We start from the raw sequence: 55,503 nt of genomic DNA on the forward strand, positions 1-55,503 counted from the left end.
GCCCGCGCGCGCGCCCCCCCCCGCCGCCCCCCTTCTGTCGCACCAATTGTCCCCCCCCCCCCCCCCCCCCCCCCCCCCCCCCCCGGGGGGGGGGGGCCCCCCCCCCCGCGGGGGGCCCCCCCCCCCCCGCGCCTCCAGTCCGCTACGGTCGTGACCCTCGGGTCGGGCGCGACGGCCTGGGTCTACGTCGCCGCCGACGAGGCCTGAGCGGCAGCGAGCCGGCCGAGCCCCTCGTCGATCGACACCGCGGGCGTCCACTGCAGGTCACGACGGGTGCGCCGCTGGTCGAACCAGTGCGCCGTCGACAGCTGCTCGGCGAGGAACCGGGTCATCGGCGGCTCGTCCTCGCCTGGACGTACCCGCCAGACCGCCTCGACGAGCGACCCTGCGAACCGGGCCACCCCGGCCGGCACGTGCACCCGCGGCGCCGGGACCCCGGACGCGGTGCAGATCCCGGCGAGCAGGTCCCCGACGGGCCGGGGTTCCCCGTTCGTCACGACGTACGCGTTGCCGTGCACCCCGTCGTCGGCGGCGTGGTCGAGCGCGGCGACCATCGCGGACGCGGCGTTGTCGACGTAGAGCGTGTCGATGAGCGCGGCGCCGGAGTCGAGCAGCGGCAGGCGCCCCGTGCGGGCACGGTCGACGATCCGGCCGACGAGCTGCGTGTCGCCGGGACCCCACACGAGGTGCGGGCGGACGGCGACGACGGCGAACCCGGGAGCGTCCGCGGCGAGTGCGAGCAGCTCGGCCGCGGCCTTCGTGCGGGCGTAGTCGCCGCGGGCCCGCGCGGGCTCGGCGGGTCCGGCGTCCGCGCCGACGAGGGACGACCCGGTGTGCGCGACCGAGGGCGAGGAGACGAACACGAACCGCTCGACGCCGGCGCCACGTGCAGCGTCGAGGAGCGTCCGGGTGCCGTCGACGTTCACGCGGACGAAGTCGTCGGGGTCGCCGGCGAGCGAGACCTTTGCGGCGAGGTGGACGACCGCCTCGACGCCGTCGACGGCCCGGGCCACGGCTGCGGGGTCGGTCATGCTGCCGAGCACGTCCGACACTCCCTCGACCCCGGAGGGCCGTCGCTGGAACGTCCGGACCTCGTGTCCCGCAGCACGCACGGCCGCGGCGGTCGCCTGCCCGAGGAACCCGCTCGCACCGGTGACGAGGACCCTCACGGCCGGACCATCCGTCCACCGGACAGCACCGAGGCCGCCCACCGGGACAGCCGTGCACGGTCGACCTTCGAGTTGTGCCGGATGTCGGTCGGGAGCTCGGGCACCGTCAGCACCGCGGCGACGGGGATCCCCGCGGCAGCCCGGACGGCCCGGGCGAGGTCGGGGTCGGCGAGTGCTGGCCGACGAGTGCGGCGCCCACCGGTCGTCTCCACGACGGCGACGGCCTGCTGCGTGCCGCGGGGCCCGATGCCGGCGAGCCCGGCGCGGCCGACACCGGGGACGCGCTCGATCCGCTGCTCGGGACCGACGGGCGTGACGACCCCGTCCGCCGTGGTGAGCACGTGCTGCAGGCGTCCCTCGACCCAGAGCCGACCGGCATCGTCGAGGTGGCCGACGTCGCCCGTGCGGTGCCCGCGCGGGTCCGGCACGCCGAGCCGCGACACCCGGTTCTGGCGCCAGAGCCGGTCGTACCGCTCGCGGACGTGCGGCGCCGCGACGACGATCTCGCCCGTGACGCCCGGGTCCTCGGTCAGCGCTCCGGACGGCTCGCCCGAGTCGTCGAGCGGGGCGATCCGCACGCGGACGCCGGTGGCGGGGCGGCCCACGCAGATGCCGTCCTCGTCCGGGGCGTCGGCGGCCGCGGCGCGCACGCCGTCGAGGTCGACGTCGGTCATCAGCAGCCCCTCGGTCATCCCGTAGGGCGTGTGGGCGCTCGCGTTCGGCATGAGCTCGGTGGCCGCGGCCAGCAGCGCGGCCGACACCGGAGCACCGGCCGACAGGAACAGCCGCACGCGACCAAGCGCCGCACGGTCCGCTGCCGTGAGTGCGCCGGCGGTGGCCACGACGTTCGCGACGGCCGCGGGTGACAGGAACACGACGGTGGCGTCCGCTGCGGTGACCGAGTCGGCGACCGCCCGAGCGGTCAGGGTCCGGGGCGCGGTGACGTCCATGTCGGGTGCGACCGACCGGGCGCCGAGCGCGGGACCGAGGAGCGCGAACGGGGCGAACCCGGCGACGAGGCCGGTGCCGACGCCGATGTCGTACTGCGCCGCGAGGGTGTCGCGGACCGCGCCGAGCTGCCCGTGCGTGTACACGACGCCCTTTGCCGGCCCGGTCGACCCGGACGTGAAGAGGACCGCGGCCGGCGCGTCGGACGACGGCGCTCCGGGCAGCGCGGTGCCCCGTGCGAGGCGCTGCGCTCCGCGTCGTGCGACCTCGACGAGCGTGTGCTCGACCCGGAGCGCCCGACGAGCAGGCGCCGGCAACGACACCGTCGCGATGCGCCGACCGGGCCAGCCGAGCGCCCGTGCGGCCCCGAGGCCGGGCAGCGCGCCGATGATCCAGTCGGGACGGGCACCGCGCACCGCACGGGTCAGGCCGCGCAGGCCGAGCCCGGCATCAGCCACGACGACGACCGCCCCGATGCGCACGCTGGCGTACAGGACGGCGGTCAGGTCGGCGCCGGGGGTGACGAGGAGCGAGACACGGTCACCGGCGCGGACGCCGAGGTCGACCAGTCCGGCCGCGATCTCGTCGACCCGGCGGGCGAGCAACCGCCACGAGACGGTCCGGGGACCGCCGGCGGCGGCCATCTCGACGAGCGCGGCTTCGTCGCTGTCGCGCAGCTCGTCGAGTGCGGCCCAGAGCGGGCGGCGCACGTCGGCGTCGTCGTCGCTGGGGGCCAGGAGGGACGGCTCGGCCCCCGCGGGCACGCGCCCGTCCGGCAGGTGGTCACCGAGCCACTCGACGACCGTCCCGGCGACGTCGGCGTCGTCCGGCAGCAGGTGCCCGGCGCCCTCGAAGCGGTGGACGTCCGCGTGCGGCAGCCGCTCCGCGAGGTCGTCGAGGTAGCGCTCCAGGAACACCGGGTCGCGCGGCCCCCACATCACGAGGGCGGGGACCTCGAGCGCGGCGACGCCGGCGGCGATCCGGTCGAGCTCGGGTGCGCTCGGGTGGTCGCCGTCGACGGGGATGTCGGCCACGAACCCGCCGACGCCCCCACGACGGGCCGCTCCGCGGTAGGGCGCGCGGTAGGCATCCGCGGTGGGACGATCGAGCCGCGGGTGGGCGATCGCGAGCGTCGTCTCGAGGAACGCCGGCGTCAGCACGGTGGCACGGCCGAGGAGCTCCGGACGGAGCGCGAGCCGCAGCGGTGCGGGGATCGGGGCGTCGTCGGGCTGGTGCACCGCGGTGTTGCACGTCGTGACGGCCACCACGAGGTCCGGGTGGTCGACCGCCCAGCCGAGGGAGACGACACCGCCCCAGTCGTGCCCGAGGGTGACCACCGGGCCGGACAGCCCGAGTTCGTCGGTCAGCGCGCCGAGGTCCCGCACGCGGTCCGCGAGCCCGTGCTGCACGCCGGTGCGCTCCGAGAAGCCCATGTCGAGCTGGTCGACCGCGACGACCCGCCACGCCGGACCACCGGCGGCGGCGACGTCGAGCGAGGTGCGGAGCACCGACCGCCACAGGTACGACCAGGTCGGGTTGCCGTGCACGCACAGCAGGGTGCCGACGGGTTCCACGCCGAGCGCGGCCAGGGAGCCGGCCGTGTCGAGGAGGTGCCACGACCGCTCGGGGCGAGCCGTGCCTCCTGGACCCACAGCGGCGGGGACCGTGACGATGCGCGACCAGGCGGGGTCGAGTCCGGGCAGGGGCGGCGGGGGCGTCGCCGGAGCCGTGGCAGCGGCGACGCGCGGGAGGCCGGACCTCACCAGCGCAGTTCCATCATCGCCGTGTTGATGCCGGAGCCGACACCGCCGAGGAACACCCGGTCACCGGGGCGGATCGCACCGCGGGCGACCTCGTCCGCGAGGGTGATCGGGATCGACGCCGGACCGACGTTGCCGAAGCGCTCGTACGTCGTCGGGACCTTGTCGCGCGGGACGCCGATGGCCTCGACGAAGGCGTTCGTGTGCACGTCGGAGACCTGGTGGAGCACGTAGCGGTCCATGTCGGCCCAGTCGAAGTGGGAGCGTGCCTCGTTCCAGGCGGCGACGACGAGTTCCATGCCGCCCTTGAGGAGCATCTTCGCGTCGGTGAACATGCCGTCGACGCTGCCGACGCAGAGGTCGTACCACTGGGTCGCCGCTCGGGTGACGCCGCCGACGATCCGGTGGCCGCCCGGGTGCATGTCCGCCGGGCCGAGCACGGCCGCGGCGGCGCCGGACCCGAGCGTCAGGCTGGCGAACTCGCTCATGAAGTCCTTGCGGTTGCGGCCGCCCTGGTTCAGGCGCTCGATGGTGTTGAGCTGCACCTGGTCGGCGTCCTCGCCGTCCACCACGAGTGCGTACTTGATCTGACCGGAGTCGATCATGCCCGCGGCGACGCTCATCGCGTTGACGAACCCGAGGCAGGCGTTCGCGATGTCGAAGTTGATCGCGGACGAGGGCAGGCCGAGCCCGTGGTGCAGGCGCACGGCGACCGACGGCTCGAGGTGCGGGCGCGTCACCGACGTGTTGATGAGCAGGCCGACGTCTTCGGGGCGGATGCCCGCCTCGGCCATGGCGCGGCGTCCGGCGTCGATGGCGGCGTCCTGGAAGGACTGGCCCTCGCCCCAGTTCCGGCGTTCCTTGACCCCGGCCACGCGCTCGAGGAGCCCCATCGGCAGGCGCAGGCGTCGCAGCACCCCGCGGAGCTTCTCCTCGATGTCGGCCGAGGTGGTCACGCGTTCCGCCACGGTCGTCGCGACGGAGAGCAGCGCGACGTTGTCGTGCTTGGCCGTGGCGTTGCCGGGCCGCTCCGTTTCGGTGCTCGTCGCCTGGTCGACCGGCCGTTCCGTCATGATCGTCACCGACACATACTTCCGCATCTGGCCTGGGTACGCGATCCGGATGCGCTGACAGGCGGGGGACAGTGCACTCCGGATGTGCCTCACGCCTCGGGCTGACGCGGCTCCTTGGGCAGCTTGCGCACCTTCGCACGGCGCTTCCGGCGCTCGGGGATCATCGAGCGCATCTCCTCGAGCTTGCCGAAGCAGAGCAGGCGGTCGCCGGGCTCGAGGGCCACGCCGCTGCGCGGGTTCGGGATGACGCCCGAGCCGCGGTGCAGCGTCAGGACGGTGATGTCACGGTCCCAGAGACCGGACTCCTTGATGGTCTTCCCGACGAGGTCGGCGTTCGTGTGCACGAGCAGCTCGGCGACGCCGTAGCCGGTCGAGACGGAGAGCCGCTGCCGGACGTCGATCTCGGGGAAGGCCACCTGGTTCGCGATGAAGTCGATGATCGCGCCGGCGATGTCGAGGCCGGTAGCGCGCTCGATGCCCTCGAGCCCCGGGGAGGAGTTGACCTCCATCACGAGCGGCCCGTCGTTGCCCTCGAGCATGTCGACGCCGGCGACCCGCAGGCCCATGATCTGCGCCGAGCGGACGGCGGCCTCTTCGTACTCGGGCGTCAGCGTGACCTTCTCGACCGTCCCGCCGCGGTGCACGTTCGACCGGAACTCGTCGCCGGAGGCGCTCCGCCGCATCGCCGCGACCACCCGGTCACCGACGACGAGCGCGCGGATGTCCTTGCCGCGGCTCTCCGAGATGAAGCTCTGGATGAGCACGTTCTGCTTCGTGGAGTGCAGGGTCTCGACGATCGACTCGGCGACCTTCGCCTCGGGAGCGAGGATCACGCCGATGCCCTGCGTGCCCTCGAGCAGCTTGATCACGACGGGCGCTCCGCCGACGCGCTCGATCGCCCCGCGGACGTCGGCGCGGCCGTTCACGAACGTCGTCGCGGGCATGCCGATGTCGTGCCGCGAGAGGATCTGGTTCGCCCGCAGCTTGTCGCGCGAGTTCGTGATCCCGTTGGCGGTGTTCGGCGTGTAGACGTCCATCTGCTCGAACTGCCGGACCACTGCGGTGCCGTAGTACGTGATCGAGTTCCCGATGCGCGGCAGCACGGCGTCGTAGTCGGACAGGAGCTTGCCGCGGTACTGCAGGTCGGGGTCGTCGCCGGTCAGGTCGATCGCGAACCGGAGCGTGTTGAGCACCTTCACCTCGTGCCCGCGGTCGATCGCGGCGGCCCGGAGGCGCTCCGTCGAGTACGCGTGCGGCGCACGCGACAGGATGGCGAGTTTCATCGGGGAGGCTCCGGGGTTGGTATCGACGGCGACGCTCCATCCAAGCATGCGACAGGATGGGCACATGGCCCGAGTACCGAAGTCCCCGAACGGCGGTCTCGTGGTCGCCGGCTGGCGGGAGTGGGCGGCCCTGCCGAGCCTCGGCATCCCGTGGATCAAGGTGAAGCTCGACACCGGTGCGCGCAGCTCGGCGCTGCACGCGTTCGACCTCGAGGAACTCCCCGGCGACCGGGTCCGCTTCTCGGTGCACCCCTGGCAGGACACCGACGCCGACGCCGTCACGATCGAGTGCGACGTGCACGACCGGCGCATCGTCCGGAGCTCCACCGGGCACACCCAGGAGCGCATCGTGGTCCTCACCGAGATGTCCCTCGCCGGGCGTGTCTTCGAGGCCGAGGTCACGCTGAGCAACCGCGACCAGATGGGCTTCCGGATGCTCGTCGGCCGCGAGGCACTGCGCCAGGGGTTCCTCGTCGACCCGGCTCGCTCGTTCATGGCCGGCCGGGCGCCGAAGGAGATCCGCCGCCGCAACCGCGGTCGCGCCTGACGGCTCGCCGAGCTCGCCGCCGAGGCGGTGCGCGGCCCGCGCGGGATCCGCTGAAGTCGTTCGCGCCGTGACCGTTCCGGTTCGCGGATCCCGGGGATCGTGAACCGGAACGGTCACCGACGAGACCGGGAACGTCAGTCGGCTCGATCAGCCGACGGACGGGAGGGACGGTGCGGGGCCGACCCGCGCCTCCAGGCCGCCGTCGGCGCGGGTCAGGCCTGCAGGTGCCGACCCAGGAACCGCAGCTGCTGCGGCGCGAGCCGCCGCCAGTAGGCGGTGGTGTGCCCGCCCGGCTCGAACCCGCCGGCCGGTGCGGTCGCGAAGCCGTCGACGTACGCGCGGACGGCGGGCTCGAACCCGTCGCCGGTGCCGCAGTCGACGCGGACCGCGACGCCGTCGAGCGAGGACTGTCGGCCGAGCACCGTGTTCGCGGCGAAGTCCGCGGGGTCGTCGAAGGCGCCACGCGCCGTCTCCCCCGCCGACCGCCACAACGCGGGGCTGACCGCGGAGACCGCACGCACCCGCGCCGAGCCGAGCACGCCGGCGAGGTGGAGTGCGCCGTAGCCGCCCATCGAGTAGCCGGTGAACGCGAGCCGTGCGGTGTCGAACCCGCGGCGGGCGAGCAGCGGCAGGAACTCGTCGACGACCATCGCGGCCGGGTCGTCGCCGTCCGCGCGTCGGTGCCAGTAGCGGTTGCCGCCGTCGACCGCGGCGATGGCGAACGGCGCTCCGCCCGCGGCGACGTACGCGGCGAGGAACCGGTCGTAGCCGAGGTGGGAGCCGAAGAAGTCCGCGTGGTCGTCGCCGTAGCCGTGCAGGGCGACCGCGATCGGCAGGGGCCCGTCGGACTGCGGCGCGGCGATCGTCCAGCCGACCTCGAGGCCCTTCCGAGCGCGGGACGTGAACGACCCGGACACCGTCGGCACCGGCGTGACGTCGGGGACGGTGCCCGCCGGGCCGTCGAGGCCGAGCACGCGGTACATCGTCGAGCGGCCGGGGAGCAGCCGGAGGTTCACGGCCTCGGCAGCGGCACCGGCCACGACGACCGCGGTGCCGCCCACGAGGAGGGAGCGGCGGGTGATCCGGGCCGCGCGCGAGCTGCTCATGCGAGGGGGACGATGCCGTCCGCGGTCACACGCGTCGTCACGAGGGTCGAGGAGATCCGCTGCACACCGGGCAAGCTACCGAGTCGGGTACCGGAGCACCTCGGGTACACGCGGACGTCAGGTGTGAAGTCGCGCAGGAACCGGTCGCTCCGCCGACCCGAGGAGCGCGTCGGCGACGGCACGCGCCGTAGCGGTCCCGAGGCCCGGTTCGCGGAGGCGCATCGCGAGGTACCCCGAGACGAGGAGCAGCAGCTGCTCGGCGAGTGCCCCCGCGTGTGCGCCGACCACGGGCTCGGCCGACTCGGTCAGGCGTCGCCGCAGGGTGTCCGTCTCGCGGTCGAGGACCGCGCGGACGTCGGACGGGGCGTGGACGTACTCGGCCGCCGTGCCGAGGAACGCGCACCACCGCGACCCCGACGGCGTGGAGCGGTACGCGTCGAGGGCGTCGAACACCGCCAGCAGTCGGCCGCGGTCGTCATCGGCGGCGTCGACGGCCCGGTCCCACGCGGCGAGCCAGTCGTCGTGTCGACGGGCCAGTGCCGCGGCGACGAGCGACTCCTTGCTGGCGTACCCGCGGTAGAGCGTGGCGCTCGAGATCCCCGCGCGCTCGAGGACGGCGTCGATCGGCGTCGCGGCGATGCCCCGGGTGAAGAAGAGCTCCTCGGCGGCGTCGAGCAGCTTCTGCTCGGTTCCTGGACGCATCGCCATGAGAGCACCCTAGGCTCTCAAAAGTGAAACGATCGTTTTCGTTACGACAGTCGGTGTTCCTGGGGAGCGGCCTCGGCCTGATCGCCGCGACGTACGGCCTGGTCCGGCTGGCGTACGGGCTGTTCCTGCCCGACGTCCAGCGGGACCTCGGGCTGCGCGCCGACGCTGCGGGGTGGGTCTCCTCCGGAGCCTCGGCGATGTACTGCGTCGGCGCCGTGGTCGGGTACCGCTGTGCCGGCCGCGTGCCCCGGGTCCTCGTGGCGGTCGCCGCCGTCGTCGCGGGCGGTGGTGCACTCGGCATGGCCGCGGCCGGCGACCCCACGGCGTTCGCGATCGCGTCGGTCGTCGGTTCGGCGGGCGCGGGACTGGCCTCGCCCGCACTCGTCAGTCTCGTGACGACCCTCGTGCCGCAGCCGGCACAGGGCCGGGCGCAGGCCGTGGTGAACGCCGGGACGGGCCCCGGCCTCGTCGCCGCAGGCGTGCTCGCGCTCGTGCTCCTACCCGACTGGCGGACTGCGTGGATATGGTCCGGGATCGCGGCGCTGGTCGTCGGGTCGGTCCTGCTCGCGTCCTCGTGGTCGCCCCGCCGGACGGCGACGGCCGGGCAGACCCCCACGAAGCGAGCACCGGCCCCGGACCGGGCGTGGTGGACGGCGCACCGTGCGGTCCTCGTGCTCGCCCTGCTCTTCGGCGCAGGGTCGGCGGTCGTGTGGACGTACGGCCGCTCGGTGCTCGTCGACGCCGGCGCACCGGTCGCCGTCTCGGTGTCCGCGTGGATCGCGCTCGGCGCGGGCGGTGCCGCCGTCGTGGCGACCGCCCGGTGGACGAGTCGGCTCCGTGCCCGGACGCAGTGGACGCTCACCACCGCCGCCGTCGCCCTCGGTGTGCTGGCGCTCGGCACGGTGCCGCAGTGGACGCCCGTGGCGCTCGTCGCGTGCGCCGTGTTCGGCTGGGGGTACACGGCGGCGACCGGCGCCCTGATCGCGTGGACCACCGAGGTCGATCCGGAGCGGTCGTCGGCCGGCACCTCGGTGCTCTTCGTGGCGCTCGTCCTCGGCCAGGCCGGCGGTGCGGCGGCGGCCGGAGCGGTCGTCGAACCGCTGGGGTCGCTCGGCACGTTCGGGGCCGGGGCGCTCGTGACGGCCGCCTGCGCGGTGCTCGGTGCGCGGGTCAGAGCAGCGGGCGCAGCTCGATCTTCCGGTTGCACGCCACCGACGCCTCCTGCGCGACCCGCCGCGCGGTCTCGGCGTCCGGCAGGTCCATGACCCAGAACCCGGCGACGAACTCGGCCGGGTCCCCGACGAGCCCCGGGGTCGTGGTCGGCTCGGCACGGCGGGCGTCGACCACCACGGCGTCCGACGGCGCGGACACCCCGGCCGCGAAGACGACGGCGTCGCCGAGCCGCTCGTTGAGCGCGTCGACCGCGTCCGCCTCGGTCCGTGTTGCGGACTCGGTCCGACCGGCGGCCTCGGCCTGCCCGTCGTCGATGACGTTGACGAGGAACTGCATGGTGCCTCCCCTGTTCGGTTGGCGGCAGGCTACTCCGACCACCGCACCCGCTACCGTGGTGACCATGGGGACGACCGCGGAGTGGTCACGGCTGCCGGTGGGGCGCCGCGAGTTCCGCCAGGACGCCCTCCTCGCACTCGTCCTCGGCGCCGGACTGGCGATCACCACGATGCTCTACGGGTCGGCCGGGACCTACGGCGACGACCAGGCAGCGTGGTGGGTCTCGGCGCTGCTCGTCGTGGCGAACGCCGCACCGGTCGCGTTCCGCCGCCGCTGGCCGATGACGATGGCGGTCGTCTCCGCGCTGGCCTTCGCGGCGACGCAGATCCTGCACGTGCCCGAGGTCTTCCTCGTGAACTTCACGCTGTTCATCGCCCTGTACACGGTCGGTGCGTGGTGCTCGGACCGTGTGCGCGCCGAGGTCGTGCGCTGGGTGGTCATCGGCGGCATGTTCGCCTGGCTGTTCGTCGCGATCGCCTTCGGCTGGGCGGTGCCGAACGCGCTGCCGAACGACGACGGCGGCCTCATCCCGCCGTACATCGCGCTCTCGCTGCTCAACATCGTGATCAACGTCATCTACTTCGGCGCCGCCTGGTACGCCGGCAACCGGGCCTGGGCGTCGGCGGTGGCGAAGCACGAGCTCGACCTCCGCACCGCCGAGCTCGCCGCCGAACGCGAGCGGAGCGCTGCCCAGGCCGTGACGATCGAGCGCGTGCGCATCGCCCGCGAACTCCACGACGTCGTGGCGCACCACGTGTCACTCATGGGGGTGCAGGCCGGCGCGGCTCGACGCGTGATCGGCCACGACCCTGAGCAGGCGACGGCGTCGCTCGGCGTGGTCGAGCAGAGCGCCCGGACCGCCGTCGAGGAGCTCCGCCGGATGCTCGGCACCCTGCGCGCCGACGAGGACGGCGGCGACGACGTCCGCGCCGCTCCGAGCACCGAGGCGCTCGGCCGGATCGGCGAGCTCGCCGACTCGGCCCGGACGGCGGGGCACCCGACCGAGTACGTCGTGGTCGGCAGCGTCCGCGACGTCCCGCCCACGGTCTCGGCGGTCGCCTACCGGATCGCGCAAGAGGCCGTGACGAACGTCCTCAAGCACGCCGGCCCGACGGCCCGGGCGGACGTCCGGGTGCGGTACCTCGACGACGGCGTCGAGGTCGAGGTCACCGACGACGGACACGGCGACCGGGCACCGCGGAACACCGCGGGCAGCGGACTCGGCCACGTGGGGATGCGCGAACGCGTCGCCGCGGTGGGCGGACGGATCGAGATCGGGCCGCGCGCCCGGGGAGGCTGGCTGGTGCGGGCATGGCTGCCGACGACCTGACCATCGTGCTCGCGGACGACCAGGACCTCGTCCGGGCCGGGTTCCGCGTCATCCTCGAGTCCGAGCCGGGGTTCCGGGTCGTCGGCGAGGCCGCTGACGGCGCCGAGGCGGTCGAGGCCGTGCGGACGCTCCGACCGGACGTGGTGTGCCTCGACGTCCAGATGCCGAACGTCGACGGGCTCGAGGCGGCGCGTCGGATCGCCGCGCTCCCGGAGCCACCGGCCGTGCTCGTCCTGACGACCTTCGACCACGACGACGCCCTCTTCCAGGCGCTCGAGGCCGGGGCGAGCGGGTTCCTGCTGAAGAACGCCTCCCCCGAGCGGCTGATCGATGCCGTCCGCACCGTGGCGGCCGGCGACGCGCTGCTCGCCCCGGACGTGACCCGCCGGGTGATCAGCCGCGCGACCGCCGGGTCCGGGGCGCCCGCGGCACCGGACGGCGACGAGGCGGTCGTCACGGCAGGGCTGACCGAGCGTGAGACCGAGGTCCTCCGGCTGCTCGCCCGCGGGCTGAGCAACGCCGAGATCGCGACGGAGCTGTGGGTCGGTGAGGCGACCGTGAAGACCCACGTGTCGAACGTCCTCCAGAAGCTCGGACTGCGCGACCGCATCCAGGCGGTCGTCTGGGCCTTCGAGCACGGCGTGGCCGGAACCCCCGCCTAGACCCCCGTCCGACCCGTGCTCCCCCACGCGGCGGAGCCCGCAGTGCCCCGATCCCCGTCGCCAGCCGGAGGCGCCCGTCGCACCCCGCGCAATAGCGTCGACGCAGGCGGAGCGAACCGCCGCGAGAGGGGAACGACATGCTCACCATCGACGGGGTGACCAAGCAGTACGGCGACCGCCGCGTGCTCGACGACGTGACGTTCACGGTCGGCGACGGACGCCTGACCGGGTTCGTCGGCGGCAACGGCGCCGGCAAGACCACCACGATGCGGATCCTGCTCGGCGTGCTCCAGGCCGACGCCGGCACCGTGTCCATCGACGGCACCACGATCGGCCCGGCCGACCGTCGCCGCTTCGGCTACATGCCGGAGGAGCGCGGGCTCTACCCGAAGATGCCGGTCGCCGAGCAGATCACGTACTTCGCCCGGCTGCACGGCGTCGACAAGCGCACCGCGGCGAGCCGCACCACCGACCTGCTCGACCGGCTCGGCCTGGCGCCGCACGCCACCGACGCCGTCGAGAAGCTGTCCCTCGGCAACCAGCAGCGCGTGCAGGTCGCCGCCGCGCTCGCCCACGACCCCGAGGTCCTCGTGCTCGACGAGCCGTTCTCCGGCCTCGACCCGATGGCCGTCGACGTCGTGCTCGCCGTCCTGCGCGAGGCAGCGGCGGGCGGCGTGCCCGTGCTGTTCTCGAGCCACCAACTGGACGTCGTCGAGCGGCTCTGCGACGACGTCGTGGTGATCGCCGGGGGCACGATCCGCGCCGCCGGTCCGCAGGACGAACTGCGGAAGCAGGCCGGCCCGGCCGCGTGGGAGCTCCTCGTCGACGGGGACGTCGCCTGGCTCCGCGACGAACCGGGCGTCACCGTCCGCGAGTTCGACGGCGGGTACGCCGTGTTCGAGGCCGACGACGCCACCGCGCAGCGCGTCCTGCAGCGGGCCGTCCAGCACGGCACCGTCGGGTCGTTCTCGCCGCGTGTCCCGCGGCTCAGCGAGGTCTTCCGGGAGGTCGTCCGATGAACGGCTCATTCGTCCAGTCCGTGCGGCTCGTCGCCGCGCGCGAGATCCAGGCCCGCGTCCGCAGCAAGGCGTTCGTCGTGTCCGCCTGCATCCTCATCCTCATGGTCGTCGCGTCGATCGTCGTCGGCGGCATCGTCGGCAAGGCCACGGCGGGCGACACCACCCCGGTCGCGGTCGTCGACGGGGTCAGCCTGCCGACGAGCAAGGGGCTCGACGTCACCGAGGCGCCGACCGCCGCAGCCGCCGAACGACTCGTCGAGAACGGTGACGTCGACGCGGCGGTCCTGCCGTCCGACGACCCGCTCGGCTACAAGGTCGTGGGGCTCGACGACGCCCCGACCGACGTCGTCCAGGCGCTGAGCGTCTCCCCCCGCATCGAGCTGCTCGACCCGAACGCGATCCCCGGTGGACTGATCTACATCGTGGCGCTGGCCTTCGGCGTCGTGTACTTCGCGTCCGCCGTGACCTTCGGTCAGTCGATCGCGCAGAGCGTCGTCGAGGAGAAGTCCACCCGCGTCGTCGAGATCCTGATGGCGGCGATCCCGGCCCGGGCACTCCTGGCCGGCAAGGTCCTCGGCAACAGCGTCATGGCGTTCGCGCAGATCGTCGCGGTGGCGATCGCGGCGGCGGTGACGCTCGCGGTCACCGGGCAGGACAACATGTTCACGGTGCTCGGCCCGAGCATGCTCTGGTTCGTCGGGTTCTTCGCGATCGGCTTCGTGCTCATCGCATCGCTGTTCGCGGCGGCCGCGGTGCTCGTCTCCCGTCAGGAGGACGTCGGCAGCGTCACCACCCCCGTGATGATGCTCGTGATGATCCCGTACATCCTCATCATCGTCGCGTACAACAACCCGACGATCCTCGGCGTGATGTCCTACGTGCCGTTCAGTGCGCCGATCGGGATGCCGATGCGGATCTTCCTCGGGACCGCCGAGTGGTGGGAGCCGATCCTGTCCCTCGTCATCGTGGCGGTCTCGGTCGTGCTCGTCGTGGTCGTCGGCGCCCGGATCTACGAGAACGCGCTGCTGCGCACCGGCAGCCGGGTGAAGCTGACGGAGGCACTGCGCGGCTGACGCCGCAGGACCGGACGGGAGGCGGGGGGGGGGGGGGGGGGGGGGGGCCGGGCCCCCCCCCCCCCCCCCCCCCCCCCCCCCCCGCCTCCCGTCCCTGCGTCAGCGCGCTCAGGCGCTGAGCGTCGCGAAGGCGGACCGGTGCCAGACCAGCGGGCTGTGCGCGAAGTCCGACATGAGCCCGAGGACCCGGAGCACGACGATGTCGTGGTCACCCGCCGGGTAGGTGTGCTCGACGGCGCACTCGAGCCAGATCGGAGCCCCCTCGAGGAAGACCGACCCCGACTCGGACACCGTCGTGTCGACGCCGACGAACCGGACCGACTTGTCCTTCGACGCGAGCTGCCGGGTGACCTGCGCGTGCCCCTCGCCGAGGATCGAGACCCCGATCGTGCCGGCCGCACGCAGCACCGGCCACGTCGACGACGTGTGCTGCACCGCGAACATCACGAGCGGCGGGTCCTGCGACACCCCCACGGTGAAGGACGACGCGACGAGCACGGTGGGCTCGTCGTCGACGACGGCGGCGAGCGCCGCGACCCCGCAGGGGAAGCCGGAGAACGCCTGACGGAGGGCGCCGAGGTCGGGGGCCTCGGGCGAGTAGGGGCTGATCATGAGCGGGTTCCTTCCTGGAGGCTCGCGGTCGCGCCGAGGACGACGTCGCGCCACCGGGCGAGCCAGACCTCGGTCGATGCGGGCTCGGAGTACTGCTTGTCGTTGAGGTACAGGGCCGGAGCCGGGACGGTCGCACCGAGCTCGACGAGCACGGGCTTGAGGAAGACCTCGGGGGCGAGGGCGTGCGCGGGGCCGGCGCCGAGCATGAGCGGGACGGCGACGACACCGGCGAGGCCGTCCCCGGTGGCGAACTGGTCGAGGAAGAGCTTGAGGACGCCGGTGTAGGTCGCCTTGAACGTGGGCGAGGCGACGACGAGGTCGGACGCGGCGACGGTGCGCACCGCTTCCGACACCGCGTCGTCGCCCCAGCCGAGCAGGCCCGGGCCGAGGTCGATCACGTCGACGACGTGGTCGGGTGCCCGACCGGTGAGGCGTTCGAGCACGACCGTGGCCGCGTCGAGCGTCCGCGATGCCGGCTTGGGGTTGCCGGCGACGACGGTGGTGATCATCGATCTGCTCCTGCGGTCGGGGACGGTGTGCGACTGCAGTCCATCCGCCGTTCGTTTCGCCTCCGTGGCGCGCCCGTATCGGGTGGGTTACGCCAGGGGGCGCCGGATGCCACGGCGGGAATGCCCTGGTCAGCGGGTGCCGCTCCGGGCGGGTCCGTCGCATTCCGCCAGCGGGGTCCGCTCGGCCGACCGCCGACTTGTGAGAGACGCGTTACCGGAAGTCGGCGCGATTGCTTCCGGGGTGTTTCGCCCGGGCGGCGCCGCCGCACGGACGCGCGGATCCGCACCGCTCCGGGGTGGGGCGGCGGGATCGCCCGCCCCGGAACGGCGCGGCACGGCGGCTCGTCGACGCCGTGGCGCCGGTGGCCTAACACCGGCGAAACAAACGCCTAACAGGACCGTTACCGCCGGGCACCCGCTGGCGGCCCGCAGCCCGTTACATTCGCATCAGCCCCACCGGAGCGGCCCCGTCATCCCCGACGCATCGCCCCCGGCGGAGCGCTCTCCCACACCCCGAAGTGACCGACGCCCCTCGTCGTCACGCCCACCCCGCGCCGCGGGGTGTTCGGCGTACCCGCAGCACCCGCACCCGTCACCCGTCCCCGCACCACGTCCTGGAGGTCCTCGACCGATGTCGTCCCCCGCACCCACCCGAACGCGGCTCGCACGTCCCGCGCTCCTGGCCGCCGCACTCAGCGGTGTGCTGTTCCTGTCCGCCTGCTCCGCCACCTCGACGGCCTCGACCGACTCGTCCGACGACTCCGCCGGGGTCGAGCACGCCACCAGCCAGATCACGGCGGCGAGCGTCGACCCGGAGTTCACCTTCGAGGGCAAGCCGTTCGACATGTCGAAGATCGCGGGCAAGACGATCTTCAACATCCCGAACTCGTCCGCCGTGCCGTTCATCGTGTCCGTCGACGAGGCGGGGCAGCAGCTCGCCGAGGAGTACGGCGCGAAGTGGATCGAGTACACGAACCAGGGCACGCCGACCGAGCAGTCCGCCGGCATCGACCAGGCGATCAGCCGGAAGGCCGACATCATCGTCCTCGCGCAGGGCGTCAACGGCGAGCTCATCGTCCCGGCGCTCAAGCGTGCGAAGGCCGCCGGCATCCCGGTGCTCATCAGCCACACGTACCAGACGGGTGAGGCGCTCCCCGACCAGCTGCAGGACCTCGTCGCCGCCCAGGTGACCGCGCCCTTCCACGAGGCCGCGAAGCTCAACGCCGACTGGGCCATCAAGGAGACGAAGGGCGCGGGCGACGTGCTCATCATCACCTCGTCCGAGGTCCCGCCGTCGGACGGCATCGTCAAGGCGATGCAGGAGGAGTTCGACGAGTACTGCTCGGGCTGCAAGGTGAAGGTGACGAACGTGCCGGTCGCCGACTGGGCGACGAAGATCTCGTCGACCGTCCAGTCCGCGATCCAGTCCGACCCGAACCTCGACTACGTCCTGCCCGTGTACGACTCGATGGCCCTCTTCGTCGAGGCCGGGGTGACGGCGGCCGGCAAGACCGGCCAGGTCTTCACGTCCTCGTACAACGGGACGCCCGCGGTGATGAAGATCCTGCAGGAGGGCAACGTCATGACGATGGACATCGGCGAGAACATGGAGTGGCTCGCCTACGCCACGCTCGACCAGGCCGGTCGCGTCCTGACCGACACCCCGATCATCGAGGACGGCGACGAGCAGACCCCGCTCAAGGTGTTCACGAAGGACAATGTCGACGAGGCGGGTACCCCGCCGGCGCCGAGCAAGGGCTACGGCGACGCGTACAAGACCGGGTACGAGGAGATCTGGGGTCCGGCGAAGTGAGCGCCACCCGGGAGGCACGGCGCAGCCCCGCAGCGTCCGCTGCGGTCGTCGAGGCCGGTGCGACCACCGCGCCGGTCCTGCGGATCAGCGGGCTCACCAAGCGGTTCGGCGGACTGACCGCGCTCGACGACGTCGAACTCGAGGTCCGTCCGGGCCAGGTGCACGCGCTGCTCGGCGAGAACGGTTCCGGCAAGTCGACCCTCATCAAGATCCTGTCCGGCACCTACGCGCCGGACCCGGGAGCGACGATCGAGGTCCGCGGCTCCCGGCTCCCGCTGCCGGTGCCTCCCGGGTACTTCCGCCGCGTCGGCATCAGCTTCGTGCACCAGGACCTGGCCCTCGTGCCGTCGCTCGGGGTGACCGAGAACCTCCGGCTCGCCACCGTCGTCGCCGGCCGCGGTCCGTTCGTCCGCTGGGGCGCCGAGCACCGGGCGGCCGCGGAGCTCTTCGCCCGCTACGGCGTGGACATCGACCCACGGGCCCGGATCGAGGAGCTGACCGACACGCAGAAGGCGCTCGTCGCGATCCTGCGGGCCGTCGCCGAGCTGGGTGACGACCGGGCGCTCATCGTCCTCGACGAACCGACGGTGTTCCTGCCGAAGGAGGACGCGGACCTGCTCTTCCGCGTCGTCAAGGACCTCGTGTCCGACGGCCGCACGTCGGCCCTCCTCGTGTCGCACGACATGTCCGAGGTCCTCGAGCACGCCGACCGCGTCACGGTCCTCCGGGCCGGTCGGGTCCAGGCGCACCGGGACACCGCGACCACGACCGCGGACGAGCTCGTCTCGCTCATCGTCGGACGCGGGCTCGACGGCGCGGCCGCACGCAGTGCCCGCCCCGCCACCACGGGCGACGCGGTCGTGACGGTCCGGGACCTCCGGGCCGGTGTCGTCGACGGGCTCTCGTTCGACGTCGCGGACGGCGAGGTCGTCGGCATCACCGGGCTCGCCGGCTCGGGCGTCGAGGACGTGCTTCCAGGCCTGTACGGCGCCCGGGCGGCGACCGGGACCCTCACGGTCCGGGACGCCACGGTCGACCTCGGCGCCACCAGCCCGGCGACCTCGATCGCCCGCGGGGTCGTCTACGTCCCCGCCGACCGCAAGCGCGAGGGCGGTGCCCTGACCCTGTCCGTCGAGCAGAACGTGACCCTGCCCGTCCTCGGGAAGCTCCGCGGACTGCTCGGGCTCTCGCCTGCACGGGAGCGGTCGCACGTCGAGGGCCTCGTCCGCGACTGGGACGTCCGTCCCGCCGACCCCTCCGCACTCTTCGGCACGCTCTCCGGCGGCAACCAGCAGAAGGCCGTCCTCGCGAAGTGGATGCAGGACGACCCGCGGCTCGTGCTGCTCCAGGAGCCGACGCAGGGCATCGACGTCGGCGCTCGTGCGGCGATCTTCTCGATGCTCCGCCGGACCGCCGACCAGGGCGTCTCGATCGTCTGCGCCTCGACCGACTACGACCAGCTCGCCCAGATGTGCGACCGGGTCGTGGTCCTCGCCCACGGCCGCGTCCACGACGTGCTCACCGGCGACCGGATCGACCGCGACGTCATCGCGGCGGCCGTCGTCGCCAGCCTCGTCGATCCCGCTCCCTCCTCCCCCGACTCCTCCCCCGTCAAGGAGACCGCCTGATGTCCACCACCGCCGAACCCGCCCTCGAGACGTCGATCGTCCGCCCCACCCGCCCGCGCTTCTCGTGGGGGCACACCGAGCGCTACGCCCTGCTCGGCGCCTGGCTCGTCATCGTGATCGCGTTCAGCATCGCGCTCCCCGACACCTACCCGACCCTCGGGAACCTGCAGAACATCCTCGGGTCCCAGTCGGTGCTGCTCATCCTGGCGCTCGGCTTCCTGTTCCCTCTGACCGCGGGTGAGTTCGACCTGTCCGGCGCCTCGACGATGTCGCTCTCCGCCATGACGATCGCCGTCCTCAACGCCAAGATGGACATCCCGCTGCTGCCGGCGATCCTGGTCGGCCTGGCGATCGGCGTGGTCGTCGGCCTGGTGAACGGCCTGCTCACGGTCGCGTTCCGGATCGACTCGTTCATCGTGACGCTCGGCACCTCGACGTTCATGATCGGGATCATCCAGTGGATGAGCGCGTCTTCGTCGGTGACCGGCATCGACCCGGCGCTCGTCCAGGCGACCGTCGGGTGGCGCGGGCTCGCCGGGCTGCCCCTGGCGTTCGTCTACGGCCTGATCGCCACCGTGGTCGTCCTCATCGTCCTCAGCGCCACCCCGGTCGGTCGACGGCTCCTGTTCGTGGGCACCGGTCGCACCGTCGCCGAGCTCTCCGGCCTGAACGTCCGCCGGCTCCGCGTCGGCGCGTTCGTCGGCGCGGGCCTCACCGCCGCGGTGGCCGGGGTCGTCTACGCCGGCACGCTCGGCGGAGCGGACCCCTCGAGCGGGCAGTCGTTCCTGCTCCCCGCGTTCGCCGCCTGCTACCTCGGGGCCACCGCGATCATCCCCGGGCGCTTCAACGCCATCGGCACCTTCATCGCCGTCTACTTCCTGTTCTCCGGCGTCGTCGGGCTCCAGATGCTCGGCGCCGACAACTTCGTCCAGCAGCTCTTCTACGGCGGTGCGCTCATCGTCGCCGTCGCGGTCTCCCAGACGATCCGACGGCACTCCGTCGCGAGCGCCGCCAAGGCCGCCGCCAAGCAGTCCTGACCCTCCTCCACACACAGAAAGCGAGTCCCCCATGGACATCGGAGTCTTCATCCCGATCGGCAGCAACGGCTGGCTCATCTCCACCACCTCGCCGCAGTACAAGCCCTCGTTCGACCTCAACCTCGAGATCGTGCAGAAGGCCGAGTCGTACGGCTTCGACTTCGCCCTGTCGATGATCAAGCTGCGCGGCTTCGGCGGCCCGAGCGGGTTCTGGGACGAGAACCTCGAGTCCTTCACCCTGATGGCCGGCCTCGCTGCCCGGACGGAGCGCATCCGCCTGTTCGCCACCACGGCCGTCCTCACCATCCCGCCGGCGATCGCCGCACGCATGGCCGCCACTATCGACTCGATCTCGCACGGGCGCTTCGGGCTGAACCTCGTCGCCGGGTGGCAGAAGGCGGAGTACGACCAGATGGGGCTCTGGCCGGGCGACGAGGTGCACTTCAAGCGTCGCTACGCCTACCAGACCGAGTACATGCAGGTCATGAAGGAGCTGTGGGAGGACGGCGTCAGCAACTTCCAGGGTGAGTACTTCCAGATGGACGACTGCCGGATGCTGCCGAAGCCGACGTCGCACATCCCGATCGTCTCGGCCGGGCAGTCCTCGCAGGGCATGGCGTTCGCGGCGGAGTACTCGGACTACAACTTCTCGATGGGCGTCGGCGTGAACACCCCGACCGCGTACGCCGAGCAGAACGAGGCGCTCCTCGCTGCGCGGGAGCAGACCGGGCGGGACGTCGGCTCGTACGTGCTGTTCATGGTCATCGCCGACGAGACCGACGAGGCCGCGCAGGAGAAGTGGCAGCGCTACAGCGACGGCGTGGACGTCGAGGCCATCGCCTGGATGACCGGGCAGGCGCTCACCGACACGAACGGTGAGGACGGCAACACGGCGAAGCGGATCTCGCTGCCGGAGGGTGCCGTGAACATGAACATGGGCACGCTCGTCGGCTCCTACGAGCACGTCGCGGCGATGCTCGACGAGGCCGCCGACGTCGCGGGCACGAAGGGCATCATGCTCGTGTTCGACGACTTCCTGCAGGGTATGGACGACTTCGGCACCCGCATCCAGCCGCTCATGCGCACCCGCGAGGGCGTCGTGTCGTCGGCGCCCGCCGTCACCCCGAGCGCGGTCACCGCATGACGGCCGGCAGCACGGCGCCGACCCTCGAGGTCGCGGTCGTCCAGGCCGGGCAGATCCCCGCCGACGGCGACGCCGCGCTCGACGGCCTCATCGCGCTGTTCGAGCAGGCTGCCGAGGGCGCCGACCTCGTCGTGTTCCCCGAGCTCACCACGACTCCCTACTTCTGCGGCGTCCGGAACGACAGCCGCAAGGCCTGGGCGCAGCCCGTGCCCGGTCCGGCGACGGCACGGTTCGCCGAGGCCGCGCGGCGACTCGGCACGGCGGTCGTCTTCGGCCTCTACGAGGACGCCGGCGACGCGCAGTACAACAGCGCGGTGCTCATCGACGCCGACGGCACCCTCGTCCACGGCACCGACGTGCACGGCGACCGCGTGCCGGCGTACCGGAAGACGTCGATCCCGACGAACGCGATCTCCGACGTCGACGAGAAGCACTACTTCGCGCCGGGGTCGGGGCCGGTCGTGTTCGACGCCCTCGGCACCCGCTTCGGCATGCTCATCTGCTACGACCGGAGCTTCCCCGAGTACTGGCTCGCGTCACGGGCCGCGGGTGCCGAGGTGATGCTCGTACTCGTCTCCTCGATGGGGTTCCGCGAGACGCTCTTCACGCAGGAGCTGCAGGTGCGCGCCCTCGAGACGCAGACCTGGGTCGTCGCCCCGAACCGCGGCGGCGAGGAGACCGTGGACGGCAAGACCGTGAGCTACTTCGGCCGCTCGTCGGTCGTGTCGCCCCGCGGCGAGCTCGTGGTCTCCGCCCCGGCGCACGAGGCCGGACCCATCGTCCGGGCGACGCTCGACGTCGCCGAGGTGGCCGCGGCGCGGGAGGACTTCCCGCTCGGGCGCGACCGGCAGCCCGGGGTGTTCCGGTACCTCGCGGACGCCCACGCCGCGGCGGTGCCGGCGTGACGGACGTGTTCGCGGTCGTGCGCGGGACGATCGCGCCCCAGCTGGAGCAGGCGCTGCACGACAGCCGCGCGAACCCGCTCCCGGCCGCCCCGTCGTCCCTGCCGGCGGAGCCCGGGCACAGCCAGGCGCTGTTCACCCGGCTCCTCGCGGCGGCGATCGACGCGGCACCGACGCCGGCAGCACCGGTCGCCCCCGGTCCGGCGTCCACGGTGTCCACGGCCGCGACGGCGTCCGACCCCGCCGCGGCGAGCGTCACCGAGCTGCTCGCGGCCTACCGCGACGGTTCCACCACCCCCGCCGCCGTCGTCGGAGCCCTCGCCCCGCACTGGACGAGCGACGACGTGTGGTCCGACGCCGTCCTCCGCCTGGTCGACGGCGCCGAGCAGGCAGCGGTCGAGTCGACCCGGCGCTGGGCCGCGGGCGAGGCCCGTGCGCTCGAGGGCGTGCCGTTCGCGGTGAAGGACATCATCGACGTCGCCAGCACGGTCGTCACGAGCGGCTCGCTGCAGACCGGTGACCGCGTGGCCCCCGCTGACGCCACCGTGGTCGCCCGGCTCCGTGCTGCCGGGGCGATCCCGGTGTTCACGGCCGCGACGACCGAGTTCGCCTGCGGCGGCCCGCACAACGCCCGGTACGGCGCCGTGCGGAACCCGTGGGACCCCGAGCGCTGGACGGGCGGGTCGTCGACCGGCTCCGGTTCCGCCCTCGCCGCACGCATCGTCCCGCTCGCGCTCGGGTCGGACACCGGCGGATCGATCCGGGTGCCGTCGGCGCTGTGCGGGACGACCGGCATCAAGCCGACGTACGGCCTCGTCCCGCGCACGGGCGTCGCGAGCCTGTCGTGGACGCTCGACCACGTCGGACCGATGGCCCGCACCGCCGAGGACCTCGCGCTCGTGCTCGCCGTGATCGCCGGTGGCGACGGGCAGGACCCCACGACGCACACCGCGGTCCCGCTCGTCGAGGCGGCACCGGGACGGATCGCGGGGATGCGCATCGGCGTGCCCCGGGCCTGGTTCACCGAGCGGGTGGACCGTGCGGTGCTCGACGCGCACGCGGCCGCGGTCGACCGGTTCGCGGCACTCGGGGCCGAGATCGTGCCGATCGAGTTCGACGACCTCGAGGCGATCGACGCCGAGTGCTGGACCGTCTTCTACGGCGAACTCGCGGCCAACCAGGAGGCCAACGCCGCCACCGCCGACCTGTTCGACGCCGGCACCCGTGCGCGGTTCGACGTCGCGTTCACACCGACGGCCGCGGACTACCTCCGGTCCCTCCGACGTCGTCCGCTCGTGCAGGCCGCGATGGTCGCACGGATGGACGAGGCCGGGGTCGACGTCGTCCTCACGCCGGGGATCGGTGCCACGGCGCCCCGACTCGACGACCTCACCATGACGGTCGACGGCGTGCCGTACAACCTGCACGACGTGATCCCCCGGAACACCCGGGTCTTCGACTACGTCGGCTTCCCGGCGCTCATGATGCCCGCCGGGACCGCGCCGGACGGTCTGCCGGTCGGCGTGCAGCTCGTCGCACGCCCCTGGGACGACCGACTCGTCCTGTCCGCCGCCGCCGCGTTCCAGGAGGTCACCGACCACCACCACCGGGTGCCGCCGGCATCCGCCACGAGAGGGTCGACCGATCAGTAACCGCACCACGGACGAGGACGGCGCCCGCCGACGCGCGTGGCAGGTGCTCTGCGCGTCGAGCCTGAGCGTCGTCCTCGTCTTCATCTCCTCGAGCGCCCTGCTCGTCGCGCTCCCCGACGTCAGCCGTGACCTCGACGCCTCCGCCCTGCAGTCCAGCTGGGTCCTGCTCAGCTACATGCTCACCACGACGACGCTCATCCTCGTCTTCGGCCGGATCGCAGACCTCGTCGGGCGTCGCCGTCTGTACATCGCCGGCATCCTCGTCTTCCTCCTCGCGTCGCTGGCGTGCGGTGCAGCACCGGACGCCGCCGTCCTGCTCGCCGCCCGACTCGTGCAGGGCGTGGGTGCGGCGGCCATCGTCACGAACACCACGGCGCTCCTCACCGACGTGTTCCCGGAGTCGATCCTGTCGCTCGGCCTCGGGCTGAACGCCACCGTCGCCGCCGTCGGACAGGTCATCGGTCCGGTCGTCGGCGGCCTCGTCGCGGAGTCGTTCGGCTGGCGGTGGATCTTCCTCGCCGGGGTCCCGATCTCGCTCGCGGGGCTCGTCTGGTCGCTGCGACTCATCCCCCGCACCGCCCGGCCACGCTCCGGCGAACGCCTCGACGTCCCGGGCTCGGTGCTCTCCGTGGCCGCGGTCGGACTGCTGGTCGGTGCGGTGTCGGTCGGCGGTTCCGCGGGCTGGGCCGCCGTCCCGGTGGTCGCGATGGCCTCCGGCGCGGTGCTGCTCGGAGCGGTGTTCGTGTGGACCGAGCGCCGGGTCCCGCACCCGCTCGTCGACCCGGCGATCTTCCGCGACCGGGCGACCATCACGCTGTTCTCGGCCGCCGGCCTGTGCGCGCTGTCGAGCTACGCCCTCGTGCTCCTGGCGTCCCTGTCGTTCCAGGCCGTCTCGGGCAAGGACGCCGTCGAGGCCGCGCTCTGGGTGCTCCCCACCCCGATCGGCACGACCGTGGCCGCGGCGAGCGCCGGGGTCCTCGCCCGCCGGGTGCCCGCGCGCACGCTCTCCACCATCGGCATGCTGCTCATCGCGGTCGGGGCAGCGGTCCTCGCGGGGTCGCTCGCCGACGACGGTGCCTACGCCGTGACGGCCGTCGGACTCGGTGCCGTCGGGGTCGGCACCGGGGTGTTCATGACGCCGAGCACCTCGGCCCTGATGACCCGCGTCCCGGAGCACCGCCGGGGCATCGCGAACGCCATCCGGTCGGCGCTGCAGAACGCGGGCTTCCTGTTCTCCACGGCGCTCGGTCTGGCGATCGCCACGAGCGGGCTCTCCGCCGCGCAGCAGGCCGCGGCGTACGACGGCAGCCTGCTCGGCCTGCCGGCGACCGACGTCCAGGCCTTCGTCGACGGCGTGCGCACCGCCGCGCTCACGTTCGCCGGGTGCGCGGTCGTCGGCGCGCTCATCGTCGCGTTCGGTCCGTTCGGCCCCCCGGACCGCCAGGCCCCGCTCCGACCGGACACGTCCGGCCCGGTGCCCGAGCCGGGGACGAGCGCATGACCGCCACGACGGGCACCGACCGCACGCAGGGGCCGACCGCCGGCCGACGTGCCGGGGTCGCGCCGCGCCTCCAGGCCCCCACCAGCCAGCCCCACGACGGAAGCAGGACCGCATGACCGACGACCACGACGACTACGTCTCGGCCGGCTACACCGGTGCGCTCGAACCGGGCCGACGGGCGGCGCTCGTCGTCGTCGACCCGGTGAACGCCTACGTCGACCCGGCGTGCGGGCTGTACGCCGGCGTCGAGGAACCCGTCGAGCGCATGCGCGAGCTCACGGCCGCGGCCCGGGTGGCCGGTGTGCACGTCGCCGTCACGACGATGGCGCTGTCGGCCGACGGCTCCAACGCGGGGGTGTTCTTCCGGAAGGTGCCGGCCCTCGCGGCGTACCTCCCCGGCACGTCCACCGGCGCGTTCATCGAGGGGCTCGCGCCGGTCGACGGGGACACCCTCGTGCCGAAGCAGTACCCGAGCGCGTTCTTCGGGACCTCGCTGGCCGCCGACCTCGTCGCACGAGGGGTCGACACGCTCTTCATCGCCGGACTCTCGACGAGCGGGTGCATCCGGGCCACCGCGACGGACGCCATGCAGCACGGCTTCGTGCCGATCGTCGTGCGCGAGGCCGTCGGCGACCGACTGCCGAGCGTGCACGAGGCGAACCTGTTCGACATCCAGGCGAAGATCGGCGAGGTGTGGGGCATCGACCGGGTGCTCGCGCTCTGGAGCGCCGCGTGAGCACCGAGGCCCCGGTCCGCGGACGGCCCCGGAACGCCGCGGTCGACGAGGCCGTGTACACGGCGTGCATCGCGATCCTCGCCGAGGGCGACCCCCGCGCGTTCACGATCAGGGCGGTCGCCGACGCCGCCGGGGTGGGGGCGGCGACGATCTACCGGCGCTGGTCCAGTCGCGACGTGCTCCTCACCGAGACCGTCATCCGCCTGATGGAGGAGTCGATCCCGACGATCCTCGACGCCCCGATCGACGAGGGCGTCCTCGGGCTCACCCGCGGCTGGGTGCACGCGCTCGTCGCGACCCCGGTCGGCCGGGCGCTGCCGCTCATCGTGGAGCTCGCCTCGCACGAGCCCCGGGTGGCCGAGGCGGTCGCCGCGTGGCACCTCGACCGACGGGTCCGGGTGAACGCGATGCTCCAGCGGGCGATGGACGCCGGCGACCTGCGGCCCGACGTCGACCTCGGGATCGCCGTCGACCTGCTCGGCGGTCCGACCTTCTACCGCCGGGTGTTCGTGTCCATCGACATCCAGGCACCCGACTACCCGGTGCGCCTCGCACGGGAGTTCCTCCGGTGGGCCGGGTGGACCGGCGACACCACGACCGTGGGGGTGGTCTCGTGACCGACGTCGCACCCGACGACCGACTGGACGGCACCGCGGGACGTCGTCCGGTCCCGCCGTGGACGGACATGGCCATCGGCGACGTCACGCCCGGGCACTGGATCGGCTTCAACCGACGCTCGGACGCCGCCCGGCAGGTGTCCGACCTCATCCGCGCGGACATCGTCGCCGGTCGGTTCACCGGACCGCTGCCGTACGAGTGGGAGCTCCTCGACCTGTACGGCACGACGCGGAACGTCCTGCGCGCGGCGCTGACGCTCCTCAAGGAACAGCGCCTGCTCACCCGGGCACCGCGGTCGGGCACGTTCGGCGTGCGTCCGGTGGCCTCGGTGAGCCTCGCCCGGACCACCGAGGAGGTCACGATCTACGGCGAGAACACCGGCGGCAGCGTGTTCGACTCCCCGCGGCTGAGCATCGTGCACCTGTGCGTCCAGCTCGTGCCGGCGCCCGAGACCGTCCGGCGGAACCTCGAGATGGACGGCAGCGCCGCGTACTTCGTCGAGAGCCTCATCTCGTTCGACGGGGAGCCGAGCCGGGTGCGGACGAGCTGGGTGCCGCAGGAGCGGTTCCCGGACCTCGTGTCGGAGCCGCTCACCGAGTACGTGCCGGACGTGCTCGTGCGGCGGGTCGGGCAGCGGCCGGTCGCTCGTCGACTGCTGCTCAGCACGGTGAACGCCGACCAGTGGAGCGCGGACCTGCTCGACATCGATCCGGGGCAGGCGATCTTCCACATCGAGCGGCTGATGTGCCTGGCCGACGGGACCCCGGTGGAGTACGGGTTCTCGCGGTACCGGGGCGACCGGGCGGTGATCGACTCCCGCATCGTGTGAGCCTCGACGCCGTCAGAGGAGCCCGAACACCGCCTGCGCGCCGAGGCTCGTCCCCGCCACGAGCACCCACAGCGCGATCCCGAGCAGCATCGGTCGGAACCCCGCCCGCCGGAGCGCGCCGAAGTCCGTCGAGACCCCGATCGCGGCGAGCGCCACCGTGATGAGGAACGTCGCGGCGGTGGAGAACCCCGGGGCCGCTGCGGCCGGCAGGACCCCGAGGGTGCGGAGGAGCACGACCACGAGGAACCCGACCAGGAACCACGGGACCAACCGGAACACGCGGACGCCCCCGGCGCGACCGGACCCGTCGTCGGTGGTGGGCTGCGCGCGGGAGGTGCGCCGCGCCTCCAGGCCGGCCAGCCCCACGACGATCGGGATGATCATGAGCGTCCGGACCAGCTTCACGACCACCGCCGTGTCGGTCGCCTGCCGACCGTAGACGGTCGCGGTGGCGACCACCGACGAGGTGTCGTTCACCGCGGTGCCGGCGAAGACGCCGAACGCGTGCTGCGAGAGCCCCAGTGCGTGGCCGACGAGGGGGAAGACGAAGACGGCGGCGATGTTGCACAGGAAGATCGTCGACATCGCGTAGGCGACGTCCGCGCTGACCGCGCCGATCACGGGCGTGACGGCCGCGATCGCCGAGGCGCCGCAGATCCCCGTCCCGACGCCGATGAGCGTGCGGAGGGCACTCGAGACCCGGAGCAGCCGACCGATCCCCCACGCTGCGACGAGGCACACGACGAGGGTCGTCAGCATCACGGGCAGCGTCTCGCCGCCGATGCGGAGCACCTCGGCGATCGAGAGCTGGGCGCCGAGCAGGACGACGGCGAACTGCAGGACCCGGCTCGAGGCGAACTTCACGCCGGGCTGCAGCAGGCCGAGATCACCGCCCGAGCCCGCACCGGTGCCCTCGTGGTGTCGTCGTCGGCGGACGAGCCACCCGACCAGGGCGCCGAGCACGACCGCGGGGACCGGGCCGCCGACGACCGGGACCTCGCGGCCGACGACGGTGGCGGCGAGCCCGATCACGAGGGCGAGCGCGACACCCGGCCAGGCGGTGCGGAGGAACGGCATGGCGTCCAGCATGACAGGCCCACGGCGGGCGGCGGACGGCAGCCGGCGTGCGGCGTCGCGGCGTCGCGGCTCAGCCGGCCGGCGGCACCTGCCCCGTCATGACCACGCGCCCGGCAGCGTCGTCCCACCGGAACGTCGCGTCCGTCCGACCGCTCGCGTCCGCCGTCGACTCGTCCGGCTTCGCGTAGCGGTAGGCCACCGCGATCGTCGACGGGTCGGTCCGGCTGATGTCCGGGACGAAGCCGTACTGCTCCTTCGTGGCCGTGCCGAGGTACCGGCCGTCGTGGAAGAGCAGGATCGCGACGGGCGAGCTGCCGGTCGCGAGGTCCAGGCTCACCGTGACCCAGGACAGCGGGGCGCACGCCTCGTACCCGGACGTGTCGGCCCGTGCGGCGTCCCACTTCGCGTCCTCGAGCCCGGCCGGCAGCGGCAGGTCGGCGATCGGCTGGGCGGCGGCCTCGGCACCGCTCGACGGGCCGCACGTCGGCGTGGGGGTCGGGGTCGACGTCGGGGTCGGGGTCGGGCTCTCGGCGACCGCAGTCGGCGTGGCGGTCACGGTGCGGGTGGCGGTGGCGGTGGCGGTGGGGCCGGCGGTCGTCCCGCCGCTGCACCCGGTCAGGGCAACGGCCAGGACGGCGGCGAACAGGATCCCCCCGGTGGTGTTCACGGTGCGCATCCGGACAGGTTCCTCCTCGCCCTGCACAGAGTTCTCGGCGTATTCTTGGTTTCGGAAGCAACGACGATTCCGGCCATGCCTCGTCGTGTCGCGTTCCCCGACCTCGACGGGCCCCGACCCGACCAAGAGCCCTCGTGTCTGAACACCTCATCGAGTACGTCGCCCGTGACCGAACGGGCATCACCGCCGTCGTGACGACCACCAGCGTCATCGACGTCGACACCGTGATCAAGCACATCCACGCCGGGCACGCCGGGTACTACGTCGCGGCCGACTCGTGGAAGCGCACGCCGGTTCGGAGCCTGTCGTTCCTCGGCGGCGCGTACCTGTTCGCGAACTGGGACGGCTCGAAGCGGAACATGCTGCACGATCTCGCGCTCCGCGCTCCGACCCGCTCCATCGAGACGAAGCCGGTGGCGCGGCGCCCGCGGTTCTCGCGGGTGCTCGACGCGATCCTCGGCCGGCGGCGGTCCCACCGGCACTGACCGCACCGACTGACGTCCGAGCAGGATGGGACCGTGCAGGACGTGACGGACGGGTGGGTGCGACGGCTCCGTGACGGGACCGCGCCGCGGCAGTGGCCGATCCACCTGACTGCGGCGGTCCTGGTGCTGGGTGCACCGGCACTCATCGTCGCGGAGTTCGGCTCGCCGGCCTTCGTCGAGCAGATGGACCGCAGCAGTCGCGTGGGCAGCGTCGTCCTCGTCGAGCTGTTCCTGACCGTCGTCGGCATCGTGATGTCGGTCGGCACCTGGTGGAGCGGACGTCGTGACCGACGGACACTCGCCCGCATCCGCGCGGGCGGTCGCGAACCCGCGTTCTTCCTGCCCGTGCTGACGAAGAGCATCCGGACCTCCGAGGACCTCCCGCGTCCCCGTCCCGAGGTGTGGACGCTCGATCGTGCCGGCATGCACGGATGGGCGCCGGACCGGGAGGCGCCGGTGATCGATCTGCCCTGGTCGCGGATCCGGACGATCGACCTCGCGACGAAGGACGCACGCGGCTCCCGCGTGGACTACGCGCTCTGGTTCGACCTCGTCGGTGGAGGCGAGCTCGTCCTGCCGCCGCGGACGGCCCTCGGCCGCCCGTTCGAGGTGGGACCCGGCGGTCTGGAGACGCTCCTGCCGGTGCTGCGGTCGCTGCGGCGCGAGCTGGTGGACTGACGGACGGGAGGCACGGTGCGGGCCCGCCCCGCGCCTCCCGTCCGCCGCCGGTGCGCGAGATCAGTCGTCGTCGCGGCGACGCGACCGCGTCCGCCGGAACCGCTTGCCGGTCTCCTCGTCGACCGCGATGCTGCCCGTCGGCAGGTTCGAGAAGTCGGGCGCGATGACGGTCGGCTCCGGGACGCCACCCGTGCCGTCGAGGACGAGGATGTTGCTCGTGCTCGTGAGCGTCCGCCCCCGGAAGAAGTCCGGGGACCGCAGCCACCAGACGACCATCAGCACGACACCGATGAGGATCGCGCCGACGCCCACCACGGCGACCGCTCCGATGCCGAGGATCGTGACGTCCTTCCCGTCGTCGCCCTGCAGCCAGTCGGGTTGGGCGAACTGCACGAGTCCGTAGACGAACGTCACCGCGAGCGTCAGGCCGCCGAGCAACGGGACGAGCCCTCGCATGACGAAGTTCCGCACGGTGCTGAAGAGTGTCCGTCGGTAGACCCAGACGCACGCGAAGCCGGTCAGCCCGTAGTAGAACGCGATCATCAGGCCGACGGAACCGATCAGGGCGGTGAGGAGGTTCGTCGAGATCACGGTGAACAGCACGTAGAAGCCGATCGACGCGATGCCCATCCCGATGGTCGACCAGGTCGGCGTGAGGAAGCGCCGGTGGATCCGGGCGAAGTGCGACGGCAGGGCCTTGTAGACCGCCATCGAGAGCGAGGTCCGGGCGGTCGGCATGATCGTGGTCTGCGTCGAGGCGGACGCCGAGGTGAGGATCGAGAACGACAGCAGGGCCATCGCCGCGTGCCCGAGGAACGAGTTGCCGAAGAGCGCCGGGCCGATCGCCGAGAACACGTCGTCCGCGTTGCCCTGCGCCCCGAGGCCGATGCCCTTCGTCCCGACGCCGGCGAACGCGATCGCCGCGATCGACACGAGGGCGTAGATGACGAGGAGCAGGACCGTGCTGATGACGGCTGCACGGCCAGGGGTCTTCTCGGGGTCCTTCGTCTCCTCGTTGAGCGAGACGGCGGTGTCCCAGCCCCAGTAGATGAAGATCGCCGTGAGCATGGCGGGGGCGATGACCGACCCGAAGTCCATGCCGCTCGGCCACAGCCACGACAGCGAGGGTGTGATCGAGCCCTCGACGCCGTTGCCGGTGCCGACCCGCACGAGCGCGACGGCAGCGAACATCACGAGCACGAGCACCTCGATGCCGAGCAGGACGTACTGCAGCCGGGCCGACACCTCGACGCCGACGTAGCAGATGAAGGTCATCACGGCGATCCAGGCCACCCCGGCGACGGTCGACCAGAGCGTGCTGTTCCCGAGGGCGCTGATCGCCGGGTCGTTCGTGAGGACGCCGACGAAGGAGTACCCGTACGAGCCGGCGATCTGGGCGAGGTTCGCCATCACGATGACGTCCGCGGCGATGATCCCCCACCCGCCGAGCCACCCCGTCACGGAACCGAACGCCCGGGTCGCCCAGGTGAACGTCGTGCCGCAGTCGGGGTCCTCGCGGTTGAGCTCCTGGTAGGCCACCGCGATCATCCACATCGGGATGAACGCGAGCAGCATGATCGCCGGGGCCTTCACCCCGGCGAGGAGCGCTCCCCCACTGGCCACGACCAACCCGAGGCTCGCGGCCAGGCTGTAGGCGGGCGCGGTGGACGAGATGCCCATGACGACGCTGCCGACCAGGCCGATGGCCCCCGGTCGCAGTCCCTTCTCCGTGCCGACGGTCTCGGTCGACACCGTCACGACCCGTTCGTCTCGCATGACCACCACGCTCTCTCGATGGCGAGCGACGGAAACCGTCGCCGTAACTCCACGACTCTGTGGATACGAGCACTGAAACTAGACCTCAGCAACGATTTCCGCACCTGGCTGTGTCAATCTTGATCCAGTCCCGAGAGGAGCACCAGCATGGAGGACGCGGACGTCGTCGTGATCGGTGCGGGCGTGGCGGGGCTCGCGGCCGCACGGGTGCTCGCCGGGGCCGGGCGCCGGGTCGTCGTGCTCGAGGGCCGGGACCGGATCGGCGGTCGGGTCCACACCGACCGGACCGACGGGCACGTGACGGACCTCGGCGCCTCGTGGATCCACGGCGTCGAGGACAACGCCGTGGCCGACGCCGTCGCCGCGTTCGGCATCCGCACGGTCGAGTTCACCGTCGGCGGGTACCAGGTCGACAGCCGGCCGATCGGGTACCACGGGCCCGACGGTCGTCGGCTCGAGGCCGGTGCAGCCGCCCGGTTCGCCGACGACGTACGCACGGTCGACCGCGCCCTGGCCGACGAGGTCGAGCGATCGGCGCCGCTCGACAGCTACCGCGACGTGGTCGCCCGGGCCGTCGCGGCGCAGGGCTGGGACGCCGAGCGGGCGGAACGGGTCAGCGAGCACCTCGAGCACCGGAGCGAGGAGCAGTACGGGGTCGCGAGCGACGAGCTCGCCGCGCACGGGCTCGACGACGACACGATCGCGGGCGACGAGGTGGTGTTCCCGGACGGCTACGACGCCCTGCCCGCACACCTCGCCGCGGGGCTCGACGTCCGGCTCGGGCACGTCGTCGAGCGCATCGACCATGGGGACGGCGGGGTGGTGGTCACGAGCAGCCGCGGCCCGTTCCACGCCGAGGCCGCCGTCGTCACGGTGCCCGTCGGGGTGCTGCAGGCCGGCGACCTCGTGATCGAGCCACCGCTGCCCGCACGGCACCGGCAGGCACTCGGACGGCTGCGGATGAACGCCTTCGAGAAGGTCGTCCTGCGGTTCCCGGAACGGTTCTGGGACGCCGACGTCTACGCGGTCCGGCAGCTCGGTCCGGCCGGACGGTGGTGGCACTCCTGGTACGACCTGACGCGGCTCGACGGGGTGCCGACGCTGCTCACCTTCGCGGCCGGTCCGGCAGCGCGGGCGATCCGGGACTGGAACGAGGAGCGGGTCGCGGACTCGGTGCTCGAGCAGCTCCGGCGACTGTACGGCGACGCGGTGGGGACGCCGACGTCGGTGCTCGTGACGGCGTGGCAGGACGACCCGTTCGCCCGGGGCTCGTACGCGCACATGCTGCCGGGGTCGACGACGAGCGACCACGACGACCTCGCGGTGCCGATCGCGAGGCGCGTGCACCTGGCGGGCGAGGCGACGTGGACCGACGACCCCGCGACCGTGGCCGGCGCGCTGTACTCGGGGCACCGTGCGGCGGTCGCGGTGCTCGGCCACGAGGTGCCGATCGACCGGGTCTGGACGGGCACACCCGCCGGGTGACCTGTGCGAGGATCGTCGAACACGCCGGCACGAGGGGTCCGGCACGAGGGGGAGAGCATGCTCGCGAGCGATGTGGCGAACGCGAAGTTCGCACCGACGAAGTGGCGCGAAGGGTACGACCAGCGCGAGGTCGACGACTTCCTCGACCGGGTCCGGGCGACCCTGGCCGGGTACGAGGCCGGACGTCCGGTCGACCCGCTGACGCCCGAGGACGTCACCCTGGCGCGCTTCCAGCCGACCAAGTTCCGCGAGGGCTACCGCCAGGACGAGGTCGGCGACTTCCTCGACCGCGTGGTGGTCGCGCTGCGGCAGCACGCCACGCGCCGCTGACCGGCCCCGTCAGGCGCTGACCGGCCCGGTCAGGCGCTGACCGCGCCCGCGGCCTCCCCGATCCGCAGCCCGGTCGCCACGAGCCGCGCGACCGCCGGCGTCTCCCGCCCGACCGGCCACCCGAGCACCGTCGTCGCGAGGGGTGCGTCGAGCACCGGCACCGCGACGTGCTCGGGCCACTGCCAGGCCCGGCTCGAGCGCGGGATCACGAGCAGCGTCCGACCGAGCGCCACCAGCTGCGCCAGCTGCGACTGCGAGTGCACCTCCGGCCCCGGTCCCGGCGGGTAGGTCCAGTCGGCGAGCGGCCACCGCGCCATCGGCAGGTCGGGGACCGACGACACCTCGGCCATCGTGAGGGACCGGCGGTCGGCGAGCGGGTGGGAGGCGGGGACGATCGCGACCTGCGGCTCGGAGTACAGGTCGACCGACTCGATCCCGGTGAAGTCGTCGAACGGCCGGTGCATGACCGCCACGTCCGCCGTGCCGTCGAGGAGGAGTCCCGCCTGCTCACCGATCTCGCAGAGCACCACGTCGACCGGCACGTCCTCGGGGGCGGCGTCGAGCAGGGCCTGCAGGAACTCGTGCGACGACCCGGCCTTCGTCGCGAGGACGAGCCGCTGCTCCGGTGACCCCGCGCGTCGGGTCCGCCGGACGGCAGCGCGCACGGCGTCGAGGGCGGCCGGGGCTTCGCGGAGGAGCGCCGACCCCGCGTCGGTGAGGGTCACGCCGCGACGGTCACGGTCGAAGAGCCGGACGCCGATCCGCTCCTCGAGCTGCCGGATCGCCCGCGACAACGGCGGCTGCGCCATCCCGAGCCGGAGCGCCGCGCGGCCGAAGTGCAGTTCCTCGGCGACGGCGACGAAGTACCGGAGCTCGCGCGTCTCGACATCGTCCACGACCGGCAGCCTACGCCGGCCGATACCCGGCGAGTATCACCACCCACCCGATCGGTGTTGGACGCGGGAACCACCCCGGACCGACGATCGAGCACATGGACGACAAGACGACCGCGCTGGTGACCGGCGCGAACAAGGGCATCGGGTACGCGATCGCCGAGCAGCTGGGTGCGACGGGGATGCGCGTGCTCGTCGGGGCACGGAGCGACACCGGTCGCGAGGAAGCGGTGGAACGACTGCGGGCGAGCGGGGTCGACGCCCACGGGGTCCGGCTCGACGTGACGAGCGACGAGAGCGTGGCGGACGCTGCGGCAGAGGTCGAGGAGCGCTTCGGCCGACTCGACGTCCTCGTGAACAACGCCGGGATCTCGGGACCGTTCGACCCGGTGACGTGGACGCAGGATCCGACGACGCTCGACCTCGACGTCGTCCGGCAGGTCGTCGACGTCAACGTCTACGGCGTCGTCCGCGTGACGAACGCGATGCTGCCGCTACTGCGCCGCTCCCCCGCGCCGCGCATCGTGAACGCGTCGAGCAGCATGGGGTCCCTCGGCCGCCAGCCGGGTCCGGTGATGGCCGCGTACGCCCCGTCGAAGACGTTCCTCAACGGCATCACGACCCAGTACGCGAGGGCGTTCGCGGACACCCCGGTCATCGTCAACGCTGCATGCCCGGGGCTCGTCGCGACGGACTTCAACGGCTTCAGCGGCGACCGCTCGGCCGCGCAGGGCGCGGCGACCGCGGTGCGGCTCGCGACGCTGCCGGACGACGGCCCGCGGGGTGGCTTCTTCGAGGACGCGGGCGTCGTCCCCTGGTGACCACGGACACGACGGGAGGCCCTGCGCACGTTCCGCACGAGGCGGACGTGGGCAGGGCCTCCTGTCTGGTGCCACGGCCGTCAGACCGCGGCCGGCGCCGTCTCGAGCGTGGCAGCGAACGGGTCGAAGTCCTCCGGCAGGGACGCGATCGCCCCGACGGTGGACTCGACCTCGACGAACGACCGCCGCTCGATGGACTCCTCCACCGCGACCATCGCGTCGAGCACGTGGTACCCGACGGCACCGGTCGCGATGTGCGAACCGCCGCCGCGGATGGCCCGCGCCATGTCGAGCACACCGAGGCCCCGGCCGACCGTCGGCTCCTCGTCGAGGAGCGTCTCCCACTCCTGTTCGAACGGCCACGAGGCACCGACGGGGATCGGTCGGGCGATCCGGATCGGGTGGCCGCCGCCGAACGTGTTCGGGTCGGGCAGGACGATCGTGCCCTCGGTGCCGTTGACCTCGAAGACGCCGTGCCGGAACAGCGGGGTGTCGAACGACAGCAGTGACTGCGCGTTGCCACCCTGCTCGAACGACGACAGGACGGACACGTGGGTGGGCACCTCGACGGGGAACGACTGGCCCGCGTTCGGCCCGACGACGAGCTCTCGGGTCTCGCGGGACCGCGACCCGGTCGCGACGACGGAGTCGATCGGCCCGAGCAGGTGCACGAGCGCCGTGAAGTAGTACGGGCCGATGTCGAACAGCGGGCCGGCGCCCTTGGCGTAGAGGAACGACGCGTTCGGGTGGAAGACGTCCGGCCCCTGCCACTGCATGCTCGTGACCGCGGTCAGCGGCGTGCCGATCGCACCGGCCTCGATCGCCCGCTTGGCGGTCTGCCACCCCGGGCCGAGCACGGTGTCGGGCGCGATGCCGAGCTTGAGCCCGAGCTCGTCGGCGAGGGCGACCAGGCCGGCCGCGGACTCGCGGTCGACCCCGATCGGCTTCTCGCTCCACACGTGCTTGCCCGCGCGGAGGGCGTCCGTGGACACCGCCACGTGCGTGGCCGGGAGCGTCAGGTTGATGACGATCTCGACGTCGGGGTCGGCGAGGACCGACGCACCGTCGCCGGAGGCTGCGACGCCCCACTTCGCCGCCGACGCCGCAGCACGCTCCGTGTCGATGTCGCCGATCCGGACGACCTCGACGTCGGGGAAGGTCGTGAGGTTCGCGAGGTACTGCTCGCTGATCATGCCGGCGCCGATGAAGCCGATGCCGACCTTGCCCGTGCGGGTCATGCGGACACCGCCGATCCGCTCGGTGCGAGCTGCGCTGCGAGCCACTCGTACGACTGGGCGACCCCGTCGAAGACGTCCCCCGCGAACCCGTCGAACTCGATCACGGCGTACTCGAGGGCCGTCGCGGCACGCAGCGCCTCGGCGAGCCGGACGTCGCCCTGGCCGGCCGGGGTCTGGTCGGTGGGGATCGTCGCGGTGGAGATGTCGTCGCGCATGGGGCCGTCCTTGACGTGCACGGCGACGATGCGGTCACCGAGCTCCTCGATGAACGGCACGAGGTCGATGCCCGCGGCGGAGGCCCAGTACAGGTCGAGCTCGAGCACCACGCCCGGGTCGAGCAGCGAGGCGAGCACCTGCAGTGCGGGCCGGCCGTCGATCTGCGGTCGGAGCTCGTGGTCGTGGTTGTGGTAGCCGACACGGAGGCCGTGCTCGGCCGCCTCGGCAGCGGCGGCGTTGAGTCGGGCCGCGACCCGCTCGACGCCCTCGCGGGTGGTCCAGTGGTCGGGGCCGACGAACGGGTCGATGACGATCTCGAGGCCGAGCTCCTTCGCCGCGGCGAAGGTGTCGGCGTGCGACGGCGCGGTCATCACGGAGCCGTCGGGCAGCGGGATGGTCTCCTCGACGAGGAAGGCGTGGCCGGTCTTCGCGGTGATGCCGTGGGCGTCGAACGCTTCCTTGAGCTGCGCTGCTCGGTCGACGAACGCGAACGCCTCGACGGTGTCGAAGCCGATGTCGGCGAGGCGGCGGACGCCGCCGTCGAGGTCGGGCTCCAGCGCGGCGTTCACCGTGTAGAGCTGCAGGGAGATGGCGGGTGCCATGGCTGGTCCTTTCAGGGAGGCTTGCGGTGTGTGCGGTGACCGCCTGGAGGCGCGACTCGCCTTCGTGAGTCGGGTCGCGCCTCCAGGACCGTGCGCTGGTGCGCCGTCTACCGGACCGACTTGATGGGGAAGATCACGAGTGCGCCGAGGATCACCGCGACACCCGCGCCCCAGAGCATGAGCGTGTAGTTCTGACCGCCCCCGACGCCGAGGAGGAAGAGGCCGACGGCCGGGGCGAGCGACTGCGGCAGCGCGTTCGCGATGTTGATCACGCCGAGGTCCTTGCCGGGGCGCTCCGGGTCGGGCAGCACGTCGACGATGAGGGCGGTGTCGATGGCGGAGTAGATGCCGAAGGCGAAGCCCATCACGATCTCGGCGAAGTAGAACCCGCCGACCGTGTCCACGTGCGCCAGGATCACCAGGCCGACGGCGGTGAGGGCCGTGGAGCTCCACACGAAGACCTTGCGGCGGCCGACGCGGTCGGACACCCACCCGGAGAGCGCGGCGCTGACCAGCAGGGCGACGGTGTAGAGGAGCACACCGAACGCGACGATGCCGACGGCCTCCTTCTGCGGGAGGCCGATGCGGTCCTCCATGTACAGCAGGCGGTAGGTCGTGAACATGAACGTGCCGAAGGTGATGAGGAAGCGCCCCCACCAGGCGAGCCCGAAGTCGCGGTGCTTGATCGGGTTGGTCCAGAACGACGAGATGAGGTTGACCCAGCTGAACGGCTTGATCGGCGTCGTCGGCAGCTCGTCGCGGGCCACGAACGAGTAGACGAGGATCGCGATGATCGCGATGATGCCCGGGACGATGAAGAGCATCGGCAGGTTGCCGACCAGGTAGACGGCCAGGTACAGACCGGCGAGGATCGCGGTGTTCTGCGCGAGCGCGATGACGCTCGAGGCCTTGCCGCGCTGGAACTCCGGCACGTTGTCGGCGAAGCTCGCGGTCAGGGTGGCGAGGACCGCGTTGGCGGTGACCTGCGCGAGGACCCACGCCAGGGTGAGCTGCAGGACGTTCGGCGAGAACGCGAGCCAGGCGAGCGCACCGACGAAGACGATGACGCCGCCGACCATCCACGGCCGACGACGACCCCAGCGGGTGCGGGTGCGGTCCGAGATCGCGCCGAAGAGCGGGTTCGCGAGCAGGGCACCGATCGCGCCGAACGGCAGGACCGAACCGACGATCGTCTCGGGGTTCGACGGGTTGAGCTCGGTCGCCTTGATCGACATGCTCACGAAGACCGGCGTGAGCAGGGCGACGAAGAGGCCGAACTGGGCGAAGCTGAGGCCCCAGAGGTAGCCGCGGCCGACCCGCATCGTGCTGACGGACTGCGTGATGCCCTCGACCGAGAACGCTCGGGACGCTGCGGCGTCCGTGGCGGTGGCGCCGGCGGCTGCGGTGACCGCGGGGGATGCGGTTCCGGCGATGCCGCGAGTGGGTTCTTCCTTCGACGTCGGTGTCGACATGACTCCTCCTCGAGTCATAGGGGGCTTCGGGGCCCGCTGAATCCCTAGTGCTACTAGGTGATCGGGACAGTAGCACTCAAAACCTCCGACCGGAAGTTTTTGTTCCGGTACTTTGCGCGAGCACTTCGGCGGCTCATGGCTGCCGGTAGGTTGGTCCGGGTGACCTCCAACGATGGAACCGGCAGCCGCGGGCCGTACGCCAAGGGCGTGCAGCGCCGGCAGGAGATCCTCGACCAGACGCTCGAGGTCGTCGCCTCCCGTGGCATCGACGGGACCTCGCTCCGGGCCATCGGCGAGGCGATCGGCATCTCGCACGCCGCACTCCGGCACTACTTCTCGTCGCGCGAGGCCCTGCTCGTCGAGGTGTTGCGGGAGCGTGACGACGCGTCGAACCGGGCGTTGGGCGACACCGGCGGCGTGTTCCCCCGGCTCGAGTTCGTCGCCCACCGGAACGTCAGCGAGCCGGCCCTGGTGACGCTCTACACGACGCTGCTCGGCGCCTCGGTGGAGGCGGGGAACGAGACCGCGCGGTCGTACTTCGCGGCGCGGTTCGCCACGGCGCGCGCTGATCTGGCGCAGCAACTGCGCGACGAGCTCGTCGCCACCGGTCGGCACAGCGATGCGGACCTCGACCAGGTCGCGTCGCTGATCATCGCGGCGTTCGACGGGTTGCAGGTGCAGTGGTTGCTCGACCGCGACGTGGACATCGCGGGGACGCTGCGGTTGTTGGAGCGAGTGCTCTAGCCTCCGAGCTCGCCGTCCGGTGCCGCCCGCGCCTCGGGCCGTCAGTCGAGGCGGACCTCGGCGACACCGCTCCCCCGGCACTGCAGGGGTGCGCCGAAGCCGTGGTCCGTCCAGGCCAGTTCGACCCCGCGCTCGTCGAGCCGCGCACCGTCGGCGCCGAAGAGCGCCACACGGCCGCGTTCGTCCTGCGTCTGCTCGACCGGGACCGTCCAGGTCGCGACGTCGACCTCGGACGTCGCCGACTCCTGCTCAGGCGTGCAGTCGGTCCCGATGCACACCGCGACCGACTCGACGGCGTCCGCGAGGTGCTCGGGCACGACGACGTTCACCGTGTTGCCCTGCCCGGAGTCGGCGCAGGCGGACCCGGGCGACGAGCACCCGGCGAGCGCCAGGGCCAGCCCGACCCCGATCGTGGCGGTGACGAGTGTCCTCACGCCGTGCCGTCGTCCTCCTCGGGGTTGAAGTGCGAATCGTCGCCCACGTGTCCGGCGGCGAGGCCGTCGGGCTCGTTGGGGATCGTGCCGTCCTCGCCGAGGCCGTCCGGCTTCGGCGTGCCCTCGGGGTCGTTCTTCGGTGCGGTGCCGTCGGTGTCGCTCATGGTCTGCTCCCGTGCAGTGTCGGTTCGGGACCGCCGTGGTCCCGGTGGTGCTGACTCGGAACGTACGGGTCGTGCCTCGGAGATCCCCCCGGGGGCGCACCTTCCGGATGTTCCGCCTCGCGGCGCAGCACCTAGGCTGACGACGTGAACCCGGCGCGTCAGCAGCTCTCCGCGCTCGTCGGTCCCGGTGCCGCCCCGCTCGTCACGGGCATGCCGGTGGCCAGTGCCTCCCGCAACGCGGCCGTCCTCATCCTGTTCGGCGAACTCGACGACGTCCCGAGCGACCGCCCGGCCGCCGGCACCGACGTCTCGCGGGACCTCGACGTCCTGCTCCTCGCACGGGCCACCACGCTCCGCGCCCACCCCGGCGAGATCGCGTTCCCCGGCGGCCGGGTCGACCCCGGTGACACGGACGCGACCGCCGCGGCACTCCGTGAAGCCCGCGAGGAGACCGGCATCGACACCGCGGGCGTGGACGTCCTCGGCACGATCGCCCCGGTGCCGCTCGCGTTCTCGCGGCACCTCGTCACGCCGGTGCTCGGGTGGTGGCGCGACTCCTCGCCCGTCCGGGTCGTCGACGAGGCCGAGTCCGCCGCGGTGTTCCGGGCGCCGGTGGCCGACCTGCTCGACCCCGCCCACCGCGGCGTGACGGTGATCCGCCGCGGTGGGCAGGAGTGGCGCGGCCCGGCGTTCACGATCGACTCCGGCCCCGAGCAGCACGTCGTCTGGGGCTTCACCGCGATGCTCCTCGACGCCCTGTTCGACCGCCTCGGCTGGGCCGAGCCGTGGGACGAGCACCACGAGATCCCCCTGCCGGGCTCGCGCCCCTGAACGTCGCCGTCCCGTACTGTTCGACTGTGCGTACCGGTCCAGCTGATTGGTTCCTCTCCCGCGACGAGCGAGGCAACCTCGCCACCGGCGTGCACGCGGGACACCCCGACGACGACACGGACCGGAACCGGCCCGACGCCGAGGGGGACACCGGCGCCGACGCGGCACCGTGGTCGGAGGGCAACCACGTCCGGCCGCTCGTGCACGGCGCCGCCTACTTCGACCGCATCCACGCGGAACTGACCGCCCTCCGCCCCGGTGACCGCGTCTGGTTCACCGACTGGCGCGGCGACGCCGACGAGCGGTTGCTGCCGGACGGCCCGACGATCGGGGACCTGCTGGCGGACCGCGCACGAGCGGGCATCGAGGTGCGCGGGCTCATCTGGCGGTCCCACGGCGAGCGCGTCTCGGCGTCGATCAGCGCCCGGTCGAACGAGCTGCTGGGCCGGAAGATCAACGACGCCGGCGGCCAGGTACTGCTCGACCAGCGCGTCCGGGTGTTCGGCTCGCACCACCAGAAGTTCTTCGTCATCCAGCACCGCGACGACCCCTCGCGCGACGTCGCGTTCGTCGGCGGGATCGACCTCTGCCACAGCCGTCGCGACGACGCCGCGCACGAGGGCGATCCGCAGCCCGTCTCGATCGACGCCCGCTACGGGGAACGCCCGGCCTGGCACGACGCGTCGATGGAGCTCCGCGGGCCGGTCGTCGCGGACGTGCTCGCCGTGTTCGCCGAGCGCTGGGACGACCCGCTCCCCCTCGACCGCAGCCTGCCGTACCGGATGCTGCTGCAACGCCTCGTCCACATGCCGCGCCGCCCCGAGCCCCTGCCCGAACGCACGGCGCCACCACCAGCGGCCGGGCACCACGCCGTGCAGCTCCTCCGCACGTACGGGGTGAAGCGCCCGCCGTTCCCGTTCGCGCCCCTGGGTGAGCGGAGCATCGCCCGCGCGTACGGCAAGGCCTTCGCCCGAGCGCGATCGCTGCTCTACATCGAGGACCAGTACCTCTGGTCGCGCGAGGTCGCGACCGGCATCGCCGAGGCCCTCGAACGCAACCGGGAGCTCCGTGTCGTCGTCCTCGTGCCGCGATACCCGAACTCGGACGGGCCGCTCGGCGGTCCCCCGAGCCGGTTCGGCCAGATCGAGGCGCTCCGGACGCTCCGCCGCACCGCACCCGACCGCGTCGGCGCCTTCGACCTCGAGCACGAGGACGGCCGCCCGATCTACATCCACGCCAAGGTCTGCATCGTCGACGACGAGTGGTTCACGATCGGCTCGGACAACTTCAACCGCCGCTCGTGGACGTCCGACAGCGAACTCACGTGCGCCGTCGTGGACACCTCGGACGACGACCGGTCCCTCGCCCGGGACCTCCGCCACGAGCTCTGGGCGGAGCACCTCGCGACGACGCCCGACGACGAGCGGTTCACCGGGTCCGGCGCGGACCTGCTCGCCCTCTGGCGCTCCACGGCACGTGCGCTCGACCACTGGCACGAGGACGGGCAGCCCGGCCCGCGGCCCCCTGGACGCATCCGCCAGCACGAGCCGGAGCCGGTCTCCGCGCTGCAGCGTCTGTGGGCGCGCCCCGCCGCGCGCCTCGCCGTGGACCCCGACGGCCGACCGCGCCGGTTGCGCGGCTCGACACACTTCTGACGGGAGGCGCGGTGCGGGCCCGACCCGCGCCTCCCGTCCGCCACCAACTTGCGTCCACCGCCCGCGGCCTACGCTGGGTGCATGGGGGCACGCGAGGACTGGTGGGACGATCCCGGCGACGACCTGGTGCTGCACCCGCCGCGAGCCGAGCAGGCGCCGCCACCCCGCGACCCCGGCTCGGTCGACCTCGTCGCCACCGTCCTGCTCCTCGGCGCGGCCGTCCTGGTGAGCCCGGCGGCGTGGTTCGCCGTCGTCATCGGCCAGCTCGCGTTCACCGGGTGCGCGCAACCGTCGCCGGGGTGCAGCAGCGCTGACGACCCCGGTGCGGCCGTGCGCAACTGGCACCTCGTCCTCACGCTCGTCGTCCTCGTCGCGGGGATCGTCGGTTCGGTCGCGCGCCGTGCCCGACGCCGGACGGGGTGGCCCGTCGCACTCGCGACACTGGTCGGCGTGCTGGTGGTCTTCGCCGGAGCCGTCATCGCGATCCAGGTCGCCAGCGGGGGCAACCTGTTCTAGCGACCCTCGGCCGGGGACCCGCTCGGGATCAGTTGTAGGACGCCAGCCGGTTGGGGGCGGTGTTCCCCGCCGGCGTCGGCACCGCTCCCCCGACCCCGTTGATCACACTCGAGATCGTGCCCGTGTCACCGAGGGACACCGTGACGAGCCCGTGCGCACGGACGCCGGCGGCCTGCGGGACCTCGAACGCCCGGTCGGCGTGCACCGCGGGGTTCGTGTTGAAGAAACAGTAGACACCGCCGCCCCAGATCTCGTGGCTCGTGACGTTCGCGGCGACCTTGTAGGCGGCGTAGCCGGCACCGGTCGGGCTCTGCCACGACGCGTTGTCCGGCACGTCGTACGGCATCTCGTTCTGGAAGAAGATCGTCCGTCCGTTGTTGCCGTTCCACTGCACTTCGTACTTCTGGTAGTGCTCGACGAACAGACCGGTCGCGAGGACGTCGTTGCCGTTCACCTCGACGCCGGTCGCGCCGGTGTTGACCGTCCACCCGGTGGCGGCTCCGCCGTGGTCGGCGCGCCAGGCCCAGATGTGGTCGACCAGGGTGTCGTCCGCGTTGACCTGGAGGGTCGTCGTCGCCTTGCCCTGGATGCTCGAACCCACGCGGAAGAAGACGTCCTGGATGCTCTGCGGGTCGGCGGCGTGGTCGACGTGCGAGCCGCTCGTGCCGAGTCGGACCAGCTGGGCGCTGTTCTGCGAACCGGCGTCGACGACGAGGTTCGACACGTTCACGCCGGCGACGTCGGTCGAGGTGAGCACCGCGTTGCCCTGCGTCGGCACGAGCGTCGGGAAGCCGATCCCGGTGACGACCGTGTCGGGACGGGTGACCGCGATGGGAGCGTTCAGCTGGTAGGTGCCCGGTGTGAAGAACAGGTTGAGGCCCTGCGACAGCGCACTGTTGATCGTCGCCGCCGAGTCACCCGGGTGGGCGACGTAGAAGTTGCGCATCGGGATGTCCGTGCCGGCGGTGTTCGGCCAGGTCACGCCCGACGAGTTCTGCCGGAGCGAGGGGACGAACACGTGGTACTTGTCCGACGAGTCGACGTACAGGTACGGCTTCTCGCGGGTCGTCGGCGTGGTGGACAGGGTCGTGTAGCTCTTCGAGAAGTCGTTCGCGGGAGCGCCCTGCACGCCCGAGAACGTCATGTTCCAGTTGCCGCCCTGCCAGGACCCGATCGACGAGTTGCGGGTGTACCACTGCTGCTGCGAGCCGGAGGTCACCGTCCCGTCGACCTTCGTGTCGGCGATGTACCCGCCGGAGGAGTACCCCTGGCCGCCGTCCTGGTTCGAGGGGCCCATCGTGAGGTTCCCCTTGATGTGGACCCGCCGCATCGGGGCGGCCTGGGACACCGCCCAGCGGTCGGTTCCGCCCTCGGGGACGATCGCCACGTTCTCGACCGACCGCCAGAAGTTCTGCGTCGCGTTCTTCTCGTCACCGGCGTTCCACCCGGAGTCGACGTTCACGGCGCCGTTGATGGTCACGTCGTCGGGGTTCTTCCCCAGGCCTGCGACCGTCGTGTAGAAGCCGAGGTTGGCCCACACGCGGCCGTAGCTCCCGGGCTTGAACAGGAAGGCGGAGCGCTGCGTCCCGAACTGCGCGGTCGTGCTCCGGAGCTGTGCGTTGAACGCGGCGTCGACGTCGGCCTGGATCGTCGAGGTCGGCGTCGAGGGGCTGTAGATCTTGACGTTGCTCCCGAAGTCCGGGGTGTCGCTCGTCGTGACCGCCTGGGCGGCGACCGCGGGCAGCAGTGCCCCCACGACACCGGCGCTCAGCGCGATCGCGACGAGGTGCTTCATCCGTCGTTGCATGATGCTCGATTCGTCATCGTGCGGCGTCGTTGCCGCACGCAACAGACGGTAGACCCGACCGTGCCCGGGAGCAGTCCGACGATCGGAGGACCAGGACGTGCCCCGGACAGCCCAGCGTGCGCGTTCGTGCTCGGCCCGCCCGGCGAGCAGCGATGTCAACCGCTGGACTGACGAACCACCCGCCGCGCCCTCCTATCGTTGGACCGCCGCGCAGCGCATCCCTGCGCCGCGGCGGACGAGGGGAGAACGACGTGCTCGAGAACCTGGGCGGCGCACACGTGCTGGTCCTGCTGGTCGTGCTGGCGCTGGACGTACTGGCGCTGGTGCAGGTGTGGCGGGACCGACGTCGGAGCGACCTCGTGAAGATCGTCTGGACCGTCGTGATCGTCGCGGTGCCGGTCATCGGCGTGGTCGGGTGGGCCGTGAACTGGCTCCTCGGGCGTGCGGCCGACCGGTTGAACCGGACGAGCGGTCCGAGCGCCTGACGCGCAGCGTGGTCGAGACGACAGGACCCGGCGGTGTGTCCGGGTGCTGAGCGAGCGACATGCCGAACTGATCGCCGAACTCGAAGCGGCGGCGTCGGACGAGTGGGGTCCGCGGGCACTCCTCGCCTGCCTGCGGAAGCTCCGCGACGGCGGCCCGACCGAAGCGGAGTCCGTGGTCGTCCACGATGCCTGGGCGACCGAGGACGGCTTCCGCGTGGTCTACGACGCTCCGTCGGGCGGCCCGCGCGTCGGCATCGTCCGCGAGCGCTCGACGACGATCGACTGGCTGGACGCCTACACGACCGGCGAGGAAGCCACACCCGAGGAGTTCGGCTGGGAAGTCGCCGATTTCAACATCGGCGAGCCGCTCGGCCGGTGGCTCGACGACCTCGACGTGGACGCCGACGGCCTCGGCTGGTGGGGACACGTCCCGATGCGCCGCGCGGGGCGGCGGCGCTGACCCAGCCGGGTCCGGTCGTCGGCCCGGCAGCCGTGGACGCGACCACGGTTCGACCAGGAGGCGCTGTGCGGCGCCGACCCGCGCCTCCCGACCCACGGTCGCTGCGGTTCAGAGCCGCTTCGCGTACCACCGGTCCGAGTAGGGGTCGTCGGTGAAGGCGGGCACGCGCTCGAACCCGAGCCGCTCGTAGAGCGCACAGGCCTCGGCGAGTTCAGCACGGGTGTCCAGCCGGAGCACGCCGATCCCGCGGTGACGGCACGCCGCCTCGAGCTCGCGCACGAGCCGGGCCGCCGTGCCCCGTCCACGCGCCTCGGGCAGGGTGAAGACCTTCGTGAGTTCGGCGACACCGAGACCGACACCGGCACCGAACCGTGCTCCGGCGCACGCGATCGGTCGTCCCCGCTCGACGGCCACGAGGAACACCCCGGACGCGCCGTGCAGCCCGTCGTACGGCTCGTCGCGCAGCGCCTGGTCGACCTCGTCCTCGGTCGCCGGGCGTCCGTACCAGCGCGACGCGACCTCGGCGAGGTACGTCCGCACGATCCCATCAGCCAGAGGGTCGCCGGGGTGGACGACCTCGACGGCGACGCTCGACCCGTCGCTGATCCGTTCGTCCACGGTCCTCCCTGAAGCTCACTGCGACCGTACCGGTGGAGCGATGTCGAGCGCAGTCCAGCCCTGCAACGGAGGAACCTTGCGCGGTGCGATCAGTTCGGAGCGCGGGGCCGCCGGACGCGCACGTTTCCGCCGCAGATGGGCAACTTTGCGCCCCCCGATCTTCCCTAGGCTCGATGCACCAGCGCACCCGCAGCCAGCCCAACGACGGGAGGTACGACATGTCGCAGTTCGTCCAGGAGTTCTCGAAGGACGCCATCGTCGGAGAACCCGAGGTCGTCGAGGACCGCCTGTCCGTGCGCGAGGTCGCCGCCCACCCGGCCTGGCTCCGGCTGCAGGACGCCGTCACCGCGCTGCAGACCGTCCAGGTGCAGGACGGCTCCGTGCCCGAGCAGGGCGACCACGCTGCCGCGACCGAGCACGTCGCGACGATCGTCCCGGCCATCGCCGAGCTGGCACCGCACTTCCCGCACGACGCGGCCTTCCTCGAGGCCGTGCAGCGCGATTTCACCCGGTGGCGGGACGAGGGGTTCGGGGTCCCCGACTTCCTCGACTCCCTGAACGCGTTCCAGCCGCAGCAGCACCGCGTCGACGGGCTCGGCCACCTCGTCGTGTTCCCGATGGTGACGCAGAACGGCAGCTCCTCGCGGTTCGTCGAAGCCGTCCTGGTCGAGGTCATCTGGCCCGAGTTCATCGCCGAGCTCGAGGCCGGGGACTACGGCAACGCGCTCTTCGTCGCGCTGCGGTTCGTCGACTTCACCCCCGGGTACGACACGAACTCCGCCGTGCTCTTCCCCGAGACCGTCGCGATGCGCGAGCTGCCGACGTTCACGTGGGGCGCGATCTTCCAGGACCGCGAGGCCGCCCGCTACCGCCGGGTCGTCCGCGCAGCCGCCGAGATCACCAAGCTCGACCTCCCTGACGACGCGCGCGCGATGCTCGACGACCAGGAGCTCACCGAGCAGGTCTTCGTGATGTGGGACATCATCCACGACCGGTCGCACATGCGCGGGGACCTGCCGTTCGACCCGTTCATGATCAAGCAGCGGATGCCGTTCTTCCTCTACTCGCTCGAGGAGCTGCGCTGCGACCTCACCGCGTTCCGTGAGTCCGTGCGTCTGGAACGCACCCTCTCGGCGCTGCCGGATGCGAGCCTCCAGGACGCGCAGCGGGCCATCCGTGACCACGCGCGCCTCGTGCAGTACGCCGTCGTGTTCGACCGCATCTTCCGCTTCGCGATCACCGGCAGCCGTGTCCGCAACTACGACGGCCTCGGCGGCCAGCTGCTCTTCGCGTGGATGCACCAGCACGACGTCCTGCACTGGACGGACACGCAGCTCACCATCGACTGGGAGGCCGTCCCGGACGTCATCATCGCCCTCAGCGACGAGATCAACGAGCTGTACCGGCGCTCGATCGACCGGCCGAAGGCGGCGCACTGGCTCGCCGCGTACGAGATGCTCACCCGGACGCTCACGCCGCACCCGGCCTCGGCCTGGGCGCGCGGACTCCCCATCGAGACGCTCGCCGGACCGCCGAAGGGCTACACCGACGCGGTCATGGACGACGAGTTCCCGCTGTCGATGTTCTACGAGGCGCTCAACAAGAAGATGGCGCCGGTCATCGCGTCGACGGCCGGGATCACCGGGACGACGGAGGTCGCCGCGTGAGCGATGGGTCGCTCACCGGTCGCGTGGTGCTGGTCGCGGGCGCGACCAGCACCAGCGGCGAGGCCGTCGCTCGGTCGCTGGTCACCGCCGGTGCGACAGTGGTCGCGGTCGGCACGAGGGCGGCGGGCCTGGAGGCGCTCAGCACCGCCGTCCCGGGCGTCACCACCCACACGTGCGACCTCTCGTCGCGTGCGGACGTCGCCGCGCTGGCGTCACGGATCCACGCGGACCTCGGGCCGATCGACGGGCTCGTCCACCTGGTCGGTGGCTGGCGCGGCGGTGGCAGCATCGTCGGCCAGTCGGACGACGACTGGGACTTCTTCGACCGGGCCTTCCGGACGCTCCGGAACACGACGCGGGAGTTCTTCGCCGACCTCGTCGCCTCGCCCGCCGGACGCCTGGCCTTCGTCTCCTCCACCACCGTCGACTCGCCCACCGCCGGCGCCGCGAACTACGCCGCCGCGAAGGCCGCCTCGGACGCCTGGGTCCGCGCCGTCGCCCAGGGGTTCGGCACGGACGCGCCCGACACCGCCGCCGCGGTCGTGTTCGTCGTGCGTGCACTCGCCGGCCTCGAGGCGCGACTCGGCGACGAGGTCGTGCGGCTCTGGTCGGCCGACCCCGCAGCCGTGAACGGCACCCGCATCCCGCTCTCGGCGGGCGACGCCCCGAACCTAGGATGAACGCGTGACCCTTCGACTCCACGACCTGGACCTGCGGGGCTTCGCCTCGGACAACTACGCCGGCATCCACCCCGAGATCCTCGCGGCGATCACGGCGGCCAACGACGGCCACCAGATCGCCTACGGCGAAGACGTGTACACCGCACGGCTCAACGAGGTCATCGGGGAGCACTTCGGGTCGCAGGCGCAGGCGTTCCCGGTTTTCAACGGCACCGGCGCGAACGTCGTCGGACTGCAGTCGATGCTCCCCCGCTGGGGTGCCGTCGTGTGCACCTCGACCGCGCACATCCACACCGACGAGGCCGGTGCCCCCGAGCGCGTCGGCGGGATCAAGCTCCTGCCCGTCGAGACGCCGGACGGCAAGCTCACCCCCGAGCTCATCGACAAGGAGGCCTGGGGCTGGGGCGACGAGCACCGCGCCCAGCCGCTCGTCGTCTCGATCACCCAGACCACCGAACTCGGCACCGCCTACTCGGTGGACGAGGTCCGCGCGATCGCCGACCACATCCACCCGCTCGGCATGACGCTGCACATGGACGGCGCCCGCATCTCGAACGCGGCCGCGAGCCTCGGGCTCCCCCTGCGCGACTTCACCACCGACGCCGGCGTCGACGTGCTGAGCTTCGGCGGGACGAAAAACGGGATGCTCTACGGCGAGGCGATCGTCGTCCTGAACCCCGAGGCATCGGAGGGCCTGCACTACCTCCGCAAGCTCAACATGCAGCTCTCGTCGAAGATGCGCTTCGTCTCGGCACAGCTCATCGCCCTGCTCAGCGACGACCTCTACCTCCGGTCGGCCGGGCACGCCAACGCCATGGCGCAGCGACTCCGCGGCGCCCTCGAGGCGGGGATCGCCGACGGCAGCATCCGTGGCGTCGGATTCAGCCAGGAGACCCAGGCGAACGGGGTCTTCGCGACGCTGCCGGCCGGCGTGGCCGATCGGCTGCGCGAGCACTTCCGGTTCTACGACTGGGACGCCAGCCGGAACGAGGTGCGGTGGATGTGCTCGTTCGACACCTCGGAGCAGGACATCGACGCGTTCGTGGCGGCGCTGACGCGGGAGCTCGCCGCCGTCTGACGACCGCACAGCGGACGGGAGGCGCGGGGCGGGGCCGCACCGCGCCTCCCGTCCGTCAGCCGGTCACGTGACGGTCCGCACCAACTCGACCAGGCGCAGCGACGGGGCGTCCCGCCCCTGCCCCAGCAGTCGGAAGTCGCGGGAGCGACCGCTCGCGCGGAACCCGTGACGTTCGTAGAAGCGCCCAGCCGGCACCGCCTGGTCGTACACCTCGAGGCGGAGCCGCTCGCCGTGCCCCGCTGCCCACCCGACCACGTGGTCGAGCAGCGCATCCGCGACGCCGTTCGTCCGGCCGCGGGACGACGGCGTGACGTACACGCCCGTGAGCACGGGATCGTTGCCGTACGCGTCACCGACCTGGCCGCTCATCATCCCGGTCCAACGGCCCGTCCCGTCGACCGCCACCACGCTCGTCGTCTCGGTCCCCTCGCCACGTCTCGCGCGGAGCCGCCAGTCGTCCTCGGTCATCGCGAGCGTGTACTCGAGCGTTGCGCCGTAGGAGATCGGGTCGTCCGTGGCGTTCTCGATGCGGAGGGCGCGCACCTGCTCCCAGTCGCGCTCGGTCGTGGTTCGGATCGTGAAGTCCCCCGGCATGTCCGCAGCGTACCGGCGGCGGGGTGCTCAGCCCGTGAGACCGAACAGCCGGCGGGCGTTCCCCGACGCGAAGGCATCGCGGGCCTGCTGATCGGGCAGTGCCGTGAGGAAGGCGGCGATCTCCTCGCGGGTGGGCTGCTGGAACGGGTGGTCGGTCGAGAACAGGAGCCGGTCCGGCGTCGTGATGCTCAGGGCGTGCCGCAGCATCGCCGGGTCGAGCATGCCGGAGGCCGTGATCCAGACGTTCTCGCGCAGGTACTCCGTGATCGACCGTTCGAGGCCGGCCGCACGTGCGAGTCCGTCGGCGCGGTCGTGCCAGAACAGCAGGAGCTCGCCCCAGTGCCCGAGCACGAGCTGCAGCGACGGGTGGCGATCCAGCACGCCTCGTGCCATGAGCCGGAGCGCCGCCGTTCCCGCTTCGAGGTGCCAACCCCACGAGAAGGTCGCCAGCGCGAGGTCGGGCAGGCCGCCGAGCCCGGTGTAGGAGGCGTCCCGGACGGCCCGCGGGGGGATCTGCGGGTGGATGAACACCGGCTGCCGGAGCTGCTCCGCGACGGTCCAGAGCTCCTCGAAGCGCGGGTCGTCGATCAGGACGTCCCCGGTCCGGCCGTGCAGCATGACGCCGACGAGGCCGAGTGCCGCGGCGCGCTCCAGTTCGACGGCGGCGGCGTGCGGGTCGGCGAGCGGCAGGGTCGCGAAGGCCCGGAAGCGATCCGGGTGTGCGGCGACCGCGGCAGCGACCTCGTCGTTCGCGTCGCGGCTCAGCGCGACCGCCTCGGCGGCGTCGAGCCCCTGCGTGCCCGGAGGGGCGAGGGACAGGACCTGCATGTCGACGCCCTGTGCGTCCATCGCGGCGAGGCGCTCGCTCCCGACGTCGCCGAGGCGCCGCGCGGCATCGCCGTGGTCGTTGAGGACGAGGCTGTCGTCGCGCCGGTCAGCCGGCAACGCGCGCTGCGCACGGTCGATCCCCTCGTGTACCCAGTGCTCCTCGATCCCGATCAGCAGATCCGCCACGACGTCACCCTTTCGCTCATCAACTGTTGAGTGAACCGTAGCACCTCCGCTCACCGTCTGTAGAGTGAACTCGTGCCCGAGTCACTCCCCCGCAAGGACCGCCGAGCCGCCACCGCTGCCCGGATCCTCGAGGCCGCGCAGACCGAGTTCGGTGTGCACGGCACCCGTGCGACGATCCGCGGCATCGCGCAGCGCGCCGGAGTCGACCCCTCGCTCGTGCTGCAGCACTACGGGTCGAAGGACAACCTGTTCACGCTCGCCGTCCAGCCCGTCGCCTCCGTGAGCGCGGACGACGTCGACGACCACCTGCGGACGGTCCTCGACGCGCGGCTCCTCGAACTCCCCGCGGCCACCCGCGCGCTGATCCGCTCGATGTTCACGTCCGAGCAGGCAGCGCAGCTCATGCGCAGCTACCTGCAGGAACGGGTGGAGGCACTCGCGCACGCCAGCGGTACCGAGGACGCCGAACTCCGGGCGACCATCGTCGTGTCGAGCATCCTCGGGCTGACGATCGCCCGGCACTTCATCGGGCTACCGGGCCTCGACCCTGGAGCGGGCGGCTCCCGCACGCCCGATCAGGTCGCGGACGTCGTCGAACCCTGGCTCGCGGCACTGCTCGGCGGCACCGAGGACGACTGAGCAACCGAGCAGTCAGCTCCAGGCGCGGCCCTCCGCACTGAGGTGCTGTTCACCGAGCGGCGTGATCGGGACCACGGCGAGACTGGTGAGACCGACGCGCAGGAGCTCCGCACGCGACACTCCCACCCGCCCGATGGCACCCATCCCCTCGATGACCGCGCAGAAGTAGGTGGCGAGCGCCTCGGCGTCCGCATCCGCCTCGATCTCACCGGCCACCTGGGCGTCGACGATGCAGGCCGCGTAGTCGGCACGGATCGCGTCGAAGGCCTTCGTGACGGTCGCGGCGACCTCCGGATCGCGAGCGGCGAGCTCCACCGACGCGCGCACGAGCAGCGACGGTGCTGCCTGCGCGGCGCCGTGTTCGACCGCCGCCGAGACGAGTTGCGTGCGGATGCGGGCGATGGGGTGCTCGGCGCTCTGCAGCACGGTCTTCACCGCGTCGACAGCACCGTCGGTGTCACTGAGGAAGGCCCGCATGAAGAGTTCCTTCTTGCCGCCGAACGCGTTGTAGAGGCTCTGCCGCCCGAGCCCCGTGGCCTCGAGCAGGTCGTCGAGCGACGTGCCCTCGAACCCGGTCTCGGCGAACGTGCGCCGCGCACGCTCGATCACGTCCGCCTCGTCGAACTTGCGTGGTCGTGGCACCGGGGCTCCTCCGGGTCTCGTTGTTGACTGATCCGTCCATTATGACGTACCGTTCTGGATCAATCAGTCAACAACTCGCATCGGAGCATGCAATGACCGGAACACTGCAGGACAAGACCGCACTCGTCTCGGGCGGGACGTCGGGGATCGGACTCGCGGTCGTGCGCCGTTTCGTCGCCGAGGGCGCCCACGTCGTCGTCACGGGGAGGCGCCAGGAAGCACTCGACGCGATCCAGGCGGAACTCGGCGACGCCGTCACCACGGTCCGCGCCGACGCCACGCGTCCGGACGGCATCGCGACGGTCTTCCGCGCGGTCGCCGAGCGGGGGACCGGGCTCGACGTCGTGCACGCGAACGCCGGAGTCGGCGAGTTCGGGGCCCTCGAGTCCGTGACGGCCGACGACTTCGAGACGACCTTCGGCACGAACGTCCGGGGAACGCTCCTCACCGTGCAGGGCGCGCTGCCGTTCCTGCACGACGGGTCGACGATCGTCGTCACGGGATCGACGTCGGCCGCGGGCACCGAACCGATGCTCGGGCTGTACGGGGCCTCGAAGGCGGCGGTCGCGGCGCTGACCCGCACGTGGGCCAGGGAACTCGCTCCCCGCGGCGTCCGGATCAACACCGTCGTCCCCGGTCCGACCGAGACACCGGGGTTCGTGGGGCTCGCCCCCGGCGACTCGGACGCGTGGCTGGACCAGGTCGCCAGCGGGCTCCCCTTCGGACGGCTCCTGCGCCCTGAGGAGGTCGCCGCCACCGTCCTCTTCCTCGCGTCCGACCAGAGCTCCGGCATGACGGGCAGCGAACTGCTCGTCGACGGCGGCAGCACGATCGTCTGACCACCGCCGCCCGCCGACGACACCAGTAGGCTGCCGCCGTGACCCTGGTGCAGCTGCGCGTCTTCGTCGCCGTCGCCCACCTCGGCTCGTTCACGGCGGCCGCGGCGGCTCTGCTCCGCTCGCAGTCGTCGATCTCCGAGTTCGTCCGCCGGCTCGAGGGCGCGTACGACACCGCACTGTTCGTCCGGGGCCGGCGGCGACTGACCCTGACGGACGCCGGCGCGGTGCTGCTGCCGATGGCGGAGCGGATCATCGCCGAGGCCGACTCGGCGGACCGGGCGCTCCGCGCGGTGACGTCACTGGTCGGCGGGACGGCGTCGTTCGGACTGCTCCGCAACGCGAAGTACTACGCGCTCGACGAGCTCCTCACCCGGTTCCACGCCGCGCACCCCGCCGTGCGGCTCCGGGTCATCGGGCTGAACTCGGTCGAGGTCGCGAACGAAGTGGCCTCGGGCGGTCTCGAAGCAGGGCTCGTCGTCCTGCCGATCGACACCGACGGGCTCCGGGTGACGCCGCTCCGCCGTGACGAGGTCGTCTTCGTCAGCCGGGACCCGTCGGTCGCCGAGCAGCCGATGACGATCGAGGCCATGGCCGCTCGTCGCCTCGTCCTGTACGACGCGCACTACGGCTGGCGCGACCCCACCCGACGGCAGTTCGCCGAACGTGCCCGCCTCGCCGGGGTGTCCCTCGAGCCGCACGTCGAGGTCGAGCAGGTCGAGACCGCGCTCGCCCTCGTCGCGTCGGGAGTGGGCGACACGTTCATCGCCCGGGCGGTCGCCGAGGTGTCCGCCGCGGGCCTCGGGCTGCACTGGACGCCGTTCGCCGAGCCGGTCCACGACACCGTCGCGCTCGTCGAACGGGACGGGTCGATCCTGTCGGCGGCCACCGCGGAGCTCGCCCGTCTGGCCCGCGAGCTCCTCACCGAGGGGTGACCGGCGTCGTCACCGGCCCGTGAGCGGTCCGTAGAGGTCCGGTCGTCGGTCACCGAACAGGTCCGCGCGCGGTGTGAGGGTCTTGTCCCGGGTGGCGACGAGGTCGAGGTCGACGACCACCGTGCCGGGGCCCGGTCCCGTCGCGGCGCGCACCCATCCGTCGGCATCGACGATCGAGGTCCCCTCGTTCCAGTCGACCCCGCGCTCGGTGCCGCACCGGTCGGCGCACACGATCGCCATCCGGTTCACCCGCGCGGCGGCCATGGCGATCTGCACCTCGGGGGCACGCTCCCCCGCGGGGCGCTCGACGTACGGCCAGTTCGTCGGCACCGCGAGCACGTCCGCACCGTCGAGCGCCGCGAGCCTGGTCCACTCCGGGAACTCCATGTCGAAGCAGATGGCCACGCCGATGCGCCCGTGCCGGGTGTCGACGACGAGCGGCGGCCGGGACCCCGGCGTGAAGCACTCCTTCTCGCCGTCCCACAGGTGGACCTTCCGGTAGACGCCGATCACCCCGGACGGGTCGACGACCGCGGCGGAGTTGTACACGACACCGTCGTCGCCGAGTTCGGCGAAGCCGCCCACGACGACGCCACCGGCGCCGCCGGAGAGCCGGGAGGCGGTGGTCGCCCAGTCCGTCACGGTCGCGTCCGTCGCGGCGACGGCTGCAGAGCGGGCCTCCGCGGCATCGCGGAACACGTAGCCGCTCGTCGCGAGTTCCGGCAGGACCACGACGTCCACGTCGTCCGGGACGGCGGCGAGCGCCGCCCCGACCGTCGCGGCGTTC

Annotated in this window: 56 protein-coding genes and 2 pseudogenes (1 of these 58 only partly in view); 34 read left to right on the plus strand and 24 right to left on the minus strand. The window is 72.4% G+C overall.

The window, feature by feature from the left end; genetic code table 11:
• Positions 1 to 182: 182 nt before the first annotated feature.
• The 4 genes from ACIPEP_RS16775 to rimK all read right to left on the minus strand — a co-directional run bounded on the left by ACIPEP_RS16775 (position 183) and on the right by rimK (position 6,233).
• Positions 183 to 1,169: an NAD-dependent epimerase/dehydratase family protein gene (locus ACIPEP_RS16775; protein ID WP_402717867.1), complete on the minus strand. Its 987-nt coding sequence runs from the start codon at positions 1,167 to 1,169 to the stop codon at positions 183 to 185.
• On the minus strand, positions 1,166 to 3,880 hold the full coding sequence (locus ACIPEP_RS16780; protein ID WP_402717868.1) for an alpha/beta fold hydrolase: 2,715 nt from the start codon (positions 3,878 to 3,880) through the stop codon (positions 1,166 to 1,168). Before ACIPEP_RS16780 ends, ACIPEP_RS16775 begins: the two co-directional genes overlap by 4 nt.
• Positions 3,877 to 4,950 (minus strand): 3-oxoacyl-ACP synthase III, encoded by a 1,074-nt coding sequence (locus ACIPEP_RS16785; protein ID WP_070419407.1) that lies wholly within the window; start codon positions 4,948 to 4,950, stop codon positions 3,877 to 3,879. The genes ACIPEP_RS16780 and ACIPEP_RS16785 overlap by 4 nt, the downstream gene beginning before the upstream one ends.
• An 89-nt stretch (positions 4,951 to 5,039) precedes the next feature.
• On the minus strand, positions 5,040 to 6,233 hold the full coding sequence (gene rimK / locus ACIPEP_RS16790; RefSeq protein WP_070418032.1) for a 30S ribosomal protein S6--L-glutamate ligase: 1,194 nt from the start codon (positions 6,231 to 6,233) through the stop codon (positions 5,040 to 5,042).
• A gap of 64 nt (positions 6,234 to 6,297) precedes the next feature.
• On the opposite strand from rimK, the gene ACIPEP_RS16795 reads away from it, so the two are divergent.
• Entirely contained in the window at positions 6,298 to 6,780 is a 483-nt protein-coding gene (locus ACIPEP_RS16795; RefSeq protein WP_070418031.1) for a RimK/LysX family protein, read from the plus strand.
• A gap of 212 nt (positions 6,781 to 6,992) precedes the next feature.
• On the opposite strand, the gene ACIPEP_RS16800 is transcribed toward ACIPEP_RS16795, so the two are convergent.
• Together ACIPEP_RS16800 and ACIPEP_RS16805 are read right to left on the minus strand one after the other, a co-directional pair.
• Positions 6,993 to 7,886 (minus strand): alpha/beta hydrolase, encoded by an 894-nt coding sequence (locus ACIPEP_RS16800; RefSeq protein WP_402717869.1) that lies wholly within the window; start codon positions 7,884 to 7,886, stop codon positions 6,993 to 6,995.
• A gap of 117 nt (positions 7,887 to 8,003) precedes the next feature.
• Positions 8,004 to 8,594: a TetR/AcrR family transcriptional regulator gene (locus tag ACIPEP_RS16805; protein ID WP_402717870.1), complete on the minus strand. Its 591-nt coding sequence runs from the start codon at positions 8,592 to 8,594 to the stop codon at positions 8,004 to 8,006.
• Positions 8,595 to 8,647: 53 nt separating this feature from the next.
• Here ACIPEP_RS16805 and ACIPEP_RS16810 point away from each other — a divergent pair, with 53 nt between their 5' ends.
• The gene (locus ACIPEP_RS16810; RefSeq protein WP_402717871.1) at positions 8,648 to 9,859 is read left to right on the plus strand and encodes an MFS transporter; all 1,212 of its coding nucleotides are present in this window, start codon (positions 8,648 to 8,650) and stop codon (positions 9,857 to 9,859) included.
• Here the strand turns inward: ACIPEP_RS16810 and ACIPEP_RS16815 are convergent.
• The gene (locus ACIPEP_RS16815) at positions 9,765 to 10,103 is read right to left on the minus strand and encodes a hypothetical protein (RefSeq protein WP_309776780.1); all 339 of its coding nucleotides are present in this window, start codon (positions 10,101 to 10,103) and stop codon (positions 9,765 to 9,767) included. The two genes, ACIPEP_RS16810 and ACIPEP_RS16815, sit on opposite strands and share 95 nt — an antisense overlap.
• A gap of 64 nt (positions 10,104 to 10,167) precedes the next feature.
• Here ACIPEP_RS16815 and ACIPEP_RS16820 point away from each other — a divergent pair, with 64 nt between their 5' ends.
• The 4 genes from ACIPEP_RS16820 (at position 10,168) to ACIPEP_RS16835 (ending at position 14,187) form a co-directional block, all read left to right on the plus strand.
• On the plus strand, positions 10,168 to 11,433 hold the full coding sequence (locus ACIPEP_RS16820) for a sensor histidine kinase (protein WP_402717872.1): 1,266 nt from the start codon (positions 10,168 to 10,170) through the stop codon (positions 11,431 to 11,433).
• A complete protein-coding gene (locus tag ACIPEP_RS16825; RefSeq protein ID WP_071295732.1) occupies positions 11,415 to 12,095 on the plus strand; it encodes a response regulator transcription factor in 681 nt (226 codons plus the stop codon). The genes ACIPEP_RS16820 and ACIPEP_RS16825 overlap by 19 nt, the downstream gene beginning before the upstream one ends.
• Positions 12,096 to 12,232: 137 nt before the next feature.
• Complete coding sequence (locus tag ACIPEP_RS16830) at positions 12,233 to 13,114, plus strand: ABC transporter ATP-binding protein (RefSeq protein ID WP_070418024.1); 882 nt, start codon at positions 12,233 to 12,235, stop codon at positions 13,112 to 13,114.
• Positions 13,111 to 14,187: an ABC transporter permease gene (locus ACIPEP_RS16835; protein ID WP_070418023.1), complete on the plus strand. Its 1,077-nt coding sequence runs from the start codon at positions 13,111 to 13,113 to the stop codon at positions 14,185 to 14,187. Before ACIPEP_RS16830 ends, ACIPEP_RS16835 begins: the two co-directional genes overlap by 4 nt.
• A gap of 108 nt (positions 14,188 to 14,295) precedes the next feature.
• On the opposite strand, the gene ACIPEP_RS16840 is transcribed toward ACIPEP_RS16835, so the two are convergent.
• Together ACIPEP_RS16840 and ACIPEP_RS16845 are read right to left on the minus strand one after the other, a co-directional pair.
• Positions 14,296 to 14,799, minus strand: a complete 504-nt coding sequence (locus ACIPEP_RS16840; RefSeq protein ID WP_070418022.1) for a flavin reductase family protein — start codon at positions 14,797 to 14,799, stop codon at positions 14,296 to 14,298.
• On the minus strand, positions 14,796 to 15,308 hold the full coding sequence (locus ACIPEP_RS16845; protein WP_402717873.1) for an NADPH-dependent FMN reductase: 513 nt from the start codon (positions 15,306 to 15,308) through the stop codon (positions 14,796 to 14,798). The genes ACIPEP_RS16840 and ACIPEP_RS16845 overlap by 4 nt, the downstream gene beginning before the upstream one ends.
• Positions 15,309 to 15,939: 631 nt before the next feature.
• Between ACIPEP_RS16845 and ACIPEP_RS16850 the strand changes: the two genes are divergently transcribed.
• The 10 genes from ACIPEP_RS16850 to ACIPEP_RS16895 all read left to right on the plus strand — a co-directional run bounded on the left by ACIPEP_RS16850 (position 15,940) and on the right by ACIPEP_RS16895 (position 27,168).
• Positions 15,940 to 17,121, plus strand: coding sequence for a sugar ABC transporter substrate-binding protein (locus ACIPEP_RS16850; RefSeq protein WP_070418020.1), 1,182 nt, complete (start codon positions 15,940 to 15,942; stop codon positions 17,119 to 17,121).
• The gene (locus ACIPEP_RS16855; RefSeq protein WP_071295728.1) at positions 17,118 to 18,749 is read left to right on the plus strand and encodes a sugar ABC transporter ATP-binding protein; all 1,632 of its coding nucleotides are present in this window, start codon (positions 17,118 to 17,120) and stop codon (positions 18,747 to 18,749) included. Before ACIPEP_RS16850 ends, ACIPEP_RS16855 begins: the two co-directional genes overlap by 4 nt.
• The gene (locus tag ACIPEP_RS16860) at positions 18,749 to 19,786 is read left to right on the plus strand and encodes an ABC transporter permease (RefSeq protein WP_070418018.1); all 1,038 of its coding nucleotides are present in this window, start codon (positions 18,749 to 18,751) and stop codon (positions 19,784 to 19,786) included. The genes ACIPEP_RS16855 and ACIPEP_RS16860 overlap by 1 nt, the downstream gene beginning before the upstream one ends.
• A gap of 31 nt (positions 19,787 to 19,817) precedes the next feature.
• On the plus strand, positions 19,818 to 20,930 hold the full coding sequence (gene rutA, locus ACIPEP_RS16865) for a pyrimidine utilization protein A (RefSeq protein ID WP_402717874.1): 1,113 nt from the start codon (positions 19,818 to 19,820) through the stop codon (positions 20,928 to 20,930).
• Positions 20,927 to 21,835, plus strand: a complete 909-nt coding sequence (locus ACIPEP_RS16870) for a carbon-nitrogen hydrolase family protein (RefSeq protein ID WP_402717875.1) — start codon at positions 20,927 to 20,929, stop codon at positions 21,833 to 21,835. Before rutA ends, ACIPEP_RS16870 begins: the two co-directional genes overlap by 4 nt.
• On the plus strand, positions 21,832 to 23,484 hold the full coding sequence (locus ACIPEP_RS16875; protein WP_402717876.1) for an amidase: 1,653 nt from the start codon (positions 21,832 to 21,834) through the stop codon (positions 23,482 to 23,484). The genes ACIPEP_RS16870 and ACIPEP_RS16875 overlap by 4 nt, the downstream gene beginning before the upstream one ends.
• A gap of 43 nt (positions 23,485 to 23,527) precedes the next feature.
• A complete protein-coding gene (locus ACIPEP_RS16880) occupies positions 23,528 to 24,985 on the plus strand; it encodes an MFS transporter (protein WP_402717877.1) in 1,458 nt (485 codons plus the stop codon).
• 112 nt (positions 24,986 to 25,097) lie between these two features.
• Positions 25,098 to 25,721 carry an isochorismatase family protein gene (locus ACIPEP_RS16885; protein ID WP_402717878.1) on the plus strand — a complete coding sequence of 208 codons (624 nt, stop codon included), beginning with the start codon at positions 25,098 to 25,100 and terminating at the stop codon, positions 25,719 to 25,721.
• Positions 25,718 to 26,338 (plus strand): TetR-like C-terminal domain-containing protein, encoded by a 621-nt coding sequence (locus tag ACIPEP_RS16890; protein WP_070418012.1) that lies wholly within the window; start codon positions 25,718 to 25,720, stop codon positions 26,336 to 26,338. The genes ACIPEP_RS16885 and ACIPEP_RS16890 overlap by 4 nt, the downstream gene beginning before the upstream one ends.
• On the plus strand, positions 26,335 to 27,168 hold the full coding sequence (locus tag ACIPEP_RS16895; protein ID WP_070418011.1) for a GntR family transcriptional regulator: 834 nt from the start codon (positions 26,335 to 26,337) through the stop codon (positions 27,166 to 27,168). Before ACIPEP_RS16890 ends, ACIPEP_RS16895 begins: the two co-directional genes overlap by 4 nt.
• 12 nt (positions 27,169 to 27,180) lie before the next feature.
• Here ACIPEP_RS16895 and ACIPEP_RS16900 read toward each other — a convergent pair whose 3' ends face one another.
• Positions 27,181 to 28,245 carry a YeiH family protein gene (locus tag ACIPEP_RS16900; RefSeq protein ID WP_402717879.1) on the minus strand — a complete coding sequence of 355 codons (1,065 nt, stop codon included), beginning with the start codon at positions 28,243 to 28,245 and terminating at the stop codon, positions 27,181 to 27,183.
• A 70-nt stretch (positions 28,246 to 28,315) separates the two neighbouring features.
• Entirely contained in the window at positions 28,316 to 28,912 is a 597-nt protein-coding gene (locus tag ACIPEP_RS16905; RefSeq protein ID WP_402717880.1) for an LppP/LprE family lipoprotein, read from the minus strand.
• Between the two features lie 143 nt (positions 28,913 to 29,055).
• Between ACIPEP_RS16905 and ACIPEP_RS16910 the strand changes: the two genes are divergently transcribed.
• Entirely contained in the window at positions 29,056 to 29,406 is a 351-nt protein-coding gene (locus ACIPEP_RS16910) for a hypothetical protein (RefSeq protein ID WP_071295720.1), read from the plus strand.
• 33 nt (positions 29,407 to 29,439) lie between these two features.
• Positions 29,440 to 30,084: a hypothetical protein gene (locus tag ACIPEP_RS16915; RefSeq protein ID WP_402717881.1), complete on the plus strand. Its 645-nt coding sequence runs from the start codon at positions 29,440 to 29,442 to the stop codon at positions 30,082 to 30,084.
• A 60-nt stretch (positions 30,085 to 30,144) separates the two neighbouring features.
• Here ACIPEP_RS16915 and ACIPEP_RS16920 read toward each other — a convergent pair whose 3' ends face one another.
• Entirely contained in the window at positions 30,145 to 31,860 is a 1,716-nt protein-coding gene (locus ACIPEP_RS16920) for an APC family permease (protein WP_402717882.1), read from the minus strand.
• Between the two features lie 147 nt (positions 31,861 to 32,007).
• Between ACIPEP_RS16920 and ACIPEP_RS16925 the strand changes: the two genes are divergently transcribed.
• From ACIPEP_RS16925 to ACIPEP_RS16935, 3 genes and pseudogenes are all read left to right on the plus strand, one after another.
• On the plus strand, positions 32,008 to 33,345 hold the full coding sequence (locus ACIPEP_RS16925; RefSeq protein ID WP_402717883.1) for a flavin monoamine oxidase family protein: 1,338 nt from the start codon (positions 32,008 to 32,010) through the stop codon (positions 33,343 to 33,345).
• A 57-nt stretch (positions 33,346 to 33,402) separates the two neighbouring features.
• Positions 33,403 to 33,498: pseudogene (locus ACIPEP_RS16930) on the plus strand (DivIVA domain-containing protein); the annotation flags it as partial.
• A 45-nt stretch (positions 33,499 to 33,543) separates the two neighbouring features.
• Positions 33,544 to 33,657, plus strand: a pseudogene (locus ACIPEP_RS16935) (DivIVA domain-containing protein); the annotation flags it as partial.
• 47 nt (positions 33,658 to 33,704) lie between these two features.
• Here ACIPEP_RS16935 and ACIPEP_RS16940 read toward each other — a convergent pair.
• Positions 33,705 to 34,571, minus strand: coding sequence for a LysR family transcriptional regulator (locus ACIPEP_RS16940; protein WP_402717884.1), 867 nt, complete (start codon positions 34,569 to 34,571; stop codon positions 33,705 to 33,707).
• A gap of 95 nt (positions 34,572 to 34,666) precedes the next feature.
• On the opposite strand from ACIPEP_RS16940, the gene ACIPEP_RS16945 reads away from it, so the two are divergent.
• Positions 34,667 to 35,389, plus strand: coding sequence for an SDR family NAD(P)-dependent oxidoreductase (locus ACIPEP_RS16945; protein WP_402717885.1), 723 nt, complete (start codon positions 34,667 to 34,669; stop codon positions 35,387 to 35,389).
• A gap of 80 nt (positions 35,390 to 35,469) precedes the next feature.
• On the opposite strand, the gene ACIPEP_RS16950 is transcribed toward ACIPEP_RS16945, so the two are convergent.
• The 3 genes from ACIPEP_RS16950 to ACIPEP_RS16960 form a co-directional block, all read right to left on the minus strand.
• Positions 35,470 to 36,627: a Gfo/Idh/MocA family protein gene (locus ACIPEP_RS16950; RefSeq protein ID WP_402717886.1), complete on the minus strand. Its 1,158-nt coding sequence runs from the start codon at positions 36,625 to 36,627 to the stop codon at positions 35,470 to 35,472.
• The gene (locus ACIPEP_RS16955; protein WP_402717887.1) at positions 36,624 to 37,445 is read right to left on the minus strand and encodes a sugar phosphate isomerase/epimerase family protein; all 822 of its coding nucleotides are present in this window, start codon (positions 37,443 to 37,445) and stop codon (positions 36,624 to 36,626) included. The genes ACIPEP_RS16950 and ACIPEP_RS16955 overlap by 4 nt, the downstream gene beginning before the upstream one ends.
• Positions 37,446 to 37,552: 107 nt before the next feature.
• Positions 37,553 to 38,917 (minus strand): MFS transporter, encoded by a 1,365-nt coding sequence (locus ACIPEP_RS16960; protein WP_071295715.1) that lies wholly within the window; start codon positions 38,915 to 38,917, stop codon positions 37,553 to 37,555.
• Positions 38,918 to 39,076: 159 nt separating this feature from the next.
• On the opposite strand from ACIPEP_RS16960, the gene ACIPEP_RS16965 reads away from it, so the two are divergent.
• On the plus strand, positions 39,077 to 39,661 hold the full coding sequence (locus ACIPEP_RS16965; RefSeq protein ID WP_254790859.1) for a TetR/AcrR family transcriptional regulator: 585 nt from the start codon (positions 39,077 to 39,079) through the stop codon (positions 39,659 to 39,661).
• A 41-nt stretch (positions 39,662 to 39,702) separates the two neighbouring features.
• Here ACIPEP_RS16965 and ACIPEP_RS16970 read toward each other — a convergent pair whose 3' ends face one another.
• Together ACIPEP_RS16970 and ACIPEP_RS16975 are read right to left on the minus strand one after the other, a co-directional pair.
• On the minus strand, positions 39,703 to 40,095 hold the full coding sequence (locus tag ACIPEP_RS16970) for a hypothetical protein (RefSeq protein ID WP_402717888.1): 393 nt from the start codon (positions 40,093 to 40,095) through the stop codon (positions 39,703 to 39,705).
• Entirely contained in the window at positions 40,092 to 40,259 is a 168-nt protein-coding gene (locus tag ACIPEP_RS16975) for a hypothetical protein (protein ID WP_402717889.1), read from the minus strand. The genes ACIPEP_RS16970 and ACIPEP_RS16975 overlap by 4 nt, the downstream gene beginning before the upstream one ends.
• A gap of 210 nt (positions 40,260 to 40,469) precedes the next feature.
• On the opposite strand from ACIPEP_RS16975, the gene ACIPEP_RS16980 reads away from it, so the two are divergent.
• The 3 genes from ACIPEP_RS16980 (at position 40,470) to ACIPEP_RS16990 (ending at position 43,261) form a co-directional block, all read left to right on the plus strand.
• Entirely contained in the window at positions 40,470 to 41,090 is a 621-nt protein-coding gene (locus ACIPEP_RS16980) for an NUDIX hydrolase (RefSeq protein ID WP_402717953.1), read from the plus strand.
• 26 nt (positions 41,091 to 41,116) lie between these two features.
• On the plus strand, positions 41,117 to 42,745 hold the full coding sequence (locus tag ACIPEP_RS16985) for a phospholipase D-like domain-containing protein (RefSeq protein WP_402717890.1): 1,629 nt from the start codon (positions 41,117 to 41,119) through the stop codon (positions 42,743 to 42,745).
• Between the two features lie 81 nt (positions 42,746 to 42,826).
• On the plus strand, positions 42,827 to 43,261 hold the full coding sequence (locus tag ACIPEP_RS16990; RefSeq protein ID WP_402717891.1) for a hypothetical protein: 435 nt from the start codon (positions 42,827 to 42,829) through the stop codon (positions 43,259 to 43,261).
• Positions 43,262 to 43,289: 28 nt separating this feature from the next.
• Here the strand turns inward: ACIPEP_RS16990 and ACIPEP_RS16995 are convergent, their stop codons facing one another.
• Positions 43,290 to 45,068 (minus strand): hypothetical protein, encoded by a 1,779-nt coding sequence (locus ACIPEP_RS16995; protein ID WP_402717892.1) that lies wholly within the window; start codon positions 45,066 to 45,068, stop codon positions 43,290 to 43,292.
• A gap of 251 nt (positions 45,069 to 45,319) precedes the next feature.
• On the opposite strand from ACIPEP_RS16995, the gene ACIPEP_RS17000 reads away from it, so the two are divergent.
• Together ACIPEP_RS17000 and ACIPEP_RS17005 are read left to right on the plus strand one after the other, a co-directional pair.
• Positions 45,320 to 45,553 (plus strand): PLDc N-terminal domain-containing protein, encoded by a 234-nt coding sequence (locus ACIPEP_RS17000; RefSeq protein ID WP_022907408.1) that lies wholly within the window; start codon positions 45,320 to 45,322, stop codon positions 45,551 to 45,553.
• A gap of 43 nt (positions 45,554 to 45,596) precedes the next feature.
• Complete coding sequence (locus tag ACIPEP_RS17005) at positions 45,597 to 46,013, plus strand: hypothetical protein (RefSeq protein WP_402717893.1); 417 nt, start codon at positions 45,597 to 45,599, stop codon at positions 46,011 to 46,013.
• Between the two features lie 108 nt (positions 46,014 to 46,121).
• On the opposite strand, the gene ACIPEP_RS17010 is transcribed toward ACIPEP_RS17005, so the two are convergent.
• On the minus strand, positions 46,122 to 46,631 hold the full coding sequence (locus ACIPEP_RS17010; RefSeq protein ID WP_336698586.1) for a GNAT family N-acetyltransferase: 510 nt from the start codon (positions 46,629 to 46,631) through the stop codon (positions 46,122 to 46,124).
• A gap of 218 nt (positions 46,632 to 46,849) precedes the next feature.
• Between ACIPEP_RS17010 and ACIPEP_RS17015 the strand changes: the two genes are divergently transcribed.
• From ACIPEP_RS17015 to ACIPEP_RS17025, 3 genes are read left to right on the plus strand one after another with little or no spacing between them, the layout of a single operon-like run.
• Positions 46,850 to 48,298: a DUF6421 family protein gene (locus tag ACIPEP_RS17015; RefSeq protein WP_402717954.1), complete on the plus strand. Its 1,449-nt coding sequence runs from the start codon at positions 46,850 to 46,852 to the stop codon at positions 48,296 to 48,298.
• A complete protein-coding gene (locus ACIPEP_RS17020) occupies positions 48,295 to 48,978 on the plus strand; it encodes an SDR family oxidoreductase (protein ID WP_402717894.1) in 684 nt (227 codons plus the stop codon). Before ACIPEP_RS17015 ends, ACIPEP_RS17020 begins: the two co-directional genes overlap by 4 nt.
• A 4-nt stretch (positions 48,979 to 48,982) precedes the next feature.
• Positions 48,983 to 50,056: a threonine aldolase family protein gene (locus ACIPEP_RS17025; protein WP_402717895.1), complete on the plus strand. Its 1,074-nt coding sequence runs from the start codon at positions 48,983 to 48,985 to the stop codon at positions 50,054 to 50,056.
• A 63-nt stretch (positions 50,057 to 50,119) separates the two neighbouring features.
• Here ACIPEP_RS17025 and ACIPEP_RS17030 read toward each other — a convergent pair whose 3' ends face one another.
• Positions 50,120 to 50,650: a GNAT family N-acetyltransferase gene (locus ACIPEP_RS17030; protein ID WP_402717896.1), complete on the minus strand. Its 531-nt coding sequence runs from the start codon at positions 50,648 to 50,650 to the stop codon at positions 50,120 to 50,122.
• 27 nt (positions 50,651 to 50,677) lie between these two features.
• Complete coding sequence (locus tag ACIPEP_RS17035; protein ID WP_402717897.1) at positions 50,678 to 51,664, minus strand: amidohydrolase family protein; 987 nt, start codon at positions 51,662 to 51,664, stop codon at positions 50,678 to 50,680.
• Between the two features lie 72 nt (positions 51,665 to 51,736).
• Between ACIPEP_RS17035 and ACIPEP_RS17040 the strand changes: the two genes are divergently transcribed.
• Positions 51,737 to 52,303, plus strand: coding sequence for a TetR family transcriptional regulator (locus tag ACIPEP_RS17040; protein WP_402717898.1), 567 nt, complete (start codon positions 51,737 to 51,739; stop codon positions 52,301 to 52,303).
• Positions 52,304 to 52,315: 12 nt separating this feature from the next.
• Here ACIPEP_RS17040 and ACIPEP_RS17045 read toward each other — a convergent pair whose 3' ends face one another.
• On the minus strand, positions 52,316 to 52,945 hold the full coding sequence (locus ACIPEP_RS17045; RefSeq protein WP_402717899.1) for a TetR/AcrR family transcriptional regulator: 630 nt from the start codon (positions 52,943 to 52,945) through the stop codon (positions 52,316 to 52,318).
• A gap of 92 nt (positions 52,946 to 53,037) precedes the next feature.
• Here ACIPEP_RS17045 and ACIPEP_RS17050 point away from each other — a divergent pair, with 92 nt between their 5' ends.
• A complete protein-coding gene (locus tag ACIPEP_RS17050) occupies positions 53,038 to 53,784 on the plus strand; it encodes an SDR family NAD(P)-dependent oxidoreductase (RefSeq protein WP_402717900.1) in 747 nt (248 codons plus the stop codon).
• A 38-nt stretch (positions 53,785 to 53,822) separates the two neighbouring features.
• Positions 53,823 to 54,716: a LysR family transcriptional regulator gene (locus ACIPEP_RS17055; RefSeq protein ID WP_402717901.1), complete on the plus strand. Its 894-nt coding sequence runs from the start codon at positions 53,823 to 53,825 to the stop codon at positions 54,714 to 54,716.
• 9 nt (positions 54,717 to 54,725) lie between these two features.
• On the opposite strand, the gene ACIPEP_RS17060 is transcribed toward ACIPEP_RS17055, so the two are convergent.
• A protein-coding gene (locus ACIPEP_RS17060) for a nitrilase-related carbon-nitrogen hydrolase (protein WP_402717902.1) crosses the window boundary here: on the minus strand, positions 54,726 to 55,503 show its 3' portion. The gene runs 53 nt beyond the window's last position; only the last 778 of its 831 coding nucleotides appear in the window; its start codon lies beyond the right edge, outside the window; the stop codon is at positions 54,726 to 54,728.

Source organism: Curtobacterium sp. NPDC087082 (assembly GCF_044745045.1).
In the GTDB taxonomy this organism is placed as follows: domain Bacteria; phylum Actinomycetota; class Actinomycetes; order Actinomycetales; family Microbacteriaceae; genus Curtobacterium.

Bases quoted from the DNA above. Each gene is read 5' to 3' on its own strand.
- ACIPEP_RS16950 (WP_402717886.1), bottom strand. From the start codon at position 36,627: ATGACCCGCACGGGCAAGGTCGGCATCGGCTTCATCGGCGCCGGCATG.
- ACIPEP_RS16835 (WP_070418023.1), top strand. From the start codon at position 13,111: ATGAACGGCTCATTCGTCCAGTCCGTGCGGCTCGTCGCCGCGCGCGAG.
- ACIPEP_RS16885 (WP_402717878.1), top strand. From the start codon at position 25,098: ATGACCGACGACCACGACGACTACGTCTCGGCCGGCTACACCGGTGCG.
- ACIPEP_RS16840 (WP_070418022.1), bottom strand. From the start codon at position 14,799: ATGATCAGCCCCTACTCGCCCGAGGCCCCCGACCTCGGCGCCCTCCGT.
- ACIPEP_RS16900 (WP_402717879.1), bottom strand. From the start codon at position 28,245: ATGCCGTTCCTCCGCACCGCCTGGCCGGGTGTCGCGCTCGCCCTCGTG.
- rimK (WP_070418032.1), bottom strand. From the start codon at position 6,233: ATGAAACTCGCCATCCTGTCGCGTGCGCCGCACGCGTACTCGACGGAG.
- ACIPEP_RS16785 (WP_070419407.1), bottom strand. From the start codon at position 4,950: ATGACGGAACGGCCGGTCGACCAGGCGACGAGCACCGAAACGGAGCGG.
- ACIPEP_RS16955 (WP_402717887.1), bottom strand. From the start codon at position 37,445: ATGGCACCCGCCATCTCCCTGCAGCTCTACACGGTGAACGCCGCGCTG.
- ACIPEP_RS16975 (WP_402717889.1), bottom strand. From the start codon at position 40,259: ATGAGCGACACCGACGGCACCGCACCGAAGAACGACCCCGAGGGCACG.
- ACIPEP_RS16960 (WP_071295715.1), bottom strand. From the start codon at position 38,917: ATGTCGACACCGACGTCGAAGGAAGAACCCACTCGCGGCATCGCCGGA.
- ACIPEP_RS16980 (WP_402717953.1), top strand. From the start codon at position 40,470: ATGCCGGTGGCCAGTGCCTCCCGCAACGCGGCCGTCCTCATCCTGTTC.
- ACIPEP_RS16800 (WP_402717869.1), bottom strand. From the start codon at position 7,886: ATGAGCAGCTCGCGCGCGGCCCGGATCACCCGCCGCTCCCTCCTCGTG.
- ACIPEP_RS16795 (WP_070418031.1), top strand. From the start codon at position 6,298: ATGGCCCGAGTACCGAAGTCCCCGAACGGCGGTCTCGTGGTCGCCGGC.
- ACIPEP_RS16825 (WP_071295732.1), top strand. From the start codon at position 11,415: ATGGCTGCCGACGACCTGACCATCGTGCTCGCGGACGACCAGGACCTC.
- rutA (WP_402717874.1), top strand. From the start codon at position 19,818: ATGGACATCGGAGTCTTCATCCCGATCGGCAGCAACGGCTGGCTCATC.
- ACIPEP_RS16815 (WP_309776780.1), bottom strand. From the start codon at position 10,103: ATGCAGTTCCTCGTCAACGTCATCGACGACGGGCAGGCCGAGGCCGCC.
- ACIPEP_RS16925 (WP_402717883.1), top strand. From the start codon at position 32,008: ATGGAGGACGCGGACGTCGTCGTGATCGGTGCGGGCGTGGCGGGGCTC.
- ACIPEP_RS16830 (WP_070418024.1), top strand. From the start codon at position 12,233: ATGCTCACCATCGACGGGGTGACCAAGCAGTACGGCGACCGCCGCGTG.
- ACIPEP_RS17015 (WP_402717954.1), top strand. From the start codon at position 46,850: ATGTCGCAGTTCGTCCAGGAGTTCTCGAAGGACGCCATCGTCGGAGAA.
- ACIPEP_RS16945 (WP_402717885.1), top strand. From the start codon at position 34,667: ATGGACGACAAGACGACCGCGCTGGTGACCGGCGCGAACAAGGGCATC.
- ACIPEP_RS16995 (WP_402717892.1), bottom strand. From the start codon at position 45,068: ATGCAACGACGGATGAAGCACCTCGTCGCGATCGCGCTGAGCGCCGGT.
- ACIPEP_RS17050 (WP_402717900.1), top strand. From the start codon at position 53,038: ATGACCGGAACACTGCAGGACAAGACCGCACTCGTCTCGGGCGGGACG.
- ACIPEP_RS16920 (WP_402717882.1), bottom strand. From the start codon at position 31,860: ATGCGAGACGAACGGGTCGTGACGGTGTCGACCGAGACCGTCGGCACG.
- ACIPEP_RS16860 (WP_070418018.1), top strand. From the start codon at position 18,749: ATGTCCACCACCGCCGAACCCGCCCTCGAGACGTCGATCGTCCGCCCC.
- ACIPEP_RS16820 (WP_402717872.1), top strand. From the start codon at position 10,168: ATGGGGACGACCGCGGAGTGGTCACGGCTGCCGGTGGGGCGCCGCGAG.
- ACIPEP_RS16990 (WP_402717891.1), top strand. From the start codon at position 42,827: ATGGGGGCACGCGAGGACTGGTGGGACGATCCCGGCGACGACCTGGTG.
- ACIPEP_RS17030 (WP_402717896.1), bottom strand. From the start codon at position 50,650: ATGCCGGGGGACTTCACGATCCGAACCACGACCGAGCGCGACTGGGAG.
- ACIPEP_RS16850 (WP_070418020.1), top strand. From the start codon at position 15,940: ATGTCGTCCCCCGCACCCACCCGAACGCGGCTCGCACGTCCCGCGCTC.
- ACIPEP_RS16870 (WP_402717875.1), top strand. From the start codon at position 20,927: ATGACGGCCGGCAGCACGGCGCCGACCCTCGAGGTCGCGGTCGTCCAG.
- ACIPEP_RS16845 (WP_402717873.1), bottom strand. From the start codon at position 15,308: ATGATCACCACCGTCGTCGCCGGCAACCCCAAGCCGGCATCGCGGACG.
- ACIPEP_RS16805 (WP_402717870.1), bottom strand. From the start codon at position 8,594: ATGGCGATGCGTCCAGGAACCGAGCAGAAGCTGCTCGACGCCGCCGAG.